Below are 57,671 nucleotides of genomic sequence, written 5' to 3' on the forward strand. Positions count from 1 at the left end.
GGCTCTGGGAGCTGCCCGCCGGCCAGCAGGCCGTGGAGCGGGGCGGCACGGCGGCCGTGAAACGGGCGGGCGAGCATCTCGTGGAGGGCCACACCTCGCTCGACCGGCACGTCCGCGACGTGGCCGCGCGGCTGGGCCTCGATCTGCCCAGCCAGCCCACCGCCGAGCAGCGCGGCTGGCTGTCGCGGCTGGACGCCGCGCACGGCGCCGCGTACGACCGCGAGTTCGTGGGCGTCCTGCGGCTCGCGCACGGCCGGGTCTTCGCGCTGGTCGGGCAGATCCGCGCGGCGACCCGCAACGCGGCCGTGCGCGAGCTGGCCGAGGACGCCAACGCGACCGTCCTGGACCACATGAAGGTGCTGGAGGACACCGGTCTCGTCGACTTCGACGCCCTCACGGCGGGGCTGGGGTCACCGGCGCCCGCGACCCCGTCCCCGCCGGCGCCTCCGGGGGCCGCCCTCACCGGTCCGCCCCCGTCCGCCGCGACCCCGTCCGCCGTGACCCCGTCCGTTTCGGTGTCCCCGCCCTCGCCCGAGGCGCCGTCGCCCGCTCCCTCACCACAGACCTCCTCATCACAGAGCCCCTCACCACAGACCTCCTCCCCCGCGTCCCCCTCACCCTCCGAAGGGAACTGAGCCGCCATGACCGCCGCTCACCGGCGCCGCCTCGGCGCCCGGCACCTGATCCTTCTCGCCCTGCTCGCGTTACTCGGCTCGGCGGGCACGTTCGCCGCCGTCACCGGCAGCGCCTCCGCCCACCCGAGTCCGTCACCCAGAGTGACAGACCCCACTGACAATCACGCCCACGGCGGCCCCTCCCCCGCCGACTTCGCCGACATCCGCCGCACCCGCCCCGACGCGCGCCCGCCCCGGAACCAGCCCTCCGCCTCCACCGGGACCTTCACCGCCCGCTGCGGCCGCAACGAGAACGGCCACCGCAACCCCGACAACTTCATCGTCACGCCGGGCGTGCGCAACGGCGCCCACCACCTCCACGACTACGTCGGCAACCTCTCCACCGACGCCTTCTCCACCGACACCTCGCTGCGCGCGGCCGGCACCACCTGCGCCCGGGGCGACAAGTCGGCGTACTTCTGGCCCGTCCTGCGCCTGACGGAGAAGGAAGACCGGGTTCTGACCCCCGACAGCGTGACCCTCACCTTCCGCGGCAGCCCCGCGGCGAAGGTCTCCGCCATGCCGGAGGGGCTGCGCGCGATCACCGGTGACGCGAAGGCCTTCACCAACGGCGCCAAGGACGCCCGTGCCCGCTGGAGCTGCACCGGTTTCGCCGACCGGCACCTCACCGACAAGTACCCGCTCTGCCCGCGCGGCAGCGCGGTCGTACGGCTGCTGGACTTCCCGAGCTGCTGGGACGGCCGGCACACCGACTCGGCGGGGCACCGGGCGCACCTGGTCTTCCCCGACGCCGCCACGGGGCGCTGCGGGCGCGGCCTCACGCCCGTGCCGCAGCTGCGCATGGAGCTGACCTACCGCGTCCCCAAGGGCCCGTCCTTCGCCGTGGACAGCTTCCCCGAGCAGCTCCGCGAGCCCGTCACCGACCACGCCGACTTCGCGAACGTCATGCCCGCCGGGCTGATGGCGACCGTCGTGCGCTGCGTCAACGAGGGGCGGCGCTGCGGCTGAGCGCCGCTCCGGCCTCTCTTCGGGCGCATCGCACCCGACATCGCACCCCGGTGCTTTACTTCGTCAACTGCTGGCCTAATTATCCCTTTTGCCGCATTACATATGAAGGGATAGCGCCAGTGCCACTGAGAGCAGCAGCCCTGTACGGAACCCTCGGATCCCTGGTCCTCACAGGGCTCACCGGCCTCCCCTCCGCCCCGGCCCATGCCCATGCCCCGGACGGGCGGGCCGAGGCGCGCGGTGTGGCCCAGGCGGCCAAGCTGGCCGCCGCCCGGGGCGTCGACTTCGACGACTGCCCCGCCTCGGAGGGCCTCCCCGCCCCCATCGAGTGCGGCACCGTGACCGTGCCCCTGGACTACGCCCACCCGGGTGGCAAGCAGATCAACCTCACCGTCAGCCGCGCCCGCGCCCTCGGCCGGGAGGAGGACCGGCAGGGCGCCATCGTCTTCAACCCCGGGGGCCCCGGCGGCAACGGCATGTTCTACCCGCTGCTCACCCGCCTCCCCCAGTGGCGGAACGTCGCCGAGGAGTACGACCTGGTCGGCTACGCCCCGCGCGGCGTCGGCCGCTCCGCACCGCTGTCCTGCGTGAACCCGGCGGGCTTCGGCAAGGGCCCCACCCAGGCGCCCGAGCACCCCACCGAGGCGTACAAGAAGGAGCAGCTCAAGAAGGCCAAGGCGTACGCCCAGGGGTGCGCCCGGCGCAACGGCGCCGACCTGCGCCACTTCACCAGCCTCAACAACGCCCGGGACCTCGACGTCCTGCGGGCCGCGCTCGGCGAGCGGAAGCTGACGTACGTCGGCGCCTCCTACGGCACCTACTTCGGCGCCCTGTACGCCACGCTCTTCCCCACGCACGTCCGCCGCATGGTCTTCGACAGCGTCGTCAACCCCGACCCCCGCAAGGTCTGGTACGACAACAACCTGGAGCAGTCCGCCGCCTTCGACCGCCGCTGGGCCGACTGGCGCCGCTGGGCCGCCCGCCACCACGCCGTCTACCACCTGGGACGCACTCCCCAGGAGGTGCTGGCCTCCTACGAGAAGGCGGTCCGCGCGCTGACCCGCCGGGCCGCCGGCGGCCGGGTCGGCCCCGGCCAGCTCCAGGGCGTCTTCCTCAAGGCCGGCTACACCGACAGCTTCTGGGCGCAGGCCGCGCGGGTCCTCTCCGCGTACCTCCAGGGCGACGAGAGCCCGCTGCTCGCGGTGGCCGGCGGCGGCGAGGCGGGCGCGCGGGCGGCCGAGAACGAGAACGCCGTCTACACGGCCGTCGAGTGCAACGACACATCCTGGCCGCGCTCCTGGGAGGTGTGGGACCGCGACAACACCAAGCTCGCCCAGCGGGCGCCGTTCGAGACGTGGAGCAACGCCTTCATGAACCTGCCGTGCGCCTACTGGCAGGAGCCCCGGCAGAAGCCGCTCGACGTCAGGCTCGGCCGGAAGTCCGGTCTGCCGCCCACGCTGCTGCTGGCCGCCGAACGGGACGCGGCCACCCCGTACAAGGGCGCGCTGGAGCTCCAGAAACGGCTCCCGGGCTCGTCCCTGGTCACGGAGCGGGACGCGGGCACCCACGGCATCGGCGGCGGGCCCAACACCTGCGTCAACCGCTACCTGGAGACGTACCTGCTGACCGGCGAGGTCCCCGCGCGCCGCGTCTACTGCGCGCCGCGCCCGGAGCCGCGCGCCACGACGTGACGCACGACGAAGGCCGGGCCCGCCGTCGGACGGCGGGCCCGGCCTTCGTCATCGGGTTCAGGCGAGCCCGGCCACCAGGTCGGCCACGGCCTTGCGGCGGCCCGTGTAGAACGGGACCTCCTCGCGCACGTGCATCCGCGCCTCGGACGCCCGCAGGTGACGCATCAGGTCGACGATGCGGTACAGGTCGTTCGCCTCGAAGGCGAGGATCCACTCGTAGTCGCCCAGCGAGAACGAGGCGACCGTGTTGGCCCGGACGTCGGGGTAGCCCCGCGCCATCTTGCCGTGGTCGGCGAGCATGCGACGGCGGTCCTCGTCGGGCAGCAGGTACCAGTCGTAGGAGCGCACGAACGGGTAGACGCTGACGTAGTCGCGCGGCGTCTCGTCGGCGAGGAACGCCGGGATGTGCGACTTGTTGAACTCGGCGGGGCGGTGCAGCGCCATGTTCGACCAGACCGGCTCCAGCGCGCGGCCCAGGCGGGTGCGGCGGAAGAGGTTGTAGGCGTCCTGCAGGGCGTCCGAGGTCTCGGAGTGCCACCAGATCATCACGTCGGCGTCGGCCCGAAGACCCGACAGGTCGTAGGTGCCGCGCACCGTGACGTCCTTCTCCGCCAGCTGGGCGAAGAGCTCCTCGACCTCCTCGGCCCAGCCGGCGCGGTCCTGCGGCAGCACGTCGCGCAGCTTGAACACCGACCAGAGCGTGTAGCGGATGACCTCGTTGAGGTCCTTGGCCTTCTTGCCGGCGTTCGGCATCTTCACAGGGGCGTCAGAGGCGTCAGTCATGTCCCTATTCTCCCCCGACGCCGCCGGCGGCTTCCGTCAGGGTCGGCGTGAGGGCCGCCAGGACCTCGTCGGCGGCCCGGCGGCCGCTCGCGATACAGGCGGGGATGCCCACGCCGTCGTAGGCGGCCCCGCAGACCCGCAGGCCGGGCAGGCGGGAGACGTGCTCGCGGATGCGGGCGACCCGGGTCAGATGGCCCACGGGGTACTGCGGCAGCCCGCCGTGCCAGCGGGTCACCCGGGTCTCCACCGGTGCCGCCGCCAGGCCGACGGCGTCGCCGAGGTCCTTGAGCGACATCGATACCAGCTCGGAATCCTCGCGCTTCAGATCCTCCTCGTCGCCGAACCGCCCGATCGAGGTACGCAGCACGAAGAGGTCCGGGGCGGCGTCGGCGTTCCAGCGCCACTTGTTGCTGGAGAACGTGGACGCCTTGATCTTGCGCCCGTCGACGGGCGGCACGAGGAAACCGCTGCCGTGCAGCAGCCCCGCCACGTCGGAGCGGCGGAAGGCCATGGTGACCAGCGCCATGGAGGCGTACTCGATGCCGGCGAGCTCCGCCACGGCGGCGTCGGCGCCCCCGGCCCGCGCCGCGACGGCGATGATCCGGGCCGCGTCGGACGCGGGGGTGGCGACGACGACGCCGTCCGCCGCCAGGACCTCGTCCGCCAGCTCGACCCGCCAGCCGTCGCCGGAGCGCCCGACCTCCACGACGGGCGCGCCGGTGCGGACCGTGCCGCCCTTCGCCCGTACCGTCTCCGCGACGGCGCCCGGCAGCAGGCCAATGCCGCCCTCGATGCCCATGAAGACCGGCCCCGACTGCTGCGGCGCGGCGGCCGCCCGTGCCTGGAGCGCCCGTACGGCCTCGGTCAGGGTGCCGTGCGCGCGGGCCGCCTCGAAGAGCTGGGGGACGGCGGTCCGCAGCGAGATGCGGTACGCGTCGCCCGCGTAGACGCCGCCGAGCAGCGGCTCGACCAGCCTGTCGACGACCTCGCGGCCCATCCGCTCGGCGACGTAGGCGCCGATGGCGACGTCCTCGCCGAGCTCGGAGGGCGGCAGCTCCTCGTCCTTCGCGACCCGGGCCAGGCCCTCGGCGGACAGGACGCCGGAGGCGGCCACCTCGGCGAGGTCGCCGGGGACGCCCATCATGTGGCCCTTGGGCAGGGGCCGCAGCTCGCCACGGGTCCACAGCGACGCGGTCGCGGAGGGCGGCGCCAGCCGGTCGCCGAGACCGGCCGCCCGGGCCAGGTCCACGGCCTCGGGGCGGCGCGCGAGCACCGACTCGGCGCCCAGGTCCACGGGCGCGCCCGCGATCTCGCCCGCGAGCAGTTTCCCGCCGACGCGCCCGGAGGCCTCCAGGACCGTCACGCGCGCCCCGCCCTCCAGCAGCCGCAGGGCCGCCGCCAGGCCGGAGACGCCGCCGCCGATGACCACCACATGCCGCGAAGGGGTGTGCGCTGCGCTCATGCCCCCACTGTCTCAAACCGCCCTGCCGGGCCGGTCGGCACCCCGTCCGGGCCGGTCGGCCCACCATTGACAGCGACCGGGACCGCGCCGAGACTCGCGCGGAACAACGACCGTCCCACCCGCCACGAACGTTTACGGAGACCCCATGAACGACCGCATCCGGGATGTGTACATCGTCGACGCCGTCCGCACCCCGGTCGGGAAGTACGGCGGCGCCCTCGCCCCGGTACGCCCCGACGACCTGGCCGCGCACGTCGTGCGCGCGCTGGTGGACCGGTCCCCCGAGCTGGACCCGGCCCGCGTCGACGACGTGGTGCTCGGCAACGCCAACGGCGCGGGCGAGGAGAACCGCAACGTGGCCCGGATGGCGGTCCTGCTCGCCGGGCTGCCCGTCTCCGTGCCCGGCGCGACCGTCAACCGGCTGTGCGCCTCCGGCACGGAGGCCGTCGTCCAGGCGTACCGGGCCGTCGCCCTGGGCGACGCGTCCGTGATGATCGCGGGCGGGGTGGAGTCGATGAGCCGCGCCCCCTGGGTGCTGCCCAAGCCGGAGCGGGCGTTCCCGGCCGGCCACCAGGAGCTGTACTCGACGACGCTGGGCTGGCGGATGACCAACCCGGCCATGCCGCCGCGGTGGACGGTCTCCCTCGGCGAGGGCGCGGAGCTGATCGCCGAGAAGCACGGCGTCACCCGTGAGGAACAGGACGCCTTCGCGCTCGCCAGCCACCGCAAGGCGGCGGCGGCGTGGCAGGAGGGCCGCTACGACGCCGAGGTCGTGCCCCTGGAGGGGGTGGCCCTCGCCCGGGACGAGTCGATCCGCGACAGCACCTCGGCGGAGGCGCTCGCCGCGCTGAAGCCCGCCTTCCGGAAGTCCGGCGGCACGGTCACCGCGGGCAACTCCTCACCGCTCAACGACGGCGCGGCGGCGCTGCTGCTCTGCGACGAGGAGGGGTTGCGCGCGAGCGGCCGCGAGCCGCTGGCGCGGATCCGGGCGACGGCGGTCACCGGTATCGAGCCGGACCTCTACGGCCTCGGTCCCGTCGAGGCGGTGCGACGGGCGCTGGCCAAGGCGGGCCGCACGTTCGCGGACGTGACGGACTTCGAGCTGAACGAGGCGTTCGCCGCCCAGGCGCTGGGGTGCCTCGCGGAGTGGCCGGAGCTGGACCCCGCCGTCGTCAACCGGCGCGGCGGGGCGATCGCCCTCGGCCACCCGCTGGGCTGCTCGGGCGCCCGGCTGACGGGCTCGGTGGCCCACGCCCTCGCGGCGGCGGGTTCGGGGACGGGGCTGGCGGCGCTGTGCGTCGGGGTCGGCCAGGGGCAGGCGCTGGTCCTCGAACGCTGACCGACAATCGCCGGTCCGGCGGGGACGCGGGGATCACCGCCGCCGGACCGGGGTAGGGCATGGCCATGGCAGCACATCCGGCAGCGCCCGAAGCGTTACGCGAAGAGACGACGTCACCTGCCCCCGAGCCCTATCTGGGCCCCGCCGAACGCCATCCCCGGCAGCCGCCCGTACCGCTCGCGCTCTCCCCGGGCGCCGTCGAGCTGACCGGTCCCGTGTTCGGCGCGGCCGACGTGAGCCCGCTGGACGCCGATCTGACGCGGCAGCACCCCGGTGAGCCGATCGGCGAGCGCATCACGGTCTCCGGCCGGGTCGTGGACGGCCGGGGGCGCCCGGTGCGGGGCCAGCTGGTGGAGGTGTGGCAGGCCAACGCCGCCGGCCGCTACACCCACCGGCTCGACCGCCACCCGGCGCCGCTCGACCCGAACTTCACCGGCACCGGCCGCTGCCTGACCGACGACGAGGGCCGCTACCGCTTCACCACGATCCGGCCCGGCGCCTATCCGGTCTTCCCGGACGCGAACGTCTGGCGTCCGCCGCACATCCACTTCTCGCTCTTCGGCACGGCCTTCACCCAGCGGCTGGTCACCCAGATGTACTTCCCCGGCGACCCGCTGCTCGCCCACGACGGCGTCTGGCACGCCGTCACCGACCCCGCAGCCCGGCGACGGCTGGTCGCCGCCTACGACCCCGGGCTGAACGACGCGGCGGCGTCCACGCTCGGCTACCGCTGGGACATCGTCCTGGACGGGCCCGCCGCCGTCCCGTCCGAGGAGGGCCGCCACTGATGCCCTCGTCGCACGCCACGCCGTCCCAGACGATCGGGCCCTACTACGGCACGGCCCTGCCCTTCCCGGGCGGCCCCGACGCGGCCCCCGCCGGCCACCCCGACGCGATCACCGTCCACGGCCGGGTCCTCGACGGCGAGGGGGTTCCGGTGGCGGACGCGCTCCTGGAGTTCTGGCAGGCCGCCCCGGACGGCTCCCTCACCGGTTCCCCCGGCAGCCTCCGCCGCGACGGGGCGCGCTTCACGGGCTTCGCCCGCGTACCGACGGGCGGCGACGGCCACTACGCGCTGCGCACGCTGCCGCCGCCGGAGGAGGCGCCGTATCTGGCGCTGTGCGTGTTCGTACGGGGGCTGTCGTACGGGCTCTTCACCCGGGTCTACTTCCGGGCGCCGGAGAGCGACGCCCTGCTGGCCGCGTTGCCACCGGAACGGCGGGCGACGCTGCTGGCCGCGCCGGATCCGGGCGGCCACCGGTCGTACCGCTTCGACGTGCGGTTGCGGGGGGCCGCGGAAACAGTCTTCCTCGACTTCACCGCCGCGTAGGAGGCGAGGCGAGGCCCCTGTCCCGCCCTTTCGCCGTTTCCGAGCGGGGCTCCGCCCCCTCGCACCCCCGGTCCGCGCTGACGCGCCTACCGGGGTCCGGGGCGGAGCCCCGGGAAACGGTGAAAGGGCGGGGCTGGGGCGAACTACACCGCCGTGCGCTCGTGGACGTACTCGACGAGGTGGGTGAGCGCGTCCGGGTCCGTCGTGGGCATGACGCCGTGCCCGAGGTTGAAGACATGCCCCTCGAGCCCGCGCGCGGCGGCCAGCACCTCGTCCGTCTTCGCCTCGACCGCCTCCCGCGGAGCGAAGAGCACCGTCGGGTCCAGGTTGCCCTGGAGCGCCTTGCCGGGGCCCACCCGTCGCGCGGCCTCGTCCAGCGGGACGCGCCAGTCGACGCCGACGACGTCCGCGCCGGCCTCGCCCATCAGGCCGAGCAGCTCGCCCGTGCCCACGCCGAAGTGGATGCGCGGCACGCCGTAGGCGGCGACGGCGTCGAAGACCTTGCGGGAGGCGGGCATGACGTAGCGCCGGTAGTCGGCGGGGGCGAGGGCGCCCGCCCAGGAGTCGAAGAGCTGGATCGCGCTCGCGCCGGCCTCGATCTGGACGCGCAGGAAGGCGGCGGTGATGCCGGCGAGGCGGTCGACCAGGTCGGCCCACAGCTCCGGGTCGCCGTACATCATGGCCTTGGTGTTCTCGTACGTGCGCGACGGGCCGCCCTCGATGAGGTAGCTGGCCAGGGTGAAGGGCGCGCCGGCGAAGCCGATGAGGGGCGTGGTGCCCAGCTCGGCGGTGAGCATGCCGATGGCCTCGGTGACGTAGGGGACGTCGGAGGGGTCGAGGGCGCGCAGCCGCTCCAGGTCGGCGCGGGTGCGGACGGGCTCGGCGACGACCGGGCCGACGCCGGGCTTGATGTCGAGGTCGACGCCGATGGCCTTGAGCGGCACCACGATGTCGCTGAAGAAGATCGCGGCGTCGACGCCGTGGCGGCGCACGGGCTGCAGGGTGATCTCGGTGACGAGCTCGGGCCGCATGCAGGACTCGAGCATGGGAATGCCCTCGCGCACCTTGCGGTACTCGGGGAGCGAGCGGCCCGCCTGCCGCATGAACCACACGGGGGTGTGGGGCACGGGCTCACGGCGGCACGCCTTCAGGAACGCCGAATCGTGTGCCGCGGTGCGGCCGGTCTGCTGCTCGCTGCGCTCGCTCATGCCCCAAATCTTCGCACGGGCCGAACGAGTGACCCGCCCGTGTGGGTGTCCCTACCCGGAACAGCGCGTCCTTCCGCCTAGTCTTCCGGGCATGGCTGCGGCGCAGGGACACCTCTCGGACGGTCCGGACGACGCGGATGGGGAGGGCACCCCGTCCGTCTTCCGGCAGGCGGTCGCGGGGTTGCAGGGGGTACGCCTGCGGCCCGAGATCGAGCTGGACGCGACACCGCCGCCCCAGCGGCTCGCCCCGTACTCGTACGCGCTGGAGGCGGCGGTCGTCGTGGACGACCAGGAGCTGGCGGACGGGCGGCTGATTCTGCTGCACGACCCGGCGGGGCACGACGCCTGGGGCGGCACGTTCCGGCTGGTGACGCTGGTGCACGCGGAGCTGGAGCCGGAGATGGCCGCCGACCCGCTGCTGCCGGAGGTGTGCTGGTCCTGGCTGACGGGGGCGCTGGAGGCGCGCCGGGTGCCGTACGCGGCGATCAGCGGCACGGTGACGCGCGCCGGCTCGCACTACTTCGGGGGGTTGCGGGAGCGGGAGCCGTCGACGCGGATCGAGATCCGGGCGTCGTGGTCGCCGGCCCCCGCGAAGGGTCCGGCGGGTGCCGAGCGGGGGGTGCCGGACACGGCGGCGCACCTGTCGGCGTGGTGCGACCTGCTGTGCCAGATCGCGGGGCTGCCGCCGGGGGGCGCGCCCGAGGCGGGGATCGTGACGCTGCCGCAGCGGCGGGGGCCGCACAGCAGCCGCTGACCCGGACGTCGGCAGTAAGCGGTCGTCTTCTGTCGAAACCACCCTTGACCGGCGGTTTCTGGTCAAGGGTGGTGGGTGATCCGGTCATGATTCGGGCCGGGGAAGCAGTCGAATCGATCGGGCAATCGTCTCAATTGCCCGAATTGTTACTCACCAATTCGTGATCATTCCCTAAAGCCGGGCCCTTTCATTGCCGAAGGACCTTGTGACCCTTCCCATACGGATCGCCCCGGCTTATCCCCAAAGTCGGCACCCGTCCCGCCACTCCCCCCACTGGAGGCCTGGTGTCCGTTCTCCTCGAGCAACCCGCTAGCCTCGCCTACCGCCCGAACAAACCGACGGCCATGGTCGTCGTCGCCGACCCCCGGGTCCGCTCGACCGTCACCCGCCATCTGTGGGCGCTGGGCGTGCGCGACGTGATCGAGGCATCGTCCATCGCGGAGGCCCGGCCCCGGATCGGCAACCCACGCGACATCTGCGTGGCCGACGTCCATCTGCCGGACGGATCCGGCCTGACCCTGCTCTCCGAGACCCGCGCCGCCGGCTGGCCCAACGGTCTGGCCCTGTCCGCCGCCGACGACATCGGCGCCGTGCGCAACGCCCTCGCGGGCGGCGTCAAAGGCTATGTCGTCACCGGAACCCGTACGAACCTCGGCATCCCCGGCCGCCCCGGGGCCGCGCCCATCGGCTCCGCCGCCGCCCGGATGCAGCGCCGGCCCCCCGGCGCCCCCGGCCACCCCGGTGGCTACCGCGAACTGTCCGGACGCGAGGTGGAGGTGCTGCGGCTGGTTGCGGAGGGCCAGTCCAACAAGGCCATCGGCGTCTCGATGGGGCTCTCGGCGCTCACCGTCAAGAGCCACCTCGCCCGGATCGCCCGCAAGCTCGGCACCGGGGACCGGGCCGGAATGGTGGCCGTGGCGCTGCGCACCGGCATCATCCACTGAGCACCCCGCGAAAACCCCGCAGCGCCCGTCGCCGGAACGTTCCGGCGACGGGCGCTTGCCATACACAGATACCCTTGACCAGTGACCGACGCCCAAGAGACCGCAGAAGACACGACACTGCGAACCACCGGGGGCGGCCCCCCGGACGACGTCGATTCGGCGCCGATTCCCCTGCTGGAGCCACGGGAAGGCATGCCCCCGGTCGTCGCCGACGCCGACGCCCTGGCCCGGGTCGTCGCGGCCTTCGCCGCGGGCACCGGGCCCGTCGCCGTGGACGCCGAGCGGGCCTCCGGCTACCGCTACGGCCAGCGCGCCTACCTCGTGCAGCTGCGCCGCGAGGGCGCCGGCACGGCGCTGATCGACCCGGTCGGCTGCCCCGACCTGTCCGCTCTCGGCGAGGCCATCGGCGACGCCGAATGGGTGCTGCACGCCGCCACCCAGGACCTCCCGTGTCTGCGCGAGATAGGGATGACCCCGGCCCGGCTCTTCGACACCGAGCTGGCGGGCCGGCTCGCCGGCTTCGCCCGCGTCGGGCTCGGCGCGATGGTCGAGAACGTCCTCGGGTACGCCCTGGAGAAGGGCCACTCCGCCGTCGACTGGTCCACCCGCCCGCTGCCCGAGCCCTGGCTGCGCTACGCCGCGCTGGACGTGGAGCTGCTCGTCGACCTCCGCGACGCCCTGGAGGAGGAGCTGTCCCGGCAGGGCAAGCTCGAGTGGGCCCAGGAGGAGTTCGACGCCATCGCCTCCGCCCCGCCCCCGCCACCGCGCAAGGACCCCTGGCGGCGCACGTCCGGGATGCACAAGGTCCGCCGCCGCCGGCAGATGGCCGTGGTGCGCGAGCTGTGGACCGCGCGCGACAACGTGGCCCAGCGGCGCGACGTCTCCCCCGGCAAGGTGCTCGGCGACGGCGCGATCATCGAGGCCGCGCTCAACATCCCGCCCAACACCCACGCGCTCGCCGCGCTGCCCGGCTTCGGGCACCGGATGAGCCGCAAGCAGCTCGAGCAGTGGCAGTCCGCGATCGACCGGGCCAAGGCCATCCCGGAAGCCGAGCTCCCGCAGCCCGGCCAGGCGCTGACCGGCCCGCCCCCGCCGCGCGCCTGGGCGGACAAGGACCCGCTGGCCGCGGCCCGGCTGGCCGCGGCGCGCACCGCGGTGTCCGAGATCGCCGAGCGGCTCACCATGCCGCAGGAGAACCTGATCACCCCGGACACGGTGCGCCGGCTGTGCTGGGAGCCGCCGAAGCACCCCACCGTGGACTCCGTCGCCGCGACCCTCACGGCCCACGGCGCCCGCGCCTGGCAGGTGGAGCAGGTGACACCGGCACTGGTGAAGGCCCTGACGGAGGCGTCGGCCTGACATCGCGCATCTCCTCCGGAAGGGCTGGATTCATCCAGCCCTTCCGGCGTTTCCGGGCCGGGGCCCGGGGCGGAGCCCCGGGACGGAATGTGACCTTCGCCGCTCCCGCCCAGGGGTCTGGGCAGCGTGGTTACCCGCAAGTAGCATGACGGTTGTCAGCCCGCACCGCGGCGGAGCCGTCTCGGCATGCCCGCGCGCAGCGATCCGCACCTGGAGGAGAGCCAACGTGCCTCGTACCGCTAGGGACGTCGTCTTCGTCGACGGCGTCCGCACCCCGTTCGGCAAGGCGGGCCCGAAGGGCATCTACCACGAGACCCGCGCCGACGACCTGGTCGTCAAGTGCATCCGGGAGCTGCTGCGCCGCAACCCGGACCTCGACCCCGCCCGCATCGACGAGGTCGCCATCGCCGCGACCACGCAGATCGGCGACCAGGGGCTGACGCTCGGTCGTACGGCCGGCATCCTCGCGGGCCTCCCGCAGTCCGTGCCGGGCTACTCCATCGACCGTATGTGCGCCGGTGCGATGACCGCCGTCACCTCGGTCTCCGGCGGTGTCGCCCTCGGTGCCTACGACATCGCCCTCGCCGGCGGTGTCGAGCACATGGGCCGTCACCCCATGGGCGAGGGCGTCGACCCCAACCCCCGCTTCGTGTCGGAGAAGCTGGTCGACGAGTCGGCCCTCTTCATGGGCATGACGGCGGAGAACCTCCACGACCGCCTGCCGCACATCACCAAGCAGCGGGCCGACGAGTACGCGGTGCGCAGCCAGGAGAAGGCCGCCAAGGCGTACGCCGACGGCAAGATCCAGGCCGACCTGGTGCCGATCTCCGTCCGCCGCACGTCCCCCGAGGGCGGCGAGACGGGCTGGGGCCTGGCCACCGCCGACGAGCCGATGCGCCCGGGCACCACGCTGGAGAACCTGGCGAACCTGAAGACCCCGTTCCGTCCGCACGGCCGCGTCACCGCGGGCAACGCCGCCGGTCTCAACGACGGCGCCACCGCCTCGCTGATCGCCGCCGAGGACGTGGCGCGCGAGCTGGGCCTGCCGGTCAAGATGCGTCTGGTCTCCTACGCCTTCGCCGGTGTGGAGCCCGAGGTCATGGGCATCGGCCCGGTCCCGGCCACCGAGAAGGCCCTGGCCAAGGCCGGTCTGACGATCGGTGACATCGGCCTGTTCGAGATCAACGAGGCCTTCGCCGTCCAGGTGCTCTCGCTCCTGGACCACTACGGCATCGCCGACGACGACCCGCGCGTCAACCAGTACGGCGGCGCCATCGCGTTCGGCCACCCGCTGGCCTCCTCCGGCGTCCGGCTGATGACGCAGCTGGCCCGCCAGTTCGAGGAGCAGCCGCACGTCCGCTACGGCATCACGTCGATGTGCGTGGGCTTCGGCATGGGCGGAACGGTCATCTGGGAGAACCCGCACTTCGACGGAGGCGACAAGTGAGCACCACCACTGAGCTCCTGAAGGGCGCGGCCGAGCTGTTCCCCGACGAGGTCGTGACCCAGGCGCACGTGCGCCACCTCGACCTCCCGGCCGCGGGGCGCTTCGCGCTCATCACGCTGGACAACGGCCTGGACCACACCAAGCCGACCACCTTCGGCCCGCAGTCCCTCGCCAACCTCGACAAGGCGATCGACCAGGTCGAGGCGGAGGCCGCGGCCGGTGAGATCGTCGGCGCCGGCATCACCGGCAAGCCGTTCATCTTCGCCGTCGGCGCCGACCTCAAGGGCGTCGAGCTGCTGAAGAAGCACGAGGAGGCCCTGGCCATCGGCAAGGGCGGCCACGACGTCTTCAAGCGGCTCTCGTCGCTGGCCGTGCCGACCTTCGCGTACTACAACGGCGCCGCGATGGGCGGCGGCGTCGAGGTCGGTCTCCACTGCACCTACCGCACGGTGTCCAAGGCCATCCCGGCCTTCTCGCTGCCCGAGGTCTTCCTCGGCCTGGTGCCCGGCTGGGGCGGCTGCGCCCTGCTGCCGAACCTCATCGGCGCGGACCGCGCGGTCTCGGTCATCATCGAGAACTCGCTGAACCAGAACAAGCAGCTGCGCGGCAAGCAGGTCTTCGACCTGGGCATCGCGGACGCCCTCTTCGACGGCGCGGACTTCCTGGAGCAGTCGCTCCTGTGGACGGCCTCGGTGCTGAAGGGCGAGACCGAGGTCGTCCGGCCCGAGGTCGACCGCGGCGAGGCCTGGGACCAGGCCATCGAGCGCGGCCGCGCCTTCGCCGACTCCAAGGTGCACGGCGCGGCCCCGGCCGCCTATCGGGCGCTGGAGATCATGGCCGCCGCCAAGAACGGCGACCTGCGTCAGGGCTTCGACGCCGAGGACCAGGCCCTCGCGGACCTGATCATGGGCGGCGAGCTGCGCAGCGGCATCTACGCCTTCAACCTGGTGCAGAAGCGCGGCAAGCGCCCCGTCGGCGCCCCGGACCGGTCGCTCGCGCGCCCGGTGAACAAGGTCGGTGTCGTGGGCGCCGGTCTGATGGCGTCCCAGCTGGCGCTGCTGTTCCTCCGCCGCCTGGAGGTGCCGGTCGTCCTGACCGACATCGACCAGGAGCGCGTGGACAAGGGCGTGAAGTACGTCCACGACGAGATCGACAAGCTGCTCCTCAAGGGCCGCATCAACCAGGACAAGGCCAACCGCCTGAAGGCCTCGGTGAGCGGCTCGCTGGACAAGGCCGCCGCCTTCGGCGACGCGGACTTCGTCATCGAGGCCGTCTTCGAGGAGATGGGCGTCAAGCAGCAGGTGTTCGCCGAGCTCGAGGCGGTCGTGCCCGAGCACACGATCCTGGCGACCAACACCTCCTCCCTCTCGGTCAGCGAGATGGCGTCGAAGCTGAAGCACCCCGAGCGGGTCGTCGGCTTCCACTTCTTCAACCCCGTCGCGATCCTTCCGCTGCTGGAGATCGTGCGCGGCGAGCGGACCGACGACGCGGCCCTGGCCACGGCGTTCGGTGTCGCCAAGAAGCTGAAGAAGACGGCGGTGCTGGTGAAGGACGCCCCGGCGTTCGTCGTCAACCGCATCCTGGTCCGCTTCATGGGCGAGATCCAGAACGTCATCGACGAGGGCACGCCGGTCGCGGTGGCGGAGAAGGCCGTCGAGCCGCTCGGTCTGCCGATGTCGCCGCTGGTGCTGCTGGAGCTGGTCGGCCCGGCGATCGGTCTGCACGTCTCCGAGACGCTGGCCGCCGCCTTCCCCGACCGCTTCAAGGTCTCGCCGAACCTGGCCGCCGTGGTCAAGGCCGGCAAGCGCGGCTTCTACGTCTACGACTCCGGCAAGCCGGAGCTGGACCCGGAGGTCGCCGCTCTTCTGGTGCAGGGCGACAGCGTCCTGACGGAGGAGCAGGTCCGGGCGCGCGTCCTGGAGGCCATCGCCCAGGAGATCGGCCTCATGCTGGACGAGGGCGTCGTCGCCGAGGCGCAGGACATCGACCTGTGCCTGATCACCGGCGCCGGCTGGCCCTTCCACCTGGGCGGCGTCACGCCGTACCTGGACCGCGAGGGCATCTCCGAGCGCGTCCTCGGCCGCCGCTTCCTGCCGCAGGGCGTGGCGAGCGTCCCCGCGTAGCGGTACCCATCACCACCGGACGGGCTGGATTTCATCCAGCCCGTCCGGCGTTTGAGGACCTCCCCCTACGCCCGCCCCGCGCTCCACCGCCGGACGACCTCCGTCAACGCGCGCACCGCCTCCCCCATGAGCGCGTCATCGAACCGCACCGTCCGGCTGTGCTCGACGTGGAGGAACGGCGCTCCCACCGCGTCCGCGTGGTCGCCCTCGACGTTCGTCCGGCCCTCCAGGCGGCCGCAGTAGCGCCGCCACACCTCGCACACCCGCAGCTTCTCGCGCCCCAGCGCCGCCGAGAGCCGGCGCGCGGCCGGCAGGCCGGCATCGCCCTTGCCGGGCGAGACGACCACGTCGTGCTCGGGAAGGCTGGCGTCGGCGAAGCCGTGCACCTGCACGGCCGGCAGCCGCCGGTCGGCGAGCACCGCCGCGACGGCGGCGAAGACGGAGTCCGCGCGATGGGCGACATCGGCGGCGTCCCCGTCCGTGGAACCGGCCGCGTTGCGATGCGCACCGGCGAGAATCAGCACTCCACCCGGCGCGCCCCGCAGCAAACCGATGCCCAGTTGTTCGGTGCGCTGGTCCGCGCTGGGGTGCGGCACCTGTACGGACCAGCGCGCCGGCCCCTGGAGGTCGAGGTAGACGCGGCCCCAGCCCCGGGTGGTCTCGCCCTCCCGGGTGGCGTCGGCGATCTCGGCGTAGCGGCGGCCGTCCTGGCGGTCGGCGAGGGTGCGCAGGGCGTAGCCCGCCCCGACCAGCGACCGTTCGGCGGCGGCGCGGTCGCCGTCGACGAGGAGGCGGACGCCGTCGGCGACGGCCCGCCGGTCGCTCGCGGCGGGGACGCGGTAGTGCCCGTTCTGGTTGATGCCGTCGGTGAAGCCCGTGATCCGGGCGCCGAGATCGACCGTGCCCGCCGTGCCCCCCGCGTCCGGCGGACCGGTGTCCGGGGCGCCGGCGGCGCCCGGGCGGGCGCGGCCCGAGAGGTCGGCACAGCCGGTCAGCCCGGTGAGCGCCGTCAGCGTCAGCGTGCCGAGCAGCACGGATGCCAACAGCGGGGAGATTTCGGGCTTGAGCCTCATGGCGGTAAAAATACCCCGGTGAAACGCTTCCTCCGCCGCCGTATTCTGCTGGCCATGGTCCTGACGCTCCTCGCCGGAGGCTCGACGGCAGGGTATCTGTACGCCCGCGCGGAACCGGGCGGGGTGGAGGCGTCGTTCACGCTGGCCGCCGGTGGCGACGTGCTCATCCACCCGGAGATCACCGCGCAGGCCGTCGAGGACGCGAAGGCGGCGGGTCGTCCGGGGCCCGACTTCGGCGCCGTCATGGCCGGGATCAAGCCGGTCGTCGCCGGGGCGGACCTCGCGGTCTGCCACATGGAGACCGCGCTGGCCGATCCCAAGGGGCCCTTCCTCGGCTACCGGAAGTTCAGCGTCCCGCCGCAGATCGCCGGCACGCTCAAGGACCTCGGCTACGACACCTGCTCGACGGCCTCCAATCACACCCTCGACCACGGCCCCGAGGGCGTCCGGCGGACGCTGGACACCCTCGACGCGGCCGGCCTGCGGCACACCGGTTCGGCCCGCGACGCGCGGGAGGCCGCCACGCCGCTCGTCCTGGACGTCAAGGGCGTGAAGGTGGCCCAGCTGTCGTACACGTACGGGCTGAACGACACGACCGTGCCGAAGGACAAGCCGTGGCTGGTCAACATCACGGATGTGCGGCGGATGGCGGAGGACGAGAAGCGGGCGCGGGCTGCGGGCGCCGAGGTCGTCTTCGCGAGCGTCCACTGGGGGCGCGAGGGGCGGCCCGAGGTGAGCAGGACGCAGGCGCGGCTGGCCGAGCGGATCGCCGAGGAGACGGGCATCGATCTGGTCGTCGGCCATCACGCGCATGTGGTGCAGCCCTTCGAGAAGGTGGGGAGCACCTGGTTCGCCTACGGTCTGGGCAATCAGGTGGCCCGGCACGCGCAGCCGCTGGGCGTCACCGAGGAGGGCGTGATGGGCTGGTTCTCCTTCACCAAGCGGAAGGGCGCGTGGTCGGTGTCCGATGCCCGGTTCGTCCCGACCATGGTGGAGCTGGAGCCGAGGATCCGGCTGGTGGACGTGGGGGCGGCGCTGAAGGGCGGCGGCCTGACGGCGCAGCAGCGCTCGCGCTACCGGACGGCCTTCGAGCGGACCCGGGGCACGGTGCTCAACCGGGGTGCGGAGAAGGACGGCCTGCGTCCGCTGACCGTCTCGGAATAGCGATCGCGTGACGATCACCAAAAGGTCAAAGTCGATCATGTACAGACAAACGACTTGGTCGTTTCTTTAAAGTCTGCCTAGAATCCGGACGATTCACGCTTCGAAAACGCAGTGCGGCAGACAGTAGGGCCAGGACCTCTTGGTTCCGGTGAGCATGCCCCGCGCGCTCACCACCGAGAGGAAGACCGTTGTCCGCTTCGCGCGGCTCCCGCCGGCGCAGGACGCGCCGACGTGCAGACATGCCCCTGCTGGGCGGCGCCCGCCCGCCGATCGCCGCCCTGCTGGCGCTGTTGCTGGCGGTGGCGGGTACGACGGCCCTGGTGCTGGGCGACCGCGACCGGGAGCTCGTCGACCGGGCCGTGCTGACCTCCCAGCAGCATGTGGCCGAGGACGGCGCCCTGTCGCTGCGGGCCTCCCTCGACGAGAGCGTCACCGACATCGAGCGCGCCGCCGCCCAGTTCGGCGGGGACAAGGCGGGCGCCCCGGACGCCCTGATGGACCAGCTCGGCAAGGTCTACGGCAAGTGGCGCGGCACCGCCGTCGTCGACCCGGGCAGCGGCACCCTCCTCGCCGCGCGCGGCGAGAACATCCCCCTGGCGACCGTCCTCGGCGACAGGGCCGGGCAGCCGGGCGCCAAGGACACCCCGTCGGGCGAGGCCCGGGCCGGAGGCCCCGCCCCGCTCGGCCCGCAGCTGGTGCGGCTGCCCTCCGGCGAGACCCGGATGCTCGTCGTGGCCGCCCTGCGCGGCGAACGGCCCCGGCTGCTCGTCGCCTCCGGCACCCTCAACGTCCCCGGCATCTCCTCCGGCGAGGACCGCTCGCTGCTGGTCGTCGACTCCGCCGGTACGGTCCTGGCCAGCGACGGCCCGTCCGTCGCCCGCAAGGCGTGGGCGAAGAGCGCCCGGAAGAAGGCCGCCGCCGAGTCCGCGAAGCCCCCCGAACCCGGCGGCCACCCGGGCGCGAGCGGGCACCTCATGGGCACCGGACGCGGTGACACCCGGATGGCCGTGGGCTACGCGGCCGCCGGGCGCGCCCCCGGCGAGAGCAGCCCCGCGGGCGGCCTCGGCCTGTCGGTCGTCACCTCCGTCGAGATCACCGAGGACCCGTCCGCCGTGCGCACCCAGGCGTTCGGCCTGGTCGCCGCCGGCGTCCTGCTCGTCCTCGCCCTGATCGTGGGCTGGGTGCTGCTGACGACCGTCCAGCGGCCGCTGCTGCAGCTGTACCTGGAGAGCCGCCGGCTCGCCCGGGGCGAGCTGGACCGGCCCGTCCGCCGTTTCAAGGGCCGGGAGCCGGCCCGGGTCGGCGCCGCCCTGGAGAGCCTGCGCCGCCAGCTGCTCGGCGAGCGGCCCACGCGTTCCGGGCGGGCGCGCGGCGGCTTCGGCACCCGGGGCTCGGTGATCGTCTGCGCCGTCGTCCTGCTGGCCTGGGCCGCGCCGCTGCTGCTGCTCGTCAATCGTGCGGGCGGCACCGTGGCCGTGCCCCAGCAGCTGGTGGAGGACCAGCGCCGCCGTACCGACACCGCCTCCGACCGGGTGCGCAAGGCCCTCAACGAGGGCTGGGCCGACGTGGCCTCCGTGGCGCAGGTCATCGGCACGGACGACCGCGAGGCGTCGGAGGCCGCAGACAGGGCCGTCCTGGAGAAGACGCTGCGCGAGCACGGGCGGTACCGCGCGGTCTACGTCGTCGACGGCGCGGGCAAGGTCCTCGCCCACGCCGGGGCCGCCGCGCACCACCCGGCCGGCAAGGCACCCCACGACGACTCCGTCGTCCAGCTGAACACCTCCGGCAAGGAGCCGCTGATCGCCGCCTACGCGGCCGTGCCCGGCGGCAAGGGCCGCGCGGTGGTCGGCGAGTACGACCCGCAGTTCCTCGTCTCGATGGTCACCCGGCCCGGCCTCGGCCAGGTCTGGCTGATCGACAAGGCCCACCGGGTCGTCGCCGCCGACCGCGCCCACGGCTTCCGGGCCTTCACGAAGCTGCCCTCGGGCCACCTCGACGACCTCGCGGTCACCGCCGCGAAGCACCCCGGCAAGACCTCCGGCACCGCCGTCCTCCACCGCGGCGGGGGCGCCTCCGACCTCGCGGCCGCCGCGCCCTTCACCGGCGGCGGCGCGGTCAAGGACCTCGGCTGGCAGGTCGTCAGCTCCCAGCCGACGTCCTGGCTGGAGCTCCCCGAGTACCGCGCCCAGCGGCGCACCATGCTCGCCGGGCTCCTCGGGGTGACCGCCGCCGTGGCCTGCCTGGGCTGGCTGCACATCATCGTCATCCGCCCGCTGCGCGCTCTCGCCGACCGGGCGGAGGCGCTGGCCGGCGGCGACCGCAGGACGGTGCTGTTCCCCCAGCACCACGACGAGACGGGCGCGGTCGTCCGCAACCTCGAACTGATCCGGCAGCAGCTGGCGCGCCCCTCCGGAAGGACCTGACGCGTGCTCTTCCTCTATACGGTCCTGGTGATCTGCTGTGCGGTCCTCCTGGTCGCGGGCGTGATCGAGCAGCGCCGGCACTTCACCAACCTCGACACGATCCCCACCCGGGTGCTGATCAACGGCATCCGGGGGAAGAGCTCCATCACCCGGCTGTGCGCGGGCGCGCTGCGCGGCGGCGGGCTGGTCACGGTCGCCAAGACCACCGGCACCGCGGCCCGCTTCATCCACCCGGACGCCACCGAGGAGCCCGTCTACCGCAAGTTCGGCATCGCCAACGTCGTCGAGCAGATCGGCATCGTGCGCCGGGCCGCCGCCTACCGCCCGCACGCCCTGGTCATCGAGTGCATGGCCGTGATGCCGGCCCTGCAGGAGGTCAACCAGACCAAGCTGATCCGCTCCACCATCGGTGTGCTGTGCAACGTCCGCGAGGACCACCTCGCCGAGATGGGCCCGACGCTGGACGACGTGGCCCGCTCCCTGAGCCGGTCCATGCCGGTCGGCGGCATCTGCGTCACCGCCGAGCGCGACCGGCTGCACATCCTGCGCGAGGAGGCCGCCAGGCGCGACTGCCGGCTGATCGCCGTGGACCCGGAGACGGTCACCGACGAGGAGCTGCGCGGCTTCAGCTGGTTCACGTTCAAGGAGAACGTCGCCATCGCGCTCGCCGTCGCCGAGCTCCTCGGCGTCGACCGGGCCACGGCCCTGCGGGGCATGTACGACGCGCCGCCGGACCCGGGTGTGCTGTCCGTGGAGCGCTACCGCACCCCCGAGGGCGTGCCGTTCCGCTTCGCGAACGTCTTCGCGGCCAACGACCCCGAGTCGACGCTGATGAACGTCGAGCAGCTGCTGGGCCTCGGCGCCGTCGAGCGCCCCCTCCACGTCCTCATCAACTGCCGCCCGGACCGCGTCGAGCGCAACGGCCAGATGGGCGAGCTGATCCCCCGGCTCGCCCCGGAGTCGGTCTTCCTGATCGGCCACCCGACGAAGAGCGCCGCCGACGCGATCCCCGCCGAGTGGCGCTCACGGATCGTCGACCTGGGCGGCGACCGCCGCGACCCGGCCGAACTGGAGCGGGAGATCCTGGGCCGGCTCGGCCCCGGCGCTTCGCTCATCGCCATCGGCAACATCCACGGCCAGGGCGAACTGCTGCTGGAACGCCTGGCGGAGCTGCCGACGGACGAGCAGCCACAGGAGCGGCAGCAGCCGCCGGAACCCCAGGTGTACATCCCGACCTACATGGATCCCACAGGAGACTTCCGTTGATCCCCGCCGTCCTCACTCCCGAGATCGCCGCCATCGGGATCGCGCTGGGGCTGCTGTTCTCGCTGGTCTGCTACCTCACCACCAACCTCTCCCCCGGCGGCATGATCACCCCCGGCTGGCTGGCCCTGACCCTGGTCGAGGACCTTCAGCGCGCCGCGATGGTCGTCGGCATCACCGTGCTGACCTACCTGGGCACGCTGCTGCTCCAGCGCCACGTCATCCTCTACGGCAAGCGGCTCTTCGCCGCCGTCGTCCTGACCGGCGTGGTGCTCCAGGCGACGCTCCACATCGTCCTCCAGCAGCAGTTCCCCCTGATGTACGCGAACCAGACGCTGGGCTTCATCGTCCCCGGCCTGATCGCCTATCAGCTGGTCCGCCAGCCGCGCGGCGCGACCCTGCTGGCGACCGCGACGGTGTCGCTCGCCAACTACGTCGTCCTGACCGCCGGGATCCTGCTCGGCTTCATGCCCACTGTCTGACCACGGAGCTCACGCACATGTCCCGGAAACTGGAACGGAAGCGCGGCACCCGCCGCAAGGGCGGCGGGCCCGGCGGCAAGCGCGCCCTGCACGCCCTGGTCCTCGCGGGCCTGCTCGGCGGCAGCGCCTACCTCACGGTGGAGCTCCGCGACCGTCAGCAGGACGACCCGGCCCCGCCGGTACGCGCCCTCGGCCCCGCTGCCAAGTCCGCCGGCAGGACGGTCACCGGCGAGCGCCGCTTCGAACGCCTCGCCGCCCCGGCCCGTACGGTCGTGCGCTCCGCCGAAGGCTCGGTCCTCGCCACCTTCACCGACAACGCCCGCACCGCCGTGCTCACCGGCCCCAGCCGGACGTTCACCGAGCCCAACTTCACATCGGCGAAGGTCACCACCGACAGCTGGGTGCGGCTGCTGCCGGAGAAGTGGAAGGAGGGCGCGGAGAAGGCCCCCTGGTTCAAGGAGTGGTTCGCCACCCAGCTCGGCAGCCAGGAGCCGGACATCTTCGCGTTCTCCATGGACTACCTCGACGGCGCCCCGCAGAAGAAGGACGCCCACGGCGTCCCGTACGCGGGCGACGCCCAGTTCGGCCCGCTGAACCCCCACGGCTCCGAGGCCGGTGACCTGCGCCTGGAGCAGTCCGACTTCTACGACTACCTGGGCATCCCCTACACGTTCCGCGACGGCACGGCGGAGAAGCCCGAGGCGCAGCGCTTCCGCGCGATGGACTGCTCCGGGTTCGTCCGCACGGTCTTCGGCTACCGGGCCCGCTATCCCCTGCTGGGCAAGGACGTCAAGGGCGACGGCCTCCCGCGCACGGCCAACGGCATGGCCCGCCTCGCCCCGGGCGTGCCGGTGCTGGAGCTGACGAACAAGCGCCCGGCGGCCATCGACAAGCTCCAGCCGGGCGACCTGGTCTTCTTCGACATCGACAAGCGCACCGGCGAACGTCTCGACCACGTCGGCATCTACCTGGGCCTCGACACCGACGGCAAGCCCCGCTTCGTCTCCAGCCGCGAGGAGGCCAACGGCCCCACCTTCGGCGACAAGGGCGGCACGGCCCGCCTCGACGGCAACGGCTTCTACGCGACGGGCCTGCGCGGCGCGACGCGGCTGTGACCGGGGCTCCGCCCCGGACCCCGGCCCTCAAACGCCGGACGGGCTGATCAGCCCGTCCGGCGTTTGAGGACACCGGGCGAAGCCCGGTCCGGGGTTCGAGGGGGCGAAGCCCCTTCGGAAACGGTGAAAGGGCGGGGCCGGGGCAGAACTACGCCCGCGCCCACGGCCCGAGCTCGAGCTCCGGCCCGTCACCGCGCTGCCGCGCGACCCGCAGGCTCCCGTCGGGGCCGATGGCGGCCACGACCACCCGGCCCGCCGCGTCGAGCGCCAGCGCCGGAGCGCCCACGCACTCCTGTCCCGTGTCGGACCACGACCCGTCCTCGCCCACCGCTACGACGACCCGGCCCTCGTCCGACCGCTGGGCCAGCACATCGCCCAGCACGGCCACCGGCCCGCTCGCGTCTCCCCCCAGCGACGGCAGGGCCTGCGCCTCGCCCGCGCGCTGCACGTGGAGGACGGAGTCCCCTTCCGTGCGCCAGTAGTGGGCGAGGTCCCCGCCGGAACCGGCCGAGGCGGACGAAAAGGAACCCGGCAGGGACTTCACCGCCGTGTCCGGCATCCGCTTCAGCGGCCCACCGGGCTCCTCCTGGCGCCACCGCAGGACGTGGTCCGGCGCGGGCGCGACGAGCTCGACGTGCCCGTCGGCGGAGACGGCCGCGGACCCCGACTCGACGACCTTGCTGCCCGCGAGGTCCAGCCAGGGGCCCCAGACGCCCCGGGCGTCCTGGCGCCGGCCGCTGACGCCGCGGCCGGCGTTGCGGAAGTAGAGGTGGAGGCCGACGCCGTCGGCGACGGCCACGGGGAAACCGATCCGTCCGGCCTTCTCCCAGTCGGCGCCGTGGGGCGTGCCGATGCTCCGCCACTGCGTCAGGGGTCGGCCCGACTGGAACTGGGTGGCGTAGACCACGTCGGTCTCGGCCCGGCCGTCCTCGTGCGGACGGCGGCGGAGCCCGGCGAGGTAGACATAGCCCTCGGCGCTGCGGGCTATGGAGAGGTACGGCTCCAGCCCCGGCACGTCCAGCCGCTGGGGCCCCGTCCATTCGCCTTCGCCGGGGCGGCCCTCGGTCCAGCGGAGGAGACCGCCCGAGACCGGGGCGTAGGCCGTCAGCCGGCCGTCGTTACCCCGCAGCAACCAGCCGGTGGTGGTGGCCGTGCGCACTGCCATGACTCGCTGACCAGCCTCTCTTGGAAAGCCTTTATCGATTTTGTCGATCCTCGACATTAACACTGCGGATTCCGCCCGCTGACGGCGTGCGAAGCTGTCGCCATGACCGCACGGGCCCCGGAAAACCCCGAAACCCCTGATTCCGCTCTTCTTGTCGTGGACGCCGCCAACGTCGTCGGTTCGGTGCCGGACGGCTGGTGGCGCGACCGGCGCGGGGCGGCCGAGCGGCTGCGGGACCTGCTGGCGGAATACGCGCGGGAGGGGCTGCCGGAAGGGGCCGTGGAGCCTCCGCCACCGGCCCCTCCACAGATCGTGCTGGTGGTGGAGGGCGCCGCGCGCGGCACCGCGCCGGTGCCCGGGGTGGCCGTCGAGGCGGCCAACGGCAGCGGGGACGACCGGATCGTGGAGCTGGTCGCCGCGCGGGCGCCGGGGCGGCGCTGTGTGGTCGTCACGGCGGACCGGGAACTGCGCGAGCGGGTGCGGGCGCTGGGCGCCGAGGTGGTGGGGCCGCGGGCGGTGCGCCCGTAGTCCGCGGCCCCCGGCTCGGCGACGGGCCCTGGTCAGACCGTGGGCGGCCCGCTCCGCTGCGCCTGGCTCACCCGGCTCGTCCTCCTCCCGTAGACGAAGTAGACGACGACGCCGATGACCATCCACACGGCGAACCGCACCCACGTCTCCGCCGGCAGGTTGAGCATCAGCCACAGCGACGCGACCACCGACAGCACGGGCACGTAGGGCACGAACGGGGTGCGGAAGGCGCGCGGCAGGTCGGGTCGGGTGCGGCGCAGGACGACGACGCCCAGCGCGACGACGACGAAGGCGAACAGCGTGCCGATGTTGACGAGTTCGGCGAGGACGTCGATCGAGGTGAAGCCCGCGACGACCGCGACGACGACGCCCAGGAGGATCGTGGAGCGGTAGGGCGTGCCGAAGCGCGGGTGGACGGTCGAGAAGAAGCGGGGCAGGAGCCCGTCGCGGCTCATGGCGAAGAACACCCGGCTCTGCCCGAGGAGCAGGATCATGCAGACGGAGGTGAGGCCGACGGCCGCGCCGAAGCTGATCAGCCCGGCCCAGAAGGGGTGCCCGGCGTCCTTGAAGGCGTCGGCGAGCGGCGCCTTCGTGGACAGTTTGTCGTACTTCTGCATGCCGGTGACGACGATGGACACGGCCACATAGAGCACGGTGCAGATGAGGAGGGAGCCGAGGATGCCGCGCGGCAGGTCGCGCTGGGGGTTGCGGGTCTCCTCGGCGGCGGTGGCCACGATGTCGAAGCCGATGAAGGCGAAGAACACCACGGCGGCGGCCGAGAAGATGCCCATGACGCCGAAGTTGGACGGGGTGAAGCCGAACATCAGCTGGACGAGCGGGGCGGCGAGCCCGTTGCCGCCCGTGGTGCCCTTCGACGGCGGGATGAAGGGCTGGTAGTTGGAACCGCTGATGAAGAAGGCGCCCACGATGATGACGATGAGCACCACGGTCACCTTCACGCCGACCACGATCGCCGTCACCCGCGAGGACAGCTTCATCCCGGCGACCAGAATGGCCGTCAGCACCAGGACGAGGACGGCGGCGAGGAGGTCGAAGCCGAAGGTGCCGCCATGGGCGCCGGTCAGCGGCCCCGGCAGATGCCAGCCGGCGTTGGCCAGCAGCGACTGGATGTAGCCGGACCAGCCGACGGCCACCACGGCGCAGCCCAGCGCCAGCTCCAGGATCAGGTCCCAGCCGATGATCCACGCGGGGAGCTCGCCGAGCGTGGCGTACGAGAAGGTGTACGCGGACCCGGCCACCGGCACGGTGGAGGCGAACTCGGCATAGCACAGCGCCGCGAGCCCGCAGACGATGCCGGCGAGGACGAAGGCGAGGGCCACGGCGGGCCCGGCGTTCTCCTTGGCGACCTTCCCGGTGAGGACGAAGATGCCGGTGCCGATGACGACGCCGACGCCGAACACGGTGAGGTCGAGGGCCGACAGGTCCCTCCGGAGGCTGTGTTCCGGCTCCTCCGTGTCCTGGATGGACTGCTCCACCGTCTTGGTCCGGAACATCCCGCTTCTGCCGCGGTCGCTCCGGACGGGCCGCTCTGCGCTCATCGGCTCACCTCCACCTGCTCGGCGTCGCTCGCCCTGCCCGAACTGGGCGAGTGTCCGCGATGATCGGGGTGTGACACGGGCGGCCACAGCCACCCACCCCCAGGATTCACCCGATGGAGGACAGGCGCATCCATGCGGAAGGGCCGACCGGACCACCCGTGAGGGTGGTGCGGCCGGCCCTTCGGCTCGGTGACGGTCCCGTCAGTCGCGGACGGCCTCGGCGGTCTCGGTGGCGTCGGCGGCCTTCACCGCCTCCGCGGCCTCCATGGTCTCGTCGGCACCTTCGAGGCGCCCGTCGAGCTTGGCGACGAGGCCGGTGACCTGGCGGGCGATATCGGGCGCGGTGAGCCCGATCTCCGCCATGACCTCCTTGCGGGAGGCGTGGTCGAGGAAGCGCGGCGGGATGCCGAAGTCGCGCAGCGGCAGGTCCACGCCGGCGTCGCGCAGCGCCTGCGCGACCGCCGAGCCGACGCCGCCGACGCGGCCGTTGTCCTCGACGGTGACGACGACGCGGTGCTCGGCGGCCAGGCCCGGCAGGGCCTCGTCGACGGGCTTGACCCAGCGCGGGTCGACGACGGTGGTGGAGATGCCCTGCTTGTCGAGGAGGTCGGCGATCTCCAGGCACATCGGGGCGAGCGCGCCGACGGAGACGAGGAGGACGTCCGGCTTCTCGGTGGCGTCGGCGGGGCGGCGCAGCACGTCCATGCCGCCGATGCGGCAGACGGCCTCGACGGCCGGGCCGACGGTGCCCTTGGAGTAGCGGACGACGGTGGGGGCGTCCTTGACCTCGACGGCCTCGCGCAGCTGGGCACGGACCTGGTCGGCGTCGCGCGGGGCGGCGATCCGCAGCCCGGGGACGACCTGGAGGATCGACATGTCCCACATGCCGTTGTGGGAGGCGCCGTCGTCGCCGGTGACGCCGGCCCGGTCCAGGACGAACGTCACGCCGCACTTGTGGAGGGCGACGTCCATCAGGACCTGGTCGAAGGCGCGGTTGAGGAAGGTGGCGTAGACGGCGAAGACCGGGTGGAGGCCGCCGGTGGCCAGGCCCGCCGCGGAGGTGGCGGCGTGCTGCTCGGCGATGCCGACGTCGTAGACGCGCTCGGGGAAGGCCTTGGCGAACTTGCCGAGGCCGACGGGCTGCATCATCGCGGCGGTGATGGCCACGATGTCCTCCCGCTCCTGGCCGAGCTTGACCATCTCGTCCGCGAAGACGGAGGTCCAGCTGGCGCCGCCGGAGGAGACGGGCAGGCCGGTGTCGGGGTGGATGGCACCGATGCCGTGGAAGCGGTCCGCCTCGTTCTGCTCGGCGTGCTTGTAGCCGCGGCCCTTCTGGGTGAGGCAGTGCACGAGGACGGGGCCGCCGAAGCGCTTGGCGCGCTGGAGCGCGGACTCCAGGGCCTCGATGTCGTGGCCGTCGATCGGGCCGACGTACTTCAGGCCGAGGTCCTCGAACATGCCCTGCGGGGCGATGAAGTCCTTCAGGCCCTTCTTGGCGCCGTGGAGCGTCTCGTAGAGGGGCTTGCCGACGACGGGGGTGCGCTCCAGCAGGTCCTTGCCGCGGGCGAGGAAGCGCTCGTAGCCGTCGGTGGTGCGCAGGGTGGCCAGGTGGTTGGCGAGGCCGCCGATGGTGGGCTCGTAGGAGCGCTCGTTGTCGTTGACGACGATGACGAGCGGGCGGTCCTTGGCGACGGCGATGTTGTTCAGCGCCTCCCAGGCCATGCCGCCGGTGAGGGCGCCGTCGCCGATGACGGCGACGACGTGGTCCTTCTTGCCGAGGACCTGGTTGGCCTTGGCGAGGCCGTCGGCCCAGCCGAGGACCGTCGAGGCGTGGCTGTTCTCGATCACGTCGTGCTCGGACTCGGCGCGCGAGGGGTAGCCGGACAGGCCGTCCTTGGCGCGCAGCTTGGAGAAGTCCTGGCGGCCGGTGAGCAGCTTGTGGACGTACGCCTGGTGCCCCGTGTCGAAGAGGATCTTGTCCCTGGGCGAGTCGAAGACCCGGTGCATGGCGATGGTCAGCTCGACCACGCCGAGGTTGGGCCCGAGGTGCCCGCCGGTCTTGGAGACGGCGTCGACGAGGAAGGTGCGGATCTCCGCGGCCAGCCGGTCGAGCTGCTCCGGGGTGAGCCGGTCCAGATCGCGCGGTTCCCTGATGCGGGTCAGCAGCGCCACCCGTGCCTCCTTGTTCGAGCTGTCGAGCCTTGTCGAGCTCGCCGGTCCGTCGAGTCTAATGTTCCGCCCCTGGTCCGCTCACAACGGTGGTGATCGGGTGATGCGAGCTATCTCACGCGTTCGGCGGAGCGAGATCACACAGCCTATGAAAGGCCGGACGGACGCGCACGGCGAGGGGCCCGGACCGGCCATCCGGTCCGGGCCCCTCGACCCGTGCGCACGGGTCCGTCCGCTATACCCGGCCGGCCGTCTTCTGGGTCCGGCGGGAGAGGGAGTCGATCACCACGGCGGCCAGCAGCACCGCGCCCGTGATCATGTACTGGACCGCCGAGGCGATGCCCAGCAGGGCCATGCCCGAGGCGATGGACTGGATCACCAGGACGCCCAGCAGCGCCGACCAGGTCGAGCCCCGGCCGCCGAAGAGGCTGGTGCCGCCGATGACGGCCGCCGCGATGGCGTTCATCAGCAGGCTGCCGGCGCCGGAGGACTGGTTGGCGGCGTTGATCTGGGAGGCCAGGAACATGCCGCCGAGCGCCGCCATCGTGCCGGAGAGCGCGAAGACCGAGATCCGTACGGCGGCGACGTTCACACCGGCCCTGCGCGCCGCCTCGACGCTGCCGCCGAGGGCGAAGACCTTGCGCCCGTAGGAGGTGCGGCGCAGCACGAAGTCCAGCGCGACCACCACCCCGAGGAAGATCACCAGGGCCAGCGGCAGGCCCTTGTACTGGTTGAGGAGCCAGGCCACCGCGTAGGCGGGCACCGCGAGGACGGCCGTGCGCAGCACGATCTCGCTGAGCGGGCGGCTGGGCACGCCGGCCGCCTCGCGCCGCTTGCTGTCGCGCCAGGAGGCCAGGAAGAACACCGCCACACCGAGCGTGGCCAGCCCGTAGGCGGCGGAGACGTCGGCGAAATAGTGGTTGGTCAGCCCGGCGACCAGTCCGGAGTCGTCGAGGTTGATGGTGCCGTTGGAGCCGAGCACCTGCAGCATCAGCCCGTTCCAGCCGAGCAGGCCGGCCAGGGTGACGACGAAGGCGGGCACGCCGATCCGGGCGAAGAAGTAGCCGTGGAGCACCCCGGCGAGGGCGCCGGTGACCAGGGCGAGCACCAGGGCGAGCCACTCGGGCATGCCGTGGTGGACGTTGAGCACCGCGAAGACCGCGGCGGACAGGCCGCTGACCGAGCCCACCGACAGGTCGATCTCGCCGAGGATCAGCACGAAGACGATGCCGACCGCGATCAGGCCGGTGCCCGCGGCGGTGACGAACAGGTTGGAGAGGTTCTCGGCGCCCAGGAAGGCCGAATCCCGCAGCTGGAAGACCAGGGCGATGATGATCAGCCCGACCACCACGGGCAGCGAGCCCAGCTCGCCGCTGCGCAGCTTCCGGCGGAATTCGCTCCAGTAACCGGCGAAGCCCTCCTCGCGGACCAGCAGCCGGGGGTCGACGGGCGGGGCCGCGGCCCCGGCGGGCGGCGGGGTGTCCACCGGCTCCTGCTTGGACAGATCGGCGGTCACGGCGCGCCCTCCCCTGCTGTGCGGGCCCTGCGACGGGTGACAGCGTTGTCGGTCGCGCCGGTGATGGCCGAGATGATCTCCTCCTGGGAGGTGGACCGCACCTCGAAGGTGCCGTTGTTGCGGCCGAGACGCAGCACCGCGACGCGGTCGGCGACGGCCTTCACGTCCGCCATGTTGTGGCTGATGAGGATCACGCCCAGGCCGCGCTCGCGCAGCCGCTCGACCAGGTCGAGGACCTGGGCGGTCTGCTCCACACCGAGGGCGGCGGTGGGCTCGTCGAGGATGACGACCTTGGGCTCGCCCAGCAGTGAGCGGGCGATGGCGACGGTCTGCCGCTGCCCGCCCGAGAGCGAGGCGATGGGGATCCGGACGCTGGGGATGCGGATGGACAGGGTGGCGAGGAGCTCCCGGGAGCGGCGTTCCATCTCGACCTCGTCCAGCACCCCGGCGCGGGCGATCTCCCGGCCGAGGAAGAGGTTGCCGACGACGTCGAGGTTGTCGCAGAGGGCGAGGTCCTGGTAGACGGTCGCGATGCCCAGTTCCTGGGCGGTGTGCGGCCGGTCCACGGTGACGGGCCGGCCCTCCCACTCGATGACGCCGTCGTCGGCCGGGCCGACGCCCGCGATGGTCTTGACCAGGGTGGACTTGCCGGCGCCGTTGTCGCCGACGAGGGCGACCACCTCACCGGCGTGGATCTCCAGTTCCACATCGGTGAGCGCCTGGACGGCCCCGAAGCGCTTGGAGATCCCGCGCAGCGCCAGCACGGGCGGTGCGGACATGTGCGTCATCTCCTTACTTCAGTCCGGCCGCGTCGCACTGCGCCTGGAACTTGTCGGTGCAGATCTCGGTCTTGGTGAAGAAGCCCTCCTGGCCGACGTACTTCCCGATGTCCGCCTTGGTGAGCGCGAAGGGGGTGACGATGACGGCGGGGATCTTCTTCTGGGTGCCGCTGTCGACGGTGGTCTTGGCGACGGCGGCGAGGTCCTTGCCCTGGGCGAGGGCCACGGCCAGCTCGGCGGCCGCGTCGGCCTCGGGCTTGTAGGGCTTGTAGACGCTCATGAACTGCTCGTCCGCGAGGATCCGCTGGACGGCCGAGAGCTCGGCGTCCTGGCCGGTGACCGGCGGGAGCTTGTCGAAGCCGGCGCTGCGCAGGGCCGTGATGATGCCGCCGGCCATGCCGTCGTTGGCGGAGTAGACGCCGACGATGTTGTCCTTGCCGAGGGAGGAGATGGCGCCCTTCATGTTCTCGTTGGCGTTCTCCGGCTTCCACTCCTTGGTGTCGTACTCCTTTCCGATCTTGACCTTGCCGTCGAGGACGGAGTGGGCGCCGTCCTTGTACATCTTGGCGTTGGGGTCGGTGATCGCGCCGTTCATCATCACGATCTCGCCCTTGGAGGCGTTGTCGCCGAGCTCCTTGAGCAGGGACTCGCCCTGGATCTTGCCCACGCGCTCGTTGTCGACGGAGGTGTAGGCCTTGACCGGGCCCTCGGCCAGACGGTCGTAGGCGACGACGGGAATGCCCTTGTCGGTGGCCTTCTTGACCGAGCTCGCTATCGACTTGGCGTCCACCGCGTCGACGATCAGCGCGTCGACCTTTTTGGTGATCATGGTGTCGACCTGCTGCTGCTGGACGGAGGCGTCCTGCTTGGCGTTGTCGTAGACGACGACGGTGTCAGCGCCCGCCAATTCCTTGATCTTCTTCTCGATCAGCGGCCGGTCGAACCGCTCGTAGCGGGCGGTCTGGTTCTCCGGCAGCAGCAGCCCGATGGTCAGCGGGCCCTTCTTGTCCTTCTTGGCGGCGGTCCCGCCGCCCGCTTCCTTGGCGCTGCCACAGGCCGCCAGACCGGCGGCCATCGACACGGCGGCCGCGGCGACGGCCGCACGACGCAGATGAACGTTCACTTGCCAAACCTCCCTGACGAGGCCGCGTCGTTGCGGCCGAGGTGGCGTGAAGTCAACTCGGCCGCCTTGAAAGCGTCAAGAAGTAAATTCTTAACGAGATGGCAACGATGCCATTCGTTATCTATGTGAACTCAAGAGGTGACACACCCGGCGTCGGCGTGTCTTTTTCGAAGCAGGCGAAAACGGTAGGGAAACCGCGCGCGATCTCCGGAAGGACCGTCAGGCCGGTATCGCGGAACGCGGCGGCCGGGCCTCGTCCAGCAGGGTCGAGTCGCCCATCTCGCTGAGGACGAGCGCCAGGGCGCCCAGCACCTCGGAGCGGCCGCCCAGCGCCCCCGGCACGACCTCCAGCCGGCGGGCGGCGCTGGGGATCGCGTAGCGCGAGACGGACTCGCGGATGGGCGCGAGCACCAGCTCGCCCGAGTCGGCGAGGTCGCCGCCGAGGACGACCCGGCTGGGGTTGAGGAGGTTGCAGAGGTTGGCCACGCCGCTGCCGATGTACCGGCCGACGTCGGAGATCACCCGGCGGCAGCCCGGGTCGCCCTCGCGGGCGAGCTCCACCACGCGCGGCACGGTCAGATCGGTGCCGTGGGCCGAGTGGAGCAGCGGCAGGATGTAGCGGGCGGCGGTGAAGGTCTCCAGGCAGCCGCGATTGCCGCAGCGGCAGACCGGGCCGGACTCGTCCAGGGTGATGTGGCCGATCTCGCCGGCCGTGCCGCCCGGGCCCCGGTAGATCTTCCCGTTGATCACCAGGCCCGCGCCCACTCCGCTGGCGACCTTGATGTACGCCAGGTCCGTGGCGCCCCGGCCCGCGCCCCACACCAGTTCGCCGAGGGCGCCGAGGTTGGCGTCGTTGTCGACGTGGACGGGGACGCCGAGGCGGGCGGCGAGGTCGTCGCGGGGGTTGGTGCCGGCCCAGCCGGGCAGGATCGCGGTCGAGCCCAGCACGCCGGACTCCACGTCGATCGGGCCGGGGACGCCCAGGCCCACCCCGATGATCTTGCGCGGGTCGATCCCGGCCTTGGTGATCAGCGTCCGGACGAGGGATTCGGCCCGCCGCAGGCCCTCCTCGGCGGAGGCGTCCACATCGAGCGGCTCGGCGTCCTCGGCCAGCACCTGGTGGGCGAGGTTGCCGACGGCCACCCGCAGGTGGGTATGGCCGAAGTCCACGCCCACGACGATCCCGGCGTCACCGGAGAGGGAGACGCTGCGGGCGCGCCGGCCGCCGGAGGAGGTGGGGGTCACCTCGACCGTCCCGCCGTCCTTCAGCTCCCGGACGATGTTGGAGACGGTGGCGGCCGACAGCCCGGTGGTCCGGGCGATCTCCGCCTGGGTGAGCGAGCCCGCCATGCGCACCGCGCGTACGACCCGCTCCAGGTTGGCCCGGTGCAGCGACGACTGCGACCCCGGAGTCTCCACGCCCATCCACTCCCGCCTCACCGGGACGGCCCGACCGCCGACCCGAGGCCGGACTGCGGCTCTGGAGCCCGGCCATCCCTACAACATATGAACCCTAAGCTCAGCCGTCAGGCTTCCGTCCCGTCAAGGGTCCGACGCCACAGCGTAAGGGCCGGGCGGCCCGGGAGGCCATTTCCGGCCACCCCGCCACCCGGCCCGGGAGCGCTCCGGGGCGGTCGGTCACTTCAGGGCGGCTATTTCAGGGCCCCGGCCGTCAGCCCCGCCTGGACCTGCCGCTGGAAGACGACGTACGCGGCCAGCACCGGCAGCATCGCCATGACCAGGCCCGCGAAGAGCCCCGACCAGTCGCCCTTGTACCCCTGGCTGACCGCGAGGGCGACCAGCCCCTGGGGCAGCAGCTTCTTGTCCTCGTCCCCCACGTTGAGCACCGTGGGCAGGAGGTACTGGTTCCACTGGCCCAGGAAATTGAAGATGCCGACGCTGATCAGGCCGGGCTTGGCCATGGGCAGCATCACCTGGAAGAAGGTCCGGGTGTGCGAGGCCCCGTCGATCAGCGCCGCCTCGGCGACGGAGGTCGGCAGGGTCCGGAAGAAGCCGCTGAGGAAGAAGATGGTGAACGGCAGCGAATAGGCGATGTAGACCAGGATCAGCCCGTGGTAGGTGTCGAGCAGTTGCATGTTCTTCATGACGAAGAACAGCGGCACGAGCGCCAGGATGACCGGGAAGCTCATCCCGCCGACGAAGAGGAAGTAGATGAAGCGGTTGCCGGGGAATTCGAAGCGGGCCAGGACATAGGCGGCCATCGACCCGAGCAGCATGGTGCCGGTGAGCGAACCGGCCACGACGATCACGGAATTGAGGAAGTACTCGCTCATGTGCGCCTGGGACCAGGCCCGGCTCCAGGCGTCGAAGTGCAGCCCGTGCGGCAGCGCCCAGGGCGAGGTGAAGATCTCCTTGTCGGTCTTGAAGGCGCTCATCACCGCCCACAGCAGGGGCAGGGTGACCATCAGGCCCCAGATGAAGAGCACACCGTGGGAGAAGACGTTGAGGACGCCGCCCTCGCGGCCCATGCTCTCCCGGGGCGTCCCGGGGCGGGCGGCCTTCCCGGCGTCCGGTGTCGCGGCGCCGCTCCCCCCGGTGGGTTCCGCCGTCACGGCCATCAGTACTCCAGCCTTTCGCGCCGGCCGAGCTTCAGCACGACGCCCGCGAAGATCATGGTGACGATGAGCAGGGCGACACCGAGCGAAGTGGCGTAGCCGGCCTGCCCGTCACGGAACGCCTTGGTGTAGAGGTAGAAGGAGAGCACTTCCGTGGAGTAGTCCGGTCCGCCCGGCCCCACGGTCATGATCTGTACGACGGCGAACGAGTCGAGCGCCATGATGCCCATGTAGACCCAGCCGGTCTGCACGGTGTCCCAGAGCAGCGGAAGCGTGACCCGGAAGAAGGTCTGCAGGCGATTGGCGCCGTCGAGCAGGGCGGCCTCGTAGAAGTCCCGGGGAATGGCGCTCATGCCCGCCGAGAACAGCACCACGTAGAAACCGACGTTGCTCCACACCATCACCGCCGTCACGCACCACAGCGCGAGCCGGGGGTCGCCCAGCCATTCCGGCCGTACGGAGTCCAGGCCGACGGCGCTCAGAAAGGAGTTCAGGGCGCCGCTGTTGGGGTTGTAGGCGAACTGGAACAGCAGGGCGACGATGGCGATCGACAGCACCTGGGGAAAGAAGTAGACGACCTTGTAAAGACCCGAGCCGCGCACCCCGGCGACCGCCGCGTTCTTCCTGCGCCGGCCGCCGACGTTGAGCATGAAGGCGAAGAACAGCCCGAGCCCGAGGGTCACCACCGGGAGCACGAGCAGCAGCAGGACGTTGTGCCAAACGGCCTTCCAGAACACGTCGTCGTTCCAGAGCCGTTGGTAGTTCTTGAGCCCGGTCATCCGGAAGTCGGAGCTCAGCCCGGTCCAGTCCGTGAAGGAGTAGTAGATGGCCTGGACGAACGGCGAGATGACGAAGACGCCGTAGAGCGCCAGGGGCAGGATCAGGAATCCCGCGATGAAGCGGTACTTACCGTGCTGCATGGCCGCCGCTCACTTGTGCTTGTACTTCTTGACGGAGTCGTCCTTGGCGGTCTCGTCGGCGAAGCGCTGGATCTTGGTGATCGCCTCGTCGGGCGTCAGCCGGCCGGCCATCATCTCGCCGAGCGCCCCCACACCGATCTTCTCCTTCTGGAGGGCCACGTACCAGTCGCCGAGGCGCGGGTTGACCACGTTCTTCCCGGCCTTGGTGAGCGCTTCCTGGGAGGAGGCGAGACCCGGCGGGAGGGTCAGGCCCTCGGTGCCGCCGTTGAGGGAGGTGAGGGAGGAGACGGACTTGATGAAGTTCTGGGAGGACTTCTTGCCCAGCATCAGGCGCAGCAGTTCCATGCCGCCCTGCGGGTTCCTGGCGTTCTTCGGCACGATGAAGGGCTCGCCACCGGAGGCCCACAGGGTGCCGAACGGCAGCTTGTCGTTCTTGTCGAGGCTGGAGGGCGCGCCGACCGACATCTGGAAATCGGCGGGGGTGGTCTTCTTGGACTCGTTCTCGACCCAGGAGCCGTTGGGGAGGAACAGTGCCTTCCCCTCGTTCCACGCCGTCTGCGACTCGATGTGGGTCAGGCCCGGGGTGCCCTGGAGGATGTAGCCCTTCTTGTAGAGCTCGTAGTAGGCCTCGAAGGCGGCCTTGACGGCCGGGTCCTTCCAGGCGTTGGGCTCCAGGTTGTCGATTCTCTTCAGCACCTCGACACCGCCGATCTTGGCGATGAACGGGTAGAGGCTGAAGGGCAGGTAGTACGGGTACTTGCCCGCGTACGTCCAGCCGGCGATGCCCTTCTTCTTCGCCGCCTCGCAGACCTTGAGCATGTCGTCCCAGGTCTCGGGGTATTGGGCGTCGAGCTTCGCCAGGTTCGTCTTCGAGTACCAGACGCCGTAGACCGTGTAGGCGTAGTACAGGACCCAGGTCTCATCGCTGTCGAACCGCCCCATTTCCACGACACCGGGGCGCAGGGTGTCGCGGACCTTCTTCGACGGGTCGTCGTAGGAGGGCGCGTCCAGCAGGGCGTTGAGGTCGGTCAGCTGTTTCTTGGCGACGAGGGTGCCCATGTCCATTTGTTTGGCACCGGAGTTGTCGATGAGGTCCGGCGGGGTGCCGCCGTTGAACCGGGGCTGGAGCTGGGTCTGGATCTCCTGGGTGGCGGAGTGCTTGACCTGGGCCTTGGGGAAGGCCTTCTGGTATTCGGCCTCGGCGTCCTTGGCGTACTGCTGGCCGAAGCCGCCGTCGAAGATGACGACGTCCAGGGCGGCGCCCTCATTGACCGCGAGCGGGTTCTTGGTGCTCTTCTCGCCCTTGTCGACCTGGTTTCCGCCGCCGCTGTCGCCGCTGGCGCAGGCGCTCAGCACGCTCATCGTGGGCACCGCGATCAGGCCTATCGCCGCGGCTCGTTTGATCAGGTCGCGCCGGCCGAATTCCGGGGTGGTTCCCATGCTCAAGTCCTCGCCTTCTCCAGGACTCAGGCGGTGCACCGGTCTCCCCTTGCGAATTCGCCACCGCCGAAGGGCCCGACACCGCGGGTCAGTTGAAGCTTGGTGCTGGGTGCGCTCCGGAAGGAATCCCCCGCGGCGTGCTGGTGTGCCGCTCTCCCCCGGGTCCGCCACGGCCACGGCCGCCCGGACTGTTCGACAGGTATAGTCCACTCCTGCTCAACTGGGCAAGATCGAAAGCGGCTTTGACCGTCAGTCTTTCCCGAGTTGAGACCTCTCCGCCCGGCCCTCGGAGCCCCCTGGAATCCCGCTGGGGCCCGTCCGGCGACACCAGCCCCGAGACCCTTGACACCACTGGTGTCTCACGCACTACTTAACACTGCGCGTCATGGGTGACAACGTTGTCTGAGTCGTCCGGCCGTCCGTGCCGGGTTCAGCGGAGAGGCAAAGGGATGCGAACGGGAACCGGGTACCGCAGATGGCGTACGCTCGCCCGTCCCACAGCGCTCCTGGTGGTCACCGTACTGGTGACGGGGGCTCAGGTCACGCAGGGCGGACCCGTCGGGGCGTCGCCGGCCCGGGCCGGGGCGGCCGCCCCGGCCGACGAGCGCTTCGCCTCCTCCTTCGAGCCCGGCGACCCCCGGCCCGACTGGACGGACACCGTCGAGACCGGCCGCGACGGCCGCCCGCGCGCAGCCGGCGTCGACGGCGACGACACCAGCGGCATCCCCGGCAATGTCACCGACCGGGTCACCGCCGTCCGTGCCAGCGGCGAGCACGCCGAGGCGGGCGAGGTCAAGGAGAACCTCGTCGACGGCGAGAGCGCGACCAAATGGCTCGCCTTCGCGCGCACCGCCTGGCTGGAATTCGAGCTCGACCGGCCCGTCACCGCCGTGCGCTACGCCCTGACCTCCGCGAACGACGCCCCCGGCCGTGATCCCCGGGACTGGACGCTCAAGGGATCCGACGACGGCGCCACCTGGCAGGTGCTCGACACCCGCCGGGACGAGTCCTTCGAAAAGCGCCTCCACACCCGCGAGTTCTCCTTCACCGGGTCCCGTCCCCACCGCCAGTACCGGCTGGAGATAACCCGCAACAACGGCGAGCCCGTCACCCAGCTCGCCGAGTTCCAGCTGGCGGCGGGCGACACCGGCACCCCGCCGCCCGCCGACATGCGCAGCCACATCGACCGCGGCCCCACCGGCTCCCCCACCGCCAAGGCCCGCGCGGGCTTCACCGGCACCCACGCCCTGCGCTACGGGGGCATGCACCAGGCCACCGGCCACGCCTACTCCTACAACAAGGTCTTCCGGACCCACCTGCGCGTCACCCCGAGAACCCTGCTCTCCTACAAGATCTTCCCCGCCCTCCCCGAGCCGGACGCCCGCTACCCCGCCACCCATGTCGCCCTCGACCTCGCCTTCACCGACGGCACCTACCTCAGCGAGCTCGGCGCGGTCGACCAGCACGGCGCGCGGCTCACCCCGCAGGGCCAGGCCGCTTCCAAGACGCTCTACGTCAACCAGTGGAACAACAAGGAGTCGCGCGTCGGCGCCGTGGCCGCGGGGAAGACCGTGGAGCGGGTGCTGATCGCCTACGACTCGCCCGTGGGCCCGGCGAAGTTCCGCGGTTGGATCGACGACATCTCCCTCGCCCCGGCCCCCGCGGAACCGCCCGTCGCCCATCCGGCGGACCGGGCCGTCACCACCCGCGGCACCAACTCCAGCTCGAACTTCTCCAGAGGCAACACCTTCCCGGCCACCGCCGTCCCCCACGGCTTCAACTTCTGGACGCCCGTCACCAACGCGGGCGTCACGGACTGGCTCTACCAGTACGCGGCGACCAACAACGCCGACAACCTCCCCACCCTCCAGGCCTTCTCGGCCGGCCACCAGCCCAGCCCCTGGATGGGCGACCGGCAGACCTTCCAGCTCATGCCCTCGGCCTCCCCGGGCGTCCCACCCGCCTCCCGCGCCGCCCGCGCCCTGCCCTTCCGGCACGAGAACGAGACCGCCCGGCCCCACTACTACGCCGTCACCTTCGAGAACGGCATCAAAGCGGAGATCACCCCCGGCGACCACGCCGCGATGATCCGCTTCACCTTCCCCTCGGAGCAGGCGAGCGTCCTCCTCGACAACGTCAAGGACCGGGGCGGGCTGACCCTCGACCCCGAGCACCGCTCCTTCAGCGCCTACTCGGACGTCCGCAGCGGACTGTCCACCGGCGCCGGGCGCCTCTTCGTCCACGGCGTCTTCGACGCGCCCGTCATCGACAGCGGCAAGCTCAAGGGCGACAGCGGCAGCGACGCCGTCACCGGCTTTCTGCGCTTCGCGCCCGGCACGAGCCGTACGGTCACCCTGCGCGTGGCGACCTCCCTCATCGGCACCGACCAGGCCCGCGCCAACCTCGAGCAGGAGATCCCCGCGAGCACCGGCTTCGACCAGGTCATGACCCGCGCCCGCACCGCCTGGGACACCCTCCTCGGCCGCGTCGAGGTCGAGGGCGCGACCCGCGACCAGCTCACCACCCTCTACTCCAGCCTGTACCGGCTCTACCTCTATCCCAACTCCGGGTTCGAGAACACCGGCACCCCCACCCGGCCCCGCCCGCGCTACGCCAGCCCCTTCTCCCCGCCCGCCGGCGAGAACACCCCGACCACGACCGGCGCCAAGATCGTCGACGGTGAGATCTACGTCAACAACGGCTTCTGGGACACCTACCGCACCACCTGGCCCGCGTACTCGCTGCTGACGCCCCGCCAGGCGGGCAGGCTGATCGACGGCTTCGTCCAGCAGTACAAGGACGGCGGCTGGATCTCCCGCTGGTCCTCCCCCGGCTACGCCGACCTGATGACGGGCACCAGCTCCGACGTCGCCTTCGCCGACGCCTACGTCAAGGGCGTCCCCTTCGACGCCGAGGCGGCGTACGCGGCCGCGCTGAAGAACGCCACCGTCGCCCCGGACAGCCCCGGCACCGGCCGCAAGGGCATGGAGACCTCCGTCTTCCTCGGCTACACCAGCACGAAGACCCGCGAGGGCCTGTCCTGGGCGCTCGAGGGCTACCTCAACGACTTCGGCCTGGGCCGGATGGGCCGCGCGCTGTACGAGAAGACCCGCAAGGAGCGCTACCGCGAGGAGTCCGCGTACTTCCTCAACCGCGCCCGGAACTACGTCAAGCTCTTCGACGACCGCGTCGGCTTCTTCCAGGGCCGCGACGCGAACGGCGCCTGGCGGCTGCCCCCCGCCTCCTACGACCCGCGCGTCTGGGGCAACGACTACACCGAGACCAACGGCTGGAACTTCGCCTTCACCGCCCCCCAGGACACCCGGGGCCTGGCCAACCTCCACGGCGGCCGCGCCGGCCTGGCCGCGAAGCTCGACACCTACTTCGCCACCCCCGAGACGGGCGCCCCCGAGTTCGCCGGCTCGTACGGCGGCGTCATCCACGAGATGACGGAGGCCCGGGACGTCCGCATGGGCATGTACGGGCACAGCAACCAGCCCGCGCACCACATCGCCTACATGTACGACGCGGCGGGGCAGCCCTGGAAGACCCAGGAGAAGGTCCGCGAGATCCTCTCCCGCCTCTACCTCGGCAGCGAGATCGGCCAGGGCTACCCCGGCGACGAGGACAACGGCGAGATGTCCGCCTGGTACGTCTTCGGCGCCCTCGGCTTCTACCCGCTCGTGATGGGCCAGGGCGAGTACGCGATCGGCTCGCCCCTCTTCACCAAGGCCACCGTCCACCTGGAGAGCGGCCGCGACCTGGTGATCCGCGCTCCGCGCAACAGCGCCCGCAACGTCTACGTCCAGGGCCTGCGCGTCAACGGCCGCGCGTGGCACAGCACGGCCCTCCCCCACGCCCTGCTGGCCAGGGGCGGCACCCTGGACTTCGCGATGGGCCCCCACCCGTCCCGCTGGGCCACGGGCCCGGACGCGGGCCCGACGTCCTTGACCCATGACGACAAGGTGCCGGCCCCGCTGACCGACGTGACAGCCCACGACGGCTCGGCCCTGACCGACGACACCTCCCGCACGTCGGCGTCCTTCACCACCGCCACCCTGGACACACCGGGCGCCCCCCGGGTGACGTCCTACACCCTCACCTCGGCCGACCGCGCCAAGGCCCCGACCGGCTGGGTACTCCGCGGCTCCCCGGACGGCACGACCTGGACCGAAGTCGACCGCCGCACCACCGAAACCTTCACCTGGGACCGCCAGACCCGCGTCTTCGCCCTCCCCGCCCCGGCGACCTACCGCCACTGGCGCCTGGAGACGGCGAACGGCCGGGAGGCCACGCTGGCGGAGGTGGAGCTGCTGGGGTCGTGACGCCTTTCAGGACAGGATCGCGGTGACGACCCCGGACCCGACGGCCTGCCCGGCCCTCGCGAACGGAGAACCGCAGCCCCTCCTCCAGGGCGACGGGCCGGGCGAGCCGGACGGTCACGGAGTGGACACCGGCAGCGGCCTCCTCGACGTCCACGCCGTCGCGCCGAAGGCTGGTGATGTCGCCGGAAAGACTCTCGGTCCGGATGTGGAACTGGCCCACGCGCGGGCCGGTGCCAGGAAAGATGAGCGGGCGGTCGCCCTCCTCGGCCGTCATGAAGGAGACGAGACCCTCGTAGGCGGTGTACGCGGCGACGGACCCGGGCTCGGCGAGATGCGGGCGGTCCGGGTCGGCGTGCTCCCGATGATCTCGACGTTCTGCCCGGGGACGGCGACGCCGCGCTCGACGACGAACGTCCCCGGGCCGAGGGATCCCAGGAGTTCCCCGACTCACGGGACGACACCGGCTCCGTGACGGGACACGGCGAAGACGTCCTGGGCGGACATCAGAAAAGGCCCGTCGGCACCACGGGCAGAGGCGGGCAGCCCGTCCATCGCGGCGACCAACTCCTCGACCGACGTCCCGTCTCTCAGCGCGGAGCCGGTCGGCCTTGTTGACGAAGACGACGACCTGCGGACCCCCGGCCCACCGGGCCAGCCGCACCTGCTCCTCGGCTTCCCGGGTCACTCCCGTCGCAGGCGGACACGACGAGAATGCCGCACGCCGGCTGCCCCTCCCACTGACGAGGTCCGAGGCGTACGCCGCCGGATGCGCCCAGTCGACCGACGACCAGGCGGGAGTCCGCCCGACAGTGGTGGCGGCGACGGCCGCGGCCAGAGTCGTCTTCCCGGAGTGGGCGGGGCCTATGACAGCACTTCGGCCCGACGGATGATCCGCCGGGCCGAAGCAGCTATCGGGGTCGCGTCTCCGCGTGAGCCCCCACTTACGTCAGGTTGTGCCAGGAGTGGCCGCACTGGCCGCGGCACTCCGTTTCCCTGCGCCGGGTGTCGGCGATCGAGAAGGTGGAGATGAGAACGCGGAACGCCTTCATGTACTCATAGCTGGGCAGGCTGGCGATCTGACCGCCCTGGTACATCACGGGCTCGCGCACCATCAGCACCCTGCGCGAGCTCGTTGAGAATGCGTTCCGCGGAAGCGAGTTCTTGATCCTATTACGTCGCGGGCACGGCCGTCCTTGAGCGGGCGCTGCCGAACTCTTACTGGGACCTGGGTCTGAGGATACTCAAAGCAGACCTGGCAACGGTTGAGATCAGCTTGGCGAACCGTCGGATGCGTGGCCCGCACGTCCGGCGGTGTGGGAGGGGGGCCGGGCGACCCCAGCCCTCCTCCCCGGTTGAACCGGCTCATGCACCCCCGTCCCGTAAGACTGGCGGCGCATCCGTCACCCGCTTGCGCTCCGCCAGTCCCACGAGGGGTCACGTTCAAAACGCTTCAGGACTTCGCTGTACTCAAGGAGATCACCGTAGTTTGTATCCAAGAGTCCACTCAGCCCTCGAAGCACTTCTGCCAGCAATTCTCGAACACCTGGAACATCAGAATACTCGAGGAGGATGGCACGAAAATCGCCGAGCTTGCTCATCGCTCCGGCGATCTCCGTCTCTTCGAATTCATCGAGAACGTCTCCCGAGAAATCCACCCCGAATACGTACTCCCCCCGCTCCAAGCGATCGAGGAAGGGTCCCTCACTGTAGGAACCGGCGCAGCGAAGCCGGGCCATCAGCTCCTGGTGATCGTCCAAGGGACTGAGAAGGACGATGGTGGGACGCATACGATGCCTCTCCTTGTCTCGCGGCTACGGAGCCAGGACGTCCAACAGCAGATTCCTGTCCCGGGTCACCATGACGCCCGCCTTCTCCAGGCTCTTGATCACGCTCCCGCGACCTTGCGGCAGGTACACGATGACCGGGTAATCCGTCAGTCTCTGCGTGGTCAGGGCTTGCTTCAAAGCGCCCTTTCCTGAGCCGGACTTCACCTGCACCACAGCGTTCCTGGTTACGATATCGAAATCGGTGAGCGTCTCGCCTTTCGCCCCGAGGACGTCGACCCCCTGGGCTCGCACGTGCCCCGGATAGCGTCCGTTGATTGCATCGACCAACTCCGGGACCAGCGGGTCGTCTCCCTTGCCCGTGACATGCCCAATCGGGCAGCTGGTGTTGTGAACCAGGACAGACGTGGAGCCGGCAAGCACGTAGTAGGTGTGAATGCCGTCGACGGAGAGATTGAAGACCTGCTGACGTGCAGTCCAGGGGCGTGCCGACGTGACCTTGACCCAGGTGCCGGCCGCCGTACGGAGGAGAGCACCTGGCTTGACCGCCCCGGCCTCGACCCACGCACGCTGATCCTCGAGCCAGAACGGATGACCCTCGGTCGCTGTGACCGTCCCTGAGCTTTGCCCCTTGCTGTCAGCAGTCTCGACGGTGAGTGTGACCAAGTGTTTCAACCCGTTGCCGACGATGACTTCGTCAACGGCCCTGCCTTCGGTCGCACTTGTCCCGGGGTCAGTTGCCAGGACCTTCTCACCGACCTTGACATCCTTAATCGGCTTGGTGGATCCGTCCGCCATCACAACCGGCGTCTCAGGGGTGAAGCTGTTGCAACCCGAGGCACCGGCCTTCGCAGCATCCTCGAGGAATTCACCCTTCTTGCCCCATTTTGCAAGCTTGAGTGCGGTGGCGCCTTCACCGGCGAACGGAATGGCGGCCGCACAGGACAGCCCGGCGTTGATGTAGTCGCCCTCGGCCCCGTACCAGGCGCAGTTGGCGCCGTTGGCAATGGTTCCGACACCGGGAACAGCGCCCACGACATCGAGCGCAAGGTGACCGAGGTCCTTCAGGAGTCCCCACTTGGCCTTGCGTTTGGCCTCTTCCTTCTTCTGGAGTTCAATTCTCTTCTTGCGAGCCTCTTCTGCCCGTCGAAGGGCCTCGGCCTCCTCGCGCGCCTTGGTGACGTAGGCCGCGTATGCCTCCTTCGCGGCCTTGCCCGCGGTCGCGGCGTCCTTGCCGGCCGCCACCGCCGAGGCCCGCGCCTCGTCCGAGGCCATGTACGCCTCGTCCGCGGAGTCCTGGGCCCATGCCGCCGAGCTCTCGGCACGGACTGCCGAGCTGTCGGCTTCACGGGCATCGCGCTGAGCGGATGCCTCCGCGTCGCGGGCGGCCTTGGCCGACTTGGCGGCGTCCGCCGCCGACGCCTCGGCCTGCCTGGCCGAGTTCTGGGCGTCCTCGGCGTAGCCCTTGGCCGCGTTGGCCGAGTCCTGGGCCTGCTTGGCGTAGCCCTTGGCCTCATCCGATGCCTTACGGGCGAGCGCGGCGACGCGTGCGGCCTCCAGGGCGTTGCCCTGCGCGGTCGCCGCGGTGGCGGAGGCTTCGGCGATGATGCGCTTGACGTCGGCCACGTGCGTGGCGGTGAGCTGGTCCTTGCGGGCCGCCTTGTACTGCCCGGAGTCGATGAAGGCGTGCAGCAGCTGCGGGGGACCGGCCAGGGCGACCTGAGCGGCCGCCTTGAGCTCCGGGCCGCCACTGGTGAACAGCTGCACGGCGCGTACGCGCTCGTCCGACGTACGGGCGGTGAACTGGCCCTCGTTGAGGAACTCCCGGGGCTTGTCCGTCGAACCGTCCTTCAGCGCGGCCTTCGCCGCGTCCTGCATGCTCCGAGCGCTGTCGTTGGCGATCTGGACGACGCGCTTGCGGTAGTCGTTGACCGCGGCCTGGTGCTGGCCGACGCTCAGGAACTCCTTGATCTTCGCCGCGTCGCCCTTGAGGGCTTCCTCGGCCGCCTTGCGCACCGGCTCCGAGTCGGCCTCGTCGGCCAGGCGCTCGACCCGGGCCCGCTCGTCCTGCTCCCCGGCCTCCTTCCACCCGGTCTGCACGTACTCGCGCACGGCGTCGTCCGAGCCCGCCAGCGCGGTCTCCGCCGCGCTCACGCTCCACGGACCACGGGTCTTCGCCGCCAGCAGTGCCACCTTGCGTCCCTTGGAGGCGACGTCCTTGGCATCGGCACCGGGTTTGGTCGCGTCCGCGGCAAGCTGCACGGCCTGGCCGTCGAGGTCCCTGGCCTCCTTGGCCTCACGGGCGGCCTTGGCCTTGTTGTCGTCGTCGGCCGCCTTGAGGTCCTTGGCCTGCTCGATGGCAGCGGCCGTACGGGACTTCAGCTCCTCGGCCTCGATGTCGCGCGTGGTCTCCTGGACCTTCTTGGCCTTGTCCACAGCGGCACTCGCGACGTCGGCGGCCTTCTTGGCCGCCTCCGCGTGAGCAGTGGACTCCCCCGCCGCCTTCGCGGAGTCACCGGCGTACTTCGCAGCCCGCTCGGCCTCGTCCGCCGCCTTCTCGGCGTGCTCCGCGGCCGAGTTGGCCGCGTCCCGCGCCTCGTATGCCAGGCTCGCGGACTTGTCGGCCAGCGAGTCCGCGGCGTTCGCCGCGCGGGTGGCCTCCCATGCGTGGCGACGCGCCGCTGCCGCGGCCTGTCGCGCACGCGCCGACTGCGCACTCGCCTCACCGGCGAGACCGCCGGCCTCATCGGCGGCGTCCGCCGCGGCACCGGCGTTCTCACCGGCGCTGGCAGCCGACCGCGCCGCCTCACCAGCGGCCTTCGCGGCGTCGCCCGCGAATATGGCGGCCTGGGCGGCCCTGCGGGCGCCCTTGGCGGCGTTCCGCGCATTCTCGGCCGCCTGACGGGCAGCCCCGGCCTGACCGGCATCGTTGGCCGCCGCCGCGGCGGCACCACGGGCGCGCGCCGCCGCCTCGGCCGCACCCGCAGCCGCCTCGGCGGCCTGCGACGCGGCACTCGCCGCGATACGGGCCGAGTTGTTGGCGGCCCTGGCAGCGTCAATGGCGTCCTGCGCCGCCCGGGCAGCTTCCTGAGCCGCATCGGCGGCATAGCCGGCGAGGCTTGCCGCCCTGTCCGAGTCCTTCTTCGCTTTGGCCGTCTCCGCCGCGGCATTCTTCGCCGCTTCCTTCGCCAGCTGCGAGGCCGTCACCGCACGGTCCGACGCCTCTTGCGCCTGCTCGGTCTGCCGCTTGGCCTGTTTGCCCGCTTCGGTGGCCTGTTCGGCCAGTTGTTCAACAGTGGCACGCTCTTGATCACGCGTGCGTGCAACGTGCTGGCCGACGTCCAGGAACTCCTGGATGTCGTCGGACGACCCGTTCATCGCGACCTTGGCGGCCTCCTTGGTCGCCGGGCCACCGGAGCTCAGGATCTGCATGAGCCGGACACGGTTGTCCTGCTCCCGCGCCGCAAACTGTCCCTCGTTCAGGAACCGGCGGACATCGGCCGCCGAACCCGCCAGAGCCGCCTTACCCGCTTCCTGCAGCTGACGGCCGCCCGAGTTGGCGGCCTGGGTGACCTGCACACGCTGGTCCTGCTCAAGCGGCGCTTCCCAGCCATCGTCCAGGAACTTGCGCAAGTCCTCCGGGGATCCACCGAGCGCCTTCTGCGCAGCCTCGCGCACGATCCGGCCACCCACGCTGGCCATCTGTACGGCCGCGACGCGGTCGTCGTTCAGGAGCGCGGGGTCCTTCTCCTTGTCCAGAAAACGACGCACATCCTCGTCGGATCCCAAAAGGGCGGCCTCGGCCAGCGCCTTGACCCGCGGGCCACCCGTCTTCCACAACTCGACGATGCGCCCGCGATCAGTCGTCGGAATTTCGCCATCGAGCACTTCATCCGCGAGAGCGGTGCTCGTGCCGAGTAATCCCGCGGTAAGAGCCATGGACACCAGGCTCACGGCGCCTGCACGCAGGCCCGTGTTCAACCGACGTCTCCTCGCTCTCGCGGGGTGGACACTTCTGCTCACCAAGTCTTCCTTTCTTTCCGGTTGGGAGCGCCGTAGTTCGGCTCGGCGAGCATAACCGTCGAGATCAACTTCCATGACGCGATTACTTTCCGTGAATCGGAATCCATGGCTCCGGAAACGGAATTTAGAGTTCCGCTATCTGGCACGTCATCAGGACGGCTTCTGCCCAGGTCAGGTGATACATTCCATCCACCCCTTTATCGCTTCCTTACCTGCGGTCACCACTGTTGCCGCATGCACCCGGAAGGAATTCCCTGTGATATCTCGCGCGCGCAAAATGCTGCTCGCCGGCATTGCCGTGGCCGCTACGGCCGTCGTGGGAGTTTCCACGCTCACCGTCGCCAGCGCCGCTCCGCGGCCTGATTCGGAATCTGAAATTCCGCCTTACGCGGTGGAAGACTTCGCGTACCCCAACGCGGACGCCATCTTCAAGGAAAAGGGCATCACGCTGCGTCAGGGCGACGGGCACATCATGCTCGCCGACTGTGCGGTCTCCACCGACATCCAGGTAATGACGACGCAGTCGAAGGATTTCAAGTACTGCTTCAAGGTCACCGGGAAGTCGGGTTTCGTCACCCTGGAGATCCCCTCCGTCTACGGCGTCCAGACCGAGGACCACCCCGTCAAGGCCACCGTCAAGGCCGCCGACGGCCCGGCCCAGAGCGTCGACGTTCCCAAGGGCCAGCTGAAGGGCGTGGGCGAGGGCGTTCCCGGCGGTCAGCCGACCGTCCTGGTCGAGCTGCGCGTCACCGGCTGATCGAGCCGCTTCGTCGCACCCTCGCATCACCGTATTGATCAACGCACCACACCGTAAGTAAGGAAGAACGTGTTCGGCAGACAATCGCGCGCGGCATGGGCAGCGGGCCTCCTGGTCGGCGTCGTAGGAGCCGGTGTCCTGGGTGGCACCCCGGCCTCCGCCGTAGAGGGTGACCAGCCTCAGGACGGGGCGTACTCGTTCACGGCCAAGCTCGACATCGGGGGGAAGCAGTCCTGTTCGGCCGCGCTGGTCGACCAGGAATGGCTGATCACCGCCGCGAGTTGCTTCGCGGACAACCCCGCCAAGAGCCTGAAGATCGCCGCCGGTGCGCCGAAGCTGAAGACCACGGCCGTCATCGGCCGCACGGACCTCAACAGCACCGGTGGCGTCGTCGCCAACGTCGTCGAGCTGGTCCCGCGCGACGACCGCGACGTGGTGATGGCCAAGCTCGACAAGCCCGTCACCGGCGTCACGCCCGTCGCCATCGGCTCCACCGCGCCCGCCCAGGGTGAGGAGCTGCGCGTCGCCGGCTACGGCCGGACCAAGTCCGAGTGGTTCCCCAACCGCCTGCACACCGCGCAGTTCACCGTCGGCGGCGTGAAGGCCACCTCCCTCGACCTCGTCGGCAAGTCCGCCGACGCGGCCGTCTGCAAGGGCGACACCGGCGGCCCGGCCTTCCGTGAGGCGAACGGCCGCATCGAGCTGGCCGCCGTCAACAGCCAGTCCTGGCAGACCGGCTGCCTCGGCGCCAACCCGGCGGAGACCCGCAAGGGCGCCGTCGACACCCGTGTCGACGACCTCGTCGGCTGGATGCAGTCCCTCCTCTCCCGCGGTCTCCTCTCCAAGGCGAACTGGAAGAACGCCGAATACCTCGCCTCGGGCTACTTCACCGGTGGTTCCGCCAACGGCACCCGCCGCATGGACCTGCTGGTCCGCTGGGCCGACGACTCGGTCACCCTCTACCAGGGCGCCGACCACAGCGACCCCAAGTACCCCTTCTCCGCCGTGTACAAGCTCGCGGACGCCGGCAGCACCTTCAAGCACGTCCGCGCGATCACCGCCGGCCGCTTCTCGGCCGACGGCACCGACGGCGTGATCATCCGCTGGGTCGACGGCGAGGTCAGCCAGTACACCCACGTGGACGCCAAGGGCTTCCACGACGAGAAGATGCTCGCCAAGCCCAAGAACGGTGTCTGGGAGAACGCCAAGCTGATCACGGCCGGCCGCTACACCGGCAACGCGCTGCGCGACGACCTCCTCGTCGTCTGGGTCAACGGCTCCGTCTCCATCTACTCCGACCTGGGCGCCAACGCCCTCGGCAAGGAGACCCAGATCCTGAAGGCGAACTCCACCTGGACCCACGCCGAGCAGATCGGGTCCGGCGAGTTCACCGGCAGCCGCACCAGCGACCTGATGGTCCGCTGGTCCGACGGTGAGGGCACCATCTACTCGGGCGTCGACACCGCCGGTCTCCACGGCGAGATCATGGTGCGCAAGCCCAAGGAGACCTGGACCAACGCCAAGCTGATCACCGTGGGCGCGTTCGCCGCCAACGTCGTCCCGAACGACGTCCTCGTCCGCTGGAGCGACGGCAACGTCAGCATGTACACGGGCGTGGACAAGGCCGGTACGCACGCCGAAGTGCAGCTCGTCGGCTGACCCGAAACACCGTCCGGCCCTGCAGGCCCCGTACGTCCGGGGCCTGCAGGGCCGTCGACTTCTTCACGACCTCTCCTCATTCCTCCGAACGGAGTTCTTTTCCTTGCGCACCTCACGCATGCGCTGCCTCGTCGCCGCGGTGACCTTCGGGTCCGTCCTCGCGCTGGGCTCCGGCGCCGCAGCGGTGGCCGCCGGCCCGTCGACGTCCCCGACGCCCGGCACCTCCGGCCCGTCCGGCAAACCGGCCGAGTCCGACGTACCCGCACCCTCCGGCACCTCCGGTAGCTGGTCCGTCGACGATGCCCTGCGCTTCTGGACGCCCGAGCGCGTCGCTTCCGCCACCGCCCCCTCCGGCCGCGCGATGCCGCCCGGCGGCAAGCCCGCGGCGCCGAAGCCCGCCCCCAGGGGACTCGCCCGGGACAAGCGGGACGTCTCCACGAGCTTCCCCGGCATCAAGTCCGTCGGCATGCTCTTCGCCGTCGACAAGGACATGCGCAGCCACTTCTGCTCGGCGAGCTCCGTCCAGAGCGGCAACCGCAATCTCATGCTCACGGCCGGGCACTGCACGAACTCCAAGGCCGTGTTCGTCCCCGGCTACGACCCGGCGAAGTCCCTCAAGGAACAGCCCTACGGGATCTGGCCGGTCGAAGAGTGGTTCGTGGACAAGCGGTACGAGAAGAACTCCATGAAGGCGGAGTCGGACCTGGACTTCGCCTTCGCACGGGTCAAGTCCTCCGACGGACGCAACCTCCAGGACGTCGTCGGCGGCAACACTCTCACCCGGACCCCCGGGTTCACCAATGACGTCACGGTGATCGGCTACCCGTCCGTGGGCCACAACCCCGAGGACCTGCCCGTCCACTGCGCCACACGGACCGGTCCCCTGGCCGGCTTCAACCAGATGCGCATCGACTGCGCCGGCATGTGGGGCGGCGTCTCGGGCGGCCCCTGGTTCGCCAAGCTCGACGACTCCGGGACGGGCCAGATCATAGGCAACGTCGGCGGTTTCAACGGCGGCGGCCCGGACGTGCCCGGCAGTGACCCGATGTACAACCGGATCTCCTACAGCCCGATGTACGGTGACCGCTTCTTCCAGCTCTACGACGACGCGCAGAACGGCCGCCACACCGACGCCGGCCCCTACCAGCAGCCCCAGCCGCCGTACTCGCTCGGCGGCGCCGAGCGGTGGCAGCAGGCAAGGCTGACGGCTTCCGGGGACTTCACGGGCAGCGGGCACAGCGACTTGTTCGTGGTCTGGAACGACGGCTCCGCCACGCTCCACACGGCCGGTGCGCGGAAGGACGGCGACTCGGCGAACACACCGTTCACCACCGAGTACAAGATCGCAGGTGCGGGCAGCGTCTGGAAGCACGCCCGGGCGATCAGCGGTGGGCGCTTCACCGCCGACGGCAGCGACGGCCTGCTCGTCCGCTGGACCGACGGCGAGTTCACCCAGTACACCCACGTCGACCACAACGGCGCCCACGACGAGAAGATGCTCGCCAAGCCCAAGAACGGCATCTGGGAGAACGCCAGGCTGATCACCTCCGGTCGCTACACCGGCAACGCCCTGCGCGACGACCTCCTCGTCGTCTGGGCCAACGGTTCGGTATCCCTGTTCTCCGACCTCGGCAGCAACGGGATCGGCAAGGAGAACCAGCTGCGCAAGGCCGACGCGTCCTGGACCCACGCCGAGCAGATCGGGGCCGGCGAGTTCACCGGCAAGCAGACCGGTGACCTGATGGTCCGCTGGAGCGACGGCGAGGCCACCATCTACTCCGGGATCGACACCTCCGGTTTCCACGACGAGGTCAAGGTGCGTCCCGCCAAGTCCGCGTGGAAGAACGCCCAGTTGGTCACGGTCGGCGCCTTCGAGGGCGCCATCGTCCCCAACGACGTCCTCGTCCGCTGGGCCAATGGCAACGTCAGCTACTACCGCGACGTGGACGCCTCGGGCACCCACGACGAGATCCAGCTGGTGGGCTGACAACCGACGGGCGTCCTGCGCCGGCCGTCGCCGCCCGATTTCCGTAGCGTTGCCGATAGCTGACACGCCCTCACCCCAGAGGGCGTGTCCCCTCCTCCCCGGGGGCGAACCGCCTTCGCCACGCGGGCCTGTGACTTCCACCGCATGCCATCTCCGCATTCCACCAAAGCGGTTGATGCCTGGAGATCTCATGAAATGATCATGGAGATATCGCGATGCCTCCGCTGGGGGTGTCGCGCCGTCCCTCATCTCCTGGGAGAAGTACATGGGCAACCTCTCCGGCCGTCAGCACGGACGCGTCCTGTCGGGCGTCGTCGCCGCGGCGATAGCCGCCGCACTGGCCGGCACCGCCACCGGGACCGCGGCCGCCGGCAGCCCGGCAGGCAGCCCTGCAGCAAAGGCGCGTCAGAAGAGCGCCACTCAGCCGCAGGGAGCTCCGAAGGCCGCTCCGCGGTCCGCGCTGCACGCCGCCGAGCAGGCCACCGCTGCCGCGCCTCGCTTCCCCCTCATCGCGGCCGACCGCGACGGCCTCGTCTACAAGTACGAGTCGAACGGCCAGGGCGGCTTCGGCGACGGCCGGCTGATCGGCTACGGCTGGAACAACTTCACCGAGGCGACCGCCGTGGACCACGACGGCAACGGCAAGGACGACGGCTGGTACGTCCGCCACCGCGACGGTCAGCTGGAGTACACCGGCGACGCCGGCGACAAGATGATCGGTGGCGGCTGGAACAACTTCGACCGCATCCTCTCCCCCGGCGACCTCGGCGCCGGCACCCAGTCCGACGTCCTGGCCCGGGACAAGTCCGGCGACCTGTGGAACTACGTGGCCCGCGCCGACGGCACCCTGGAGAACCCCTACCGTGTCGGCCCCGGCTGGGACATCTACACCGATATCGCCGGCCGCGGCGACCTCAACGGGGATGGCCACGCCGACATCGTCGCCAAGGACAAGGACGGCGTGCTCTGGTTCTACAAGGGAACCGGGACCTCCACGTTCCCGTTCGAGAGCCGCGTCAAGGTCGGGAGCGGCTGGAACGCCTATGACAAGCTCGTGAGCGTCGGCGACATGGACAACGACGGCCGCAGCGACATGCTCGCCCGCGACAAGTCCGGCGTCCTCTGGCTCTACAAGGGCAACGGCAACCAGAACGACCCCTTCGACAACCGCACCAAGATCGGCGGCGGCTGGGACAAGTTCAGCCTGATGTTCTGAGCCCATAGCGGCGCGCGCCACCCCGTCTGAAGCGGGCTCGAGACCCTCTGGCACGATCCGGAGGGTCTCGCGGTGCTGCCCCACGGGAAGCGCCGCGCCTATTTGTCAGCAGTCGCGGCGATAGCCGTGGCCCTGACCGGCATCACGGCGGGCACCACCGCCGCCACCGGTCCGTCCCCCGACTACCGTCCGACCGTCGCGGCGCCGTACTTCCCGCTGCAGGCGACGAAGTCGACCGGCGAAATCTACGTGTACGCCCCCAACGGCCAGGGCGGCTTCGGCGACCGCGAGCAGATCACCGACGCCGACGCGCATCTTCTCCCCCGGCAACCTCGGTGGTACCAAGGAGGCCGACCTCCTCGCCCGCGACAAGTCCGGCGTCCTCTGGCTCTACAAGGGCAACGGCCAGCAGACCGACCCCTTCGAGAGCCGTGTCCGCATCGGCGGCGGCTGGGACCAGTACAACAACCTCTCCTGATCCGGCATCACCTCCGCGCCCCGCGGGAGCCGTGACACCTGGGGCCGCCCTCGTGACGAGTGCGGCCCCAGGTGTGATGCGCAACTCCCGAAAAGTCAGTTGATATGCGTGAAGCTTGGGTCAAAGATCAAGGTGTCGCGACGCTCCTGGTGTCGCTCCTGAATCAGCTTCAAGGGAGAAGTACATGGGCAATCTCTCCGGTCGTAAGCGTGGACGCGCGCTCTCCGGTCTCGTCACCGCGGCGATAGCCACCGCGCTGGTCGGCACCGCCTCCGCGACCGCATCCGCCGACGTTCCGGCAGGCCCCTCTGCCGCCAAGGCGCACCAGCGCGCCGAAAGCGCCCCCAAGCACGCCCCGCAGAAGTCCGCCAAGCCGCGTTCCGGCCTGCTGCGGTCCGCCGCCGCCGACGACAAGGGCACGGCCGCGGCTCCCCAGTTCGACCTCTACGCGGCCGACCGTGACGGTCTCGTGTACCTGTACATGGCGAACGGCCACGGCGGCTTCAAGGACGCCTGGTTCCTCGACTCCGGCTGGCAGAACTTCACCGAGGCCACGCAGGTCGACCACGACCGCAACGGCGAGAGCGACGGCTGGTACGTCCGGCACGCCGACGGCCAGCTGGAGTACACCGGCGAGGCCGGCAACAAGATGATCGGCGGCGGCTGGAACACCTACGACCGCATCTTCTCCCCCGGTGACCTCGGCGGCGCCGGCGAGTCCGACCTCCTCGCCCGTGACAAGTCGGGCGTCATGTGGATCTACCTCGCCCGCCCGGATGGCACCCTGACCGACCGCTACCGCGTCGGCCCCGGCTGGGACCAGTACACCGACATCACCGGCCGCGGCGACCTCAACGGCGACGGCAAGGCCGACATCGTCGCCAAGGACAGGAACGGCGACCTCTGGTTCTACAAGGGCACCGGCGACTACAAGGACCCGTTCGAGAGCCGGGTCAAGGTCGGCGGCGGCTGGAACATGTTCGACAAGCTCGTCGGCGTGGGCGACCTCGACCACGACGGCCGCAGCGACATGCTCGCCCGCGACAAGTCCGGCGTGCTGTGGCTCTACAAGGGCAACGGCAACCAGAGCGACCCCTTCGAGAACCGCACGAAGATCGGTGGCGGCTGGGACAAGTTCAACCTGATGTTCTGAGCCGGCGGCCCCCTGCGATGCGCAGGGGTACGGCGCGGCACAAGGGCCGCACCCCCAACGGGGGTGCGGCCCTCCGCTTGTGAAGGTCCTGTGTAATGATCCGGTGCGTCTCGCGGTCCCCGGCAGGGGCACCGCGTCTTTTCTCACCACAGGAGTACTAGGTGGCCCACACCTTTGGCCGTAAGGGCGCACGTGCCCTCTCGCGCCTCACTGTCGCGGCGATAGCCGCGGCCCTGATCGGCACCACGGCGGGCACCGCCGCCGCCACCGGTCCGTCCCCCGACTACCGGCCGACCGTCGCCGCGCCGTACTTCCCGCTGCAGGCGACGAAGTCGACCGGCGAAATCTACGTGTACGCCCCCAACGGCCAGGGCGGCTTCGGCGACCGCGAGCAGATCACCGACGCCGACGCGCGCGACGTCACCGCCATGGTGAACGTCGACCACGCCCAGAACGGGTACTACGACAGCGCCTACGTCCGGACGCCCGACGGCACGCTGGTCTACTCGCCCGAGGGGAAGGACGGGGCGGACGAGCCCGCTCCCATCCGGATCGGCAGCGGCTGGAACATCTACGACCGCCTCCTCTCCCCCGGCAACGTCGGCGGCACCAAGGAGGCCGACCTCCTCGCCCGCGACAAGTCGGGCGTGCTGTGGCTCTACCAGGCCCGTACCGACGGCACCCTCGGCGACCGCTACCGCGTCGGCGGCGGCTGGGACATTTACACCGACATCGTCGGCAAGGGTGACCTGAACGGCGACGGCAAGGCCGACATGCTCGCCAAGGACAAGAACGGCGACCTCTGGTTCTACAAGGGCACCGGCAACACCGCCGACCCCTTCGCCAGCCGGGTCAAGGTCGGCGGCGGCTGGAACATCTTCGACAAGCTCGTCGCCACCGGTGACGTGAACCTGGACGGCCGCAGCGACCTGCTCGCCCGCGACAAGTCCGGCGTCCTCTGGCTCTACAAGGGCAACGGTCAGCAGACCGACCCCTTCGAGAGCCGCGTGCGCATCGGCGGCGGCTGGGGCCAGTACAACGACCTGTTCTGATCCCTCTCCGACGTGACCCCGGGCCGCACCTGACGAACCGTAGGTGCGGCCCTTCGGCCCTTGTCAGAGCCGTATGGCAGGATCCCGACGTATCGCGGCACCCCGAATCCGTGGATGTCGCGTCATTCTCAAACAGGAGAGCCATATGGCCTACATTTCCGGGCACAAGCGCAGACGCGCCCTGTCGCGTCTCGCCACCGCGGCGATAGCCGCGGCCCTGATCGGCACCACGGCGGGTACCGCCGCCGCCGACGCCCCGGCTCCGTCCGCTCAGGACCTGCAGAAGGCCGCCCAGTCCGTCGCCCCGGTGACGGCGGGCAAGGCGCCCGTCTCGGAGTCGCCGGCCGACGCCCCCCGATTCCCGCTGATGGCGGTCAACGGTACGACCCTGTACCGCTACTTCCCCGACGGCCACGGCGGGTTCACCGACCGGAAGGCCGTCAACACCGACTGGCGCGGTATCACCTCCACCGTCCAGGTCGACCTGAACCAGGACGGTCTCGCGGAGTCCCACTACCTCCGGACGATCGACGGGTCGCTGTTCTACGTCCACGGCGGCAGCAAGGACGTCCCGGCGACCCACCAGCGCATCGGCGGCGGCTGGAACATCTACAACCGCATCACCTCCCCGGGCAACCTCGGCGGCAGCGGCGAGGCCGACCTCATCGCCAGGGACCAGTCCGGTGTGCTGTGGCTCTACCTGGCCCGTCCCGACGGCACGCTCGGCGACCGCATCCGTGTCGGCGGCGGCTGGGACCAGTTCACGGACATCGTCGGCCGCGGCGACCTCAACGGTGACGGCAAGGCCGACATCGTCGCCAAGGACCGCAACGGCGTGCTGTGGTTCTACAAGGGCACCGGCGACGTCAACGACCCCTTCGCCAGCCGGGTCAAGGTCGGCACCGGCTGGGACGCGTACGACATGCTGGTGTCCAGCGGCGACGTGGACCTCGACAACCGCAGCGACCTGCTCGCGCGCGACAAGTCCGGTGTCCTGTGGCTCTACAAGGGCAACGGCAACCAGAACGACCCGTTCGCGAACCGCGTGCGCATCGGCGGCGGCTGGGGCCAGTACGACACGATGTTCTGAGCCGTTCGGCTCATCGAACCACCCTTGCCCAGCGGGCACTTCACGCCCCGCGGAATAGCCGACCCGGCTCCGGGAACACCGCCCGTCCGCGTGAGACCGCCCGTCTCACGCCGACGGGCGGCTCGCCCCTCAAGCCCGGCCGCCGGCCGAGCCGCGCCCCGGCCGTCGCCACGCCAGCCGGACCAGCGCCCGTACCGGCCGTCCCACCACCAGCGCCAGCCCCGCCAGGGGCAGCACGAGCAGCACGGCCTGAAGGCATGCGGCCACCATGGCCAGCGCCTGGTCGCCGGAGGAGCCGAACGCGCCGGACGCCCCCGCGTGCGCCATCAGCGACGTGATCGTCCGCCAGTCCGCCGCGAGCAGCTCCGGCAGGTTCGCCAGTACCAGGCCCAGCTGCAGGGACAGCACCGGCACCAGGAAGAGCACCCACACCGCGACGACGACCTGCGGCCAGCGCTTCAGGGCCCGCAGCCGGTCGTCCTGCGGGCGGCGGAGGAACACCCTGCGCAGGATGGGGGCGATGTACTTGAACAGGTCGGGGATGCCGATGAGGTCGGCGACGATGTAGTAGCCGTCGAAGCGCAGCGTGGGCAGCAGTTGCTGGACCATCTCCAGGTGGACGGAGAGGATCGCGACGAGCAGCGGCTGGAAGCCGGTCGTCGCGTACAGCGCGCCCAGGCCCAGGACGAAGACGGCGTTGAACCAGACGCCGCCGAGGTCGGCGCGGATGCGGCCCGCGCGGCCCAGCCGGTAGGAGTTGGTGATGTCC

General features: G+C 71.1%; 43 protein-coding genes and 1 pseudogene (2 of these 44 only partly in view). 26 read left to right on the forward strand and 18 right to left on the reverse strand.

Annotated features, from left to right (window positions below; all coding sequences use genetic code 11):
* The 3 genes from IE096_RS05470 to IE096_RS05480 all read left to right on the forward strand — a co-directional run.
* Window positions 1–635 carry the 3' portion of a DUF4142 domain-containing protein gene (locus IE096_RS05470; RefSeq protein WP_189448870.1) on the forward strand. Its footprint begins 223 nt before the window's first position, so only the last 635 of its 858 coding nucleotides appear in the window; its start codon lies beyond the left edge, outside the window; it ends in the stop codon at window positions 633–635.
* Window positions 636–641: 6 nt separating this feature from the next.
* The gene (locus tag IE096_RS05475) at window positions 642–1,643 is read left to right on the forward strand and encodes a DUF1996 domain-containing protein (RefSeq protein ID WP_189448872.1); all 1,002 of its coding nucleotides are present in this window, start codon (window positions 642–644) and stop codon (window positions 1,641–1,643) included.
* A 125-nt stretch (window positions 1,644–1,768) separates the two neighbouring features.
* Entirely contained in the window at window positions 1,769–3,334 is a 1,566-nt protein-coding gene (locus IE096_RS05480) for an alpha/beta hydrolase (RefSeq protein ID WP_189449651.1), read from the forward strand.
* Between the two features lie 57 nt (window positions 3,335–3,391).
* Here IE096_RS05480 and hemQ read toward each other — a convergent pair whose 3' ends face one another.
* Complete coding sequence (gene hemQ, locus IE096_RS05485) at window positions 3,392–4,117, reverse strand: hydrogen peroxide-dependent heme synthase (protein WP_189448874.1); 726 nt, start codon at window positions 4,115–4,117, stop codon at window positions 3,392–3,394.
* 4 nt (window positions 4,118–4,121) lie between these two features.
* Window positions 4,122–5,579: a protoporphyrinogen oxidase gene (hemG, locus tag IE096_RS05490; protein ID WP_189448876.1), complete on the reverse strand. Its 1,458-nt coding sequence runs from the start codon at window positions 5,577–5,579 to the stop codon at window positions 4,122–4,124.
* Window positions 5,580–5,724: 145 nt separating this feature from the next.
* Between hemG and IE096_RS05495 the strand changes: the two genes are divergently transcribed.
* The 3 genes from IE096_RS05495 to pcaG are packed head-to-tail and all read left to right on the forward strand — an operon-like array spanning window position 5,725 to window position 8,248.
* Window positions 5,725–6,918, forward strand: coding sequence for a thiolase family protein (locus IE096_RS05495; protein ID WP_189448878.1), 1,194 nt, complete (start codon window positions 5,725–5,727; stop codon window positions 6,916–6,918).
* A 59-nt stretch (window positions 6,919–6,977) separates the two neighbouring features.
* The gene (pcaH, locus tag IE096_RS05500; RefSeq protein ID WP_189448880.1) at window positions 6,978–7,706 is read left to right on the forward strand and encodes a protocatechuate 3,4-dioxygenase subunit beta; all 729 of its coding nucleotides are present in this window, start codon (window positions 6,978–6,980) and stop codon (window positions 7,704–7,706) included.
* A complete protein-coding gene (gene pcaG, locus IE096_RS05505) occupies window positions 7,706–8,248 on the forward strand; it encodes a protocatechuate 3,4-dioxygenase subunit alpha (RefSeq protein WP_189448883.1) in 543 nt (180 codons plus the stop codon). Before pcaH ends, pcaG begins: the two co-directional genes overlap by 1 nt.
* Before the next feature lie 143 nt (window positions 8,249–8,391).
* On the opposite strand, the gene hemE is transcribed toward pcaG, so the two are convergent.
* Complete coding sequence (hemE, locus tag IE096_RS05510) at window positions 8,392–9,456, reverse strand: uroporphyrinogen decarboxylase (RefSeq protein WP_189448885.1); 1,065 nt, start codon at window positions 9,454–9,456, stop codon at window positions 8,392–8,394.
* A 91-nt stretch (window positions 9,457–9,547) separates the two neighbouring features.
* Between hemE and IE096_RS05515 the strand changes: the two genes are divergently transcribed.
* The 5 genes from IE096_RS05515 to IE096_RS05535 all read left to right on the forward strand — a co-directional run bounded on the left by IE096_RS05515 (window position 9,548) and on the right by IE096_RS05535 (window position 16,083).
* Complete coding sequence (locus tag IE096_RS05515; protein ID WP_126916533.1) at window positions 9,548–10,210, forward strand: DUF3000 domain-containing protein; 663 nt, start codon at window positions 9,548–9,550, stop codon at window positions 10,208–10,210.
* A 284-nt stretch (window positions 10,211–10,494) separates the two neighbouring features.
* Window positions 10,495–11,154 carry a response regulator transcription factor gene (locus IE096_RS05520; protein ID WP_126916532.1) on the forward strand — a complete coding sequence of 220 codons (660 nt, stop codon included), beginning with the start codon at window positions 10,495–10,497 and terminating at the stop codon, window positions 11,152–11,154.
* A gap of 81 nt (window positions 11,155–11,235) precedes the next feature.
* Window positions 11,236–12,513 (forward strand): HRDC domain-containing protein, encoded by a 1,278-nt coding sequence (locus IE096_RS05525; RefSeq protein ID WP_189448887.1) that lies wholly within the window; start codon window positions 11,236–11,238, stop codon window positions 12,511–12,513.
* A gap of 226 nt (window positions 12,514–12,739) precedes the next feature.
* The gene (locus IE096_RS05530) at window positions 12,740–13,960 is read left to right on the forward strand and encodes a thiolase family protein (RefSeq protein ID WP_189448889.1); all 1,221 of its coding nucleotides are present in this window, start codon (window positions 12,740–12,742) and stop codon (window positions 13,958–13,960) included.
* The gene (locus IE096_RS05535) at window positions 13,957–16,083 is read left to right on the forward strand and encodes a 3-hydroxyacyl-CoA dehydrogenase NAD-binding domain-containing protein (protein WP_189448891.1); all 2,127 of its coding nucleotides are present in this window, start codon (window positions 13,957–13,959) and stop codon (window positions 16,081–16,083) included. Before IE096_RS05530 ends, IE096_RS05535 begins: the two co-directional genes overlap by 4 nt.
* Window positions 16,084–16,148: 65 nt before the next feature.
* On the opposite strand, the gene IE096_RS05540 is transcribed toward IE096_RS05535, so the two are convergent.
* A complete protein-coding gene (locus IE096_RS05540) occupies window positions 16,149–17,156 on the reverse strand; it encodes a hypothetical protein (RefSeq protein WP_189448893.1) in 1,008 nt (335 codons plus the stop codon).
* Between the two features lie 54 nt (window positions 17,157–17,210).
* Here IE096_RS05540 and IE096_RS05545 point away from each other — a divergent pair, with 54 nt between their 5' ends.
* The 5 genes from IE096_RS05545 (at window position 17,211) to IE096_RS05565 (ending at window position 23,603) form a co-directional block, all read left to right on the forward strand.
* Entirely contained in the window at window positions 17,211–18,320 is a 1,110-nt protein-coding gene (locus IE096_RS05545; RefSeq protein WP_189449653.1) for a CapA family protein, read from the forward strand.
* A gap of 239 nt (window positions 18,321–18,559) precedes the next feature.
* On the forward strand, window positions 18,560–20,743 hold the full coding sequence (locus tag IE096_RS05550) for a cache domain-containing protein (protein WP_189448895.1): 2,184 nt from the start codon (window positions 18,560–18,562) through the stop codon (window positions 20,741–20,743).
* Window positions 20,744–20,746: 3 nt separating this feature from the next.
* Window positions 20,747–22,009, forward strand: a complete 1,263-nt coding sequence (pgsB, locus tag IE096_RS05555; RefSeq protein WP_189448897.1) for a poly-gamma-glutamate synthase PgsB — start codon at window positions 20,747–20,749, stop codon at window positions 22,007–22,009.
* The gene (locus IE096_RS05560; RefSeq protein ID WP_126916526.1) at window positions 22,006–22,488 is read left to right on the forward strand and encodes a poly-gamma-glutamate biosynthesis protein PgsC/CapC; all 483 of its coding nucleotides are present in this window, start codon (window positions 22,006–22,008) and stop codon (window positions 22,486–22,488) included. The genes pgsB and IE096_RS05560 overlap by 4 nt, the downstream gene beginning before the upstream one ends.
* 17 nt (window positions 22,489–22,505) lie before the next feature.
* Window positions 22,506–23,603, forward strand: a complete 1,098-nt coding sequence (locus IE096_RS05565) for a C40 family peptidase (RefSeq protein ID WP_189448899.1) — start codon at window positions 22,506–22,508, stop codon at window positions 23,601–23,603.
* Between the two features lie 148 nt (window positions 23,604–23,751).
* Here the strand turns inward: IE096_RS05565 and IE096_RS05570 are convergent, their stop codons facing one another.
* Entirely contained in the window at window positions 23,752–24,768 is a 1,017-nt protein-coding gene (locus IE096_RS05570) for a PLL family lectin (protein WP_189448901.1), read from the reverse strand.
* Between the two features lie 102 nt (window positions 24,769–24,870).
* On the opposite strand from IE096_RS05570, the gene IE096_RS05575 reads away from it, so the two are divergent.
* A complete protein-coding gene (locus tag IE096_RS05575) occupies window positions 24,871–25,296 on the forward strand; it encodes a PIN domain-containing protein (protein WP_189448903.1) in 426 nt (141 codons plus the stop codon).
* Window positions 25,297–25,328: 32 nt separating this feature from the next.
* On the opposite strand, the gene IE096_RS05580 is transcribed toward IE096_RS05575, so the two are convergent.
* The 9 genes from IE096_RS05580 to ngcE all read right to left on the reverse strand — a co-directional run bounded on the left by IE096_RS05580 (window position 25,329) and on the right by ngcE (window position 37,378).
* On the reverse strand, window positions 25,329–26,855 hold the full coding sequence (locus IE096_RS05580) for an amino acid permease (RefSeq protein WP_189448905.1): 1,527 nt from the start codon (window positions 26,853–26,855) through the stop codon (window positions 25,329–25,331).
* A gap of 201 nt (window positions 26,856–27,056) precedes the next feature.
* A complete protein-coding gene (gene dxs, locus IE096_RS05585) occupies window positions 27,057–29,027 on the reverse strand; it encodes a 1-deoxy-D-xylulose-5-phosphate synthase (protein WP_189448907.1) in 1,971 nt (656 codons plus the stop codon).
* Window positions 29,028–29,259: 232 nt separating this feature from the next.
* Complete coding sequence (locus IE096_RS05590) at window positions 29,260–30,540, reverse strand: sugar ABC transporter permease (RefSeq protein WP_189448908.1); 1,281 nt, start codon at window positions 30,538–30,540, stop codon at window positions 29,260–29,262.
* Window positions 30,537–31,328 carry an ATP-binding cassette domain-containing protein gene (locus IE096_RS05595; protein ID WP_189448909.1) on the reverse strand — a complete coding sequence of 264 codons (792 nt, stop codon included), beginning with the start codon at window positions 31,326–31,328 and terminating at the stop codon, window positions 30,537–30,539. The genes IE096_RS05590 and IE096_RS05595 overlap by 4 nt, the downstream gene beginning before the upstream one ends.
* A gap of 4 nt (window positions 31,329–31,332) precedes the next feature.
* Window positions 31,333–32,442 (reverse strand): substrate-binding domain-containing protein, encoded by a 1,110-nt coding sequence (locus tag IE096_RS05600; protein WP_189448910.1) that lies wholly within the window; start codon window positions 32,440–32,442, stop codon window positions 31,333–31,335.
* A gap of 219 nt (window positions 32,443–32,661) precedes the next feature.
* Window positions 32,662–33,861, reverse strand: a complete 1,200-nt coding sequence (locus tag IE096_RS05605) for an ROK family transcriptional regulator (protein ID WP_189449655.1) — start codon at window positions 33,859–33,861, stop codon at window positions 32,662–32,664.
* 233 nt (window positions 33,862–34,094) lie between these two features.
* Window positions 34,095–35,021, reverse strand: coding sequence for a carbohydrate ABC transporter permease (locus IE096_RS05610; RefSeq protein ID WP_189448911.1), 927 nt, complete (start codon window positions 35,019–35,021; stop codon window positions 34,095–34,097).
* Complete coding sequence (locus IE096_RS05615) at window positions 35,021–35,938, reverse strand: carbohydrate ABC transporter permease (protein ID WP_189448913.1); 918 nt, start codon at window positions 35,936–35,938, stop codon at window positions 35,021–35,023. Before IE096_RS05615 ends, IE096_RS05610 begins: the two co-directional genes overlap by 1 nt.
* Window positions 35,939–35,947: 9 nt before the next feature.
* The gene (ngcE, locus tag IE096_RS05620) at window positions 35,948–37,378 is read right to left on the reverse strand and encodes an N-acetylglucosamine/diacetylchitobiose ABC transporter substrate-binding protein (RefSeq protein ID WP_189448915.1); all 1,431 of its coding nucleotides are present in this window, start codon (window positions 37,376–37,378) and stop codon (window positions 35,948–35,950) included.
* Window positions 37,379–37,827: 449 nt separating this feature from the next.
* On the opposite strand from ngcE, the gene IE096_RS05625 reads away from it, so the two are divergent.
* Window positions 37,828–41,703 carry a GH92 family glycosyl hydrolase gene (locus IE096_RS05625; RefSeq protein WP_189448920.1) on the forward strand — a complete coding sequence of 1,292 codons (3,876 nt, stop codon included), beginning with the start codon at window positions 37,828–37,830 and terminating at the stop codon, window positions 41,701–41,703.
* Between the two features lie 22 nt (window positions 41,704–41,725).
* Window positions 41,726–42,175 carry a hypothetical protein gene (locus tag IE096_RS05630; protein WP_189448922.1) on the forward strand — a complete coding sequence of 150 codons (450 nt, stop codon included), beginning with the start codon at window positions 41,726–41,728 and terminating at the stop codon, window positions 42,173–42,175.
* A 469-nt stretch (window positions 42,176–42,644) separates the two neighbouring features.
* On the opposite strand, the pseudogene IE096_RS05635 reads toward IE096_RS05630, so the two are convergent.
* The 3 genes and pseudogenes from IE096_RS05635 to IE096_RS05645 all read right to left on the reverse strand — a co-directional run.
* Window positions 42,645–42,872, reverse strand: a pseudogene (locus IE096_RS05635) (DUF5958 family protein); the annotation flags it as partial.
* Between the two features lie 231 nt (window positions 42,873–43,103).
* Window positions 43,104–43,490: a hypothetical protein gene (locus IE096_RS05640; RefSeq protein ID WP_189448926.1), complete on the reverse strand. Its 387-nt coding sequence runs from the start codon at window positions 43,488–43,490 to the stop codon at window positions 43,104–43,106.
* A gap of 24 nt (window positions 43,491–43,514) precedes the next feature.
* Window positions 43,515–47,468, reverse strand: coding sequence for a polymorphic toxin-type HINT domain-containing protein (locus tag IE096_RS05645; RefSeq protein WP_189448928.1), 3,954 nt, complete (start codon window positions 47,466–47,468; stop codon window positions 43,515–43,517).
* A 433-nt stretch (window positions 47,469–47,901) separates the two neighbouring features.
* On the opposite strand from IE096_RS05645, the gene IE096_RS05650 reads away from it, so the two are divergent.
* The 7 genes from IE096_RS05650 (at window position 47,902) to IE096_RS05680 (ending at window position 56,902) form a co-directional block, all read left to right on the forward strand.
* Window positions 47,902–48,267, forward strand: a complete 366-nt coding sequence (locus IE096_RS05650) for a hypothetical protein (protein ID WP_189448930.1) — start codon at window positions 47,902–47,904, stop codon at window positions 48,265–48,267.
* 69 nt (window positions 48,268–48,336) lie between these two features.
* The gene (locus IE096_RS05655; RefSeq protein WP_229819939.1) at window positions 48,337–49,926 is read left to right on the forward strand and encodes a S1 family peptidase; all 1,590 of its coding nucleotides are present in this window, start codon (window positions 48,337–48,339) and stop codon (window positions 49,924–49,926) included.
* 103 nt (window positions 49,927–50,029) lie between these two features.
* Window positions 50,030–51,913, forward strand: coding sequence for a trypsin-like serine peptidase (locus IE096_RS05660; protein WP_189448932.1), 1,884 nt, complete (start codon window positions 50,030–50,032; stop codon window positions 51,911–51,913).
* Between the two features lie 265 nt (window positions 51,914–52,178).
* On the forward strand, window positions 52,179–53,129 hold the full coding sequence (locus tag IE096_RS05665) for an FG-GAP repeat domain-containing protein (protein ID WP_189448933.1): 951 nt from the start codon (window positions 52,179–52,181) through the stop codon (window positions 53,127–53,129).
* A 662-nt stretch (window positions 53,130–53,791) separates the two neighbouring features.
* Window positions 53,792–54,760, forward strand: coding sequence for an FG-GAP repeat domain-containing protein (locus IE096_RS05670; protein ID WP_189448935.1), 969 nt, complete (start codon window positions 53,792–53,794; stop codon window positions 54,758–54,760).
* 161 nt (window positions 54,761–54,921) lie between these two features.
* Window positions 54,922–55,812, forward strand: a complete 891-nt coding sequence (locus tag IE096_RS05675; RefSeq protein WP_189448937.1) for an FG-GAP-like repeat-containing protein — start codon at window positions 54,922–54,924, stop codon at window positions 55,810–55,812.
* A 145-nt stretch (window positions 55,813–55,957) separates the two neighbouring features.
* On the forward strand, window positions 55,958–56,902 hold the full coding sequence (locus IE096_RS05680; protein ID WP_189448939.1) for an FG-GAP repeat domain-containing protein: 945 nt from the start codon (window positions 55,958–55,960) through the stop codon (window positions 56,900–56,902).
* A 129-nt stretch (window positions 56,903–57,031) separates the two neighbouring features.
* Here the strand turns inward: IE096_RS05680 and IE096_RS05685 are convergent, their stop codons facing one another.
* On the reverse strand, window positions 57,032–57,671 hold the 3' end of the coding sequence (locus tag IE096_RS05685; RefSeq protein WP_189448941.1) for a hypothetical protein. It continues 677 nt past the right edge of the window; only the last 640 of its 1,317 coding nucleotides appear in the window; its start codon lies off the right edge, out of view — the gene reads right to left on this strand; the stop codon is at window positions 57,032–57,034.

This window comes from Streptomyces abikoensis (assembly GCF_014648775.1).
Lineage (GTDB): Bacteria > Actinomycetota > Actinomycetes > Streptomycetales > Streptomycetaceae > Streptomyces > Streptomyces abikoensis.

Excerpts from the sequence above, each read along its gene's own strand:
- IE096_RS05475 (WP_189448872.1), top strand. The coding sequence starts at position 642 with ATGACCGCCGCTCACCGGCGCCGCCTCGGCGCCCGGCACCTGATCCTT.
- hemQ (WP_189448874.1), bottom strand. The coding sequence starts at position 4,117 with ATGACTGACGCCTCTGACGCCCCTGTGAAGATGCCGAACGCCGGCAAG.
- hemG (WP_189448876.1), bottom strand. The coding sequence starts at position 5,579 with ATGAGCGCAGCGCACACCCCTTCGCGGCATGTGGTGGTCATCGGCGGC.
- IE096_RS05495 (WP_189448878.1), top strand. The coding sequence starts at position 5,725 with ATGAACGACCGCATCCGGGATGTGTACATCGTCGACGCCGTCCGCACC.
- pcaH (WP_189448880.1), top strand. The coding sequence starts at position 6,978 with ATGGCCATGGCAGCACATCCGGCAGCGCCCGAAGCGTTACGCGAAGAG.
- pcaG (WP_189448883.1), top strand. The coding sequence starts at position 7,706 with ATGCCCTCGTCGCACGCCACGCCGTCCCAGACGATCGGGCCCTACTAC.
- hemE (WP_189448885.1), bottom strand. The coding sequence starts at position 9,456 with ATGAGCGAGCGCAGCGAGCAGCAGACCGGCCGCACCGCGGCACACGAT.
- IE096_RS05515 (WP_126916533.1), top strand. The coding sequence starts at position 9,548 with ATGGCTGCGGCGCAGGGACACCTCTCGGACGGTCCGGACGACGCGGAT.
- IE096_RS05540 (WP_189448893.1), bottom strand. The coding sequence starts at position 17,156 with ATGAGGCTCAAGCCCGAAATCTCCCCGCTGTTGGCATCCGTGCTGCTC.
- IE096_RS05545 (WP_189449653.1), top strand. The coding sequence starts at position 17,211 with ATGGTCCTGACGCTCCTCGCCGGAGGCTCGACGGCAGGGTATCTGTAC.
- IE096_RS05550 (WP_189448895.1), top strand. The coding sequence starts at position 18,560 with ATGCCCCTGCTGGGCGGCGCCCGCCCGCCGATCGCCGCCCTGCTGGCG.
- IE096_RS05565 (WP_189448899.1), top strand. The coding sequence starts at position 22,506 with ATGTCCCGGAAACTGGAACGGAAGCGCGGCACCCGCCGCAAGGGCGGC.
- IE096_RS05570 (WP_189448901.1), bottom strand. The coding sequence starts at position 24,768 with ATGGCAGTGCGCACGGCCACCACCACCGGCTGGTTGCTGCGGGGTAAC.
- IE096_RS05575 (WP_189448903.1), top strand. The coding sequence starts at position 24,871 with ATGACCGCACGGGCCCCGGAAAACCCCGAAACCCCTGATTCCGCTCTT.
- IE096_RS05580 (WP_189448905.1), bottom strand. The coding sequence starts at position 26,855 with ATGAGCGCAGAGCGGCCCGTCCGGAGCGACCGCGGCAGAAGCGGGATG.
- IE096_RS05595 (WP_189448909.1), bottom strand. The coding sequence starts at position 31,328 with ATGACGCACATGTCCGCACCGCCCGTGCTGGCGCTGCGCGGGATCTCC.
- IE096_RS05610 (WP_189448911.1), bottom strand. The coding sequence starts at position 35,021 with ATGGCCGTGACGGCGGAACCCACCGGGGGGAGCGGCGCCGCGACACCG.
- IE096_RS05615 (WP_189448913.1), bottom strand. The coding sequence starts at position 35,938 with ATGCAGCACGGTAAGTACCGCTTCATCGCGGGATTCCTGATCCTGCCC.
- ngcE (WP_189448915.1), bottom strand. The coding sequence starts at position 37,378 with ATGGGAACCACCCCGGAATTCGGCCGGCGCGACCTGATCAAACGAGCC.
- IE096_RS05625 (WP_189448920.1), top strand. The coding sequence starts at position 37,828 with ATGCGAACGGGAACCGGGTACCGCAGATGGCGTACGCTCGCCCGTCCC.
- IE096_RS05640 (WP_189448926.1), bottom strand. The coding sequence starts at position 43,490 with ATGCGTCCCACCATCGTCCTTCTCAGTCCCTTGGACGATCACCAGGAG.
- IE096_RS05665 (WP_189448933.1), top strand. The coding sequence starts at position 52,179 with ATGGGCAACCTCTCCGGCCGTCAGCACGGACGCGTCCTGTCGGGCGTC.
- IE096_RS05670 (WP_189448935.1), top strand. The coding sequence starts at position 53,792 with ATGGGCAATCTCTCCGGTCGTAAGCGTGGACGCGCGCTCTCCGGTCTC.
- IE096_RS05680 (WP_189448939.1), top strand. The coding sequence starts at position 55,958 with ATGGCCTACATTTCCGGGCACAAGCGCAGACGCGCCCTGTCGCGTCTC.